The organism is Rothia sp. HMSC065G12, from assembly GCF_001811455.1.
GTDB classification, from domain to species: Bacteria; Actinomycetota; Actinomycetes; order Actinomycetales; family Micrococcaceae; genus Rothia; species Rothia dentocariosa.
The window spans coordinates 1-56,455 of sequence record NZ_KV804814.1 but is presented as its reverse complement, the minus strand read 5'-3'; the positions used below and the strand labels follow the sequence as shown (position 1 = coordinate 56,455).

The following is a 56,455-nucleotide window of genomic DNA, read 5'->3' as shown; positions in this document are numbered from 1 at the left end:
TTGAGGTTTCTAACCCCGATCTGTCAGCTCAGCTGGTTGCTCAGAGCATTGCAGAACAGCTTGCAGCGCGTGTTGCATTCCGCCGTGCTATGAAGAAGGCAATCCAGTCCGCACAGCGTGCAGGGGCAAAGGGTATTCGTATCCAGTGCTCCGGTCGCTTGGGCGGTGCTGAAATGTCCCGTTCCGAGTTCTATCGTGAAGGTCGTGTGCCCCTGCACACCCTGCGTGCGAACATCGATTACGGTTTCTTCGAAGCCAAGACTACCTTCGGTCGTATTGGTGTGAAGGTCTGGATCTACAAGGGCGACTTGACCGACAAGGAACTGGCAGCTCAGCAGGCAGCTAACAACCGTCGCGGCAACCGCCGTGATGGTGATCGCCGCCGCTCCGGTGGCCGTGGTCCCCGTCGTGAACGCCGCAACGAGAATGCTTCGGCAAACACCGAAGCCAAGACTGCAGAGAACGGTGAGGCATAAATGCTTATTCCCCGTCGAGTAAAGTTCCGTAAGCAGCACCACCCCAAGCGTCATGGTCTTGCAAAGGGCGGCACCGAGGTTAGCTTCGGTGAATGGGGCATTCAGGCTCTTTCGCCCGCATATGTGACCAACCGTCAGATTGAGGCTGCACGTATTGCAATGACCCGTCACATCAAGCGTGGCGGTAAGGTCTGGATTAACATTTACCCGGACCGTCCGTTGACCAAGAAGCCTGCCGAAACTCGTATGGGTTCTGGTAAGGGTTCACCCGAGTGGTGGGTTGCTAATGTTAAGCCCGGTCGAGTCATGTTTGAGATCGCCGGTGTATCCGAAGAGGTGGCTCGCGAGGCACTGCGCCTGGCAATCCACAAACTCCCGATGAAGGCACGTGTTGTGCGTCGCGAAGGTGGTGAATAAGCGAGATGGCAGTTGGATCCAAGGATCTGAGCATCGATAAGCTCGCAGAGCTCTCCAACGAAGAGCTGGCTGCAAAGCTGAGCGAATCGAAGAAGGAACTCTTCAACATCCGTTTCCAGGAAGTCACCGGTCAGGCTAACGCTGGTCGTCGCCGCACCATCAAGCGTGATATCGCACGTATCTACACCGTGCTGCGTGAGCGCGAGCTCGGTATTCGTCCCGCAACCGAAGGTGAGTCCAAGTGAGTGAAGTAAAGAACGAAGAGCGCGGCTACCGTAAGTCCCGCCGCGGCTACGTTGTCTCCGACAAGATGGACAAGACCGTTGTCGTCGAGGTCGAGGATCGCGTGAAGCACGCACTCTACGGTAAGGTTATGCGCCGTAGTTCCAAGATCAAGGCACACGACGAGCAGAATGTCTGCGGTGTTGGTGACTATGTTCTGTTGGCAGAGACCCGTCCGCTATCCGCTACCAAGCGTTGGCGTGTCGTGGAGATCCTAGAGAAAGCTAAGTAAGCGCCTAGGACTCTGCTTGAGCACTATACGAGGTAGGGCCTCTTCCCCATAATTCCGTGGGGGAGAGGCCCTACCTCTATGTTCTATACGTCTCTTATATGAAAGATGTACAGATGATGAAACGAAATATGTTCACAGTACTTTATGAAAACTTTACTTTTTGAATATGGTTGAAAATCCGCTCTAGTATTGCTTACTATCGAAGGTACGCTTACTAAGTAAAACCTATATTTGACGTGGTTTCGCTGATTAGTGAGCCTCTAGGGCGTTATGCCCTCCGACACACTGCATACTGAGGAACACAGACATGACTCCTTCATCTAATCACGGCGTATCTCGACCCACGCAGAGAGCACTAGCGTCTGCTGGAACCGTATCGCTTGTGGTGGCATCGTTAAGCGCGATACCTGCATCGTTTGCTAATGAGCAACAGCCCGCTCCCCACGACAACAGTTCTGGTTGTCGTAATATTGCGATCACCGCTGATCGATACCAGGGGCTTCCGGGCGAATATCAGCTGGCATATTCCGACTACACCCGGAACCTTTATACAACATTCTCAAATGGACGTCCGCCCGTTTACACCGGTGGTGTTGGAGTGTGGACAACCTACGGCGAAATCCCAACCCTCGATGAAGTTATGCTGCCGGGAACCGTAGATTTTGTACCTAGCGGGCAGACCGAAGCGACAAGTAAGCAACTTGCTTCTCCTGACGGTATTGCGATTGATGATGCACACGGTACCATCTGGGTAACCCAGACTCGTACCAACTCGGTAACCGTGTACGATCTGTACACCAAGAAGGAACTGTGGACCAGCTACGATGCGCAGAATCCGGAAAACGGGTCTGTATCGCGTCCTCGTGAGGTTAAGGTTGATGCGAAGTCAGGGAAAGCATTCGTATCTGGTTCTGGCGGCGTTACTGTGTTTGACCTGAAGAGCCACCGGGTTATTCAGAAAATCAACTTTACGAGCTCCGACGGCTCTGCTGATACGGGTATGAATATGGAGCTGGATTCCGAAGGCGGTCGCCTCTACGTACCTTCGCTGAATTCGGGAACGTTGAAGGTTATTAATACCGAAACTCTCGCCGTCGAGCAGACTATCGAGCTGCATAAAGAAGTGGCGGACGCGCAGCTGCGTCCCTCCGACGTAACGATTGATAAGTCCTTGGGCGAAATCTATGTTTCGTCCCAGGGCGATATGGACCGCGAGACGAAAGTTTCTAAGGGGAACTCTGGTATCACGGTTTACGACTTAAAGACGGGCGAGTACAAGAAGAGCATTGATTTCGGGAAACAGACGCTGGCGATTACTGCCGACGAAGAGCATGACGTGGTTTATGCTACCGATTTTGCTACCGGAAAGATCGGCGTTATTGATGGCCGTACCGGCTCCATCACGCATGAGGTGAGCACGGGTGCAGAAGGCGGAGCTAACGACGTTCTCGTAACCCCCGAAGGCGAAGTCTACGCGGTTGTCAGAGACAAGTTTGCTGATAACGTGACGACGGGGTACACGCTGGATCCCACCACCGGTAAATTTAAAGAGGCGGCAAGCACTGAACCCAAGGGTGAGAACGGTGCAGATACTCCGATCACGGTAAATTCCCTTGTCAAGATTACTCCGACGTTTACTGCTGTTCCAAACATTCCTCAGTGCGATCCCGTGCAGACTCAGCAGGTTGTCGCCACGACTTCAACAGCAGGTGCTGTATATCCTAGGGGCACCAGCACTGCTCCCTCACAAACCTCTAATGGCGATACCCCCGTTTTCTCGGATGTTCCTGAAGGTTCTCCCTTTTACGCCGATATTCAGTGGTTGGCGCATCAGCGGCTTTCTTTTGGGTGGGCTGATGGTACCTATCACCCCCAGCAGCCGGTAGATCGTGGGGCTATGGCAGCATATTTTTACCGCATGGCGGGCTCTCCTGAGGTAGCACTTCCTGAGACCTCACCTTTTAAAGATGTCGATTCGTCACATCCTTTCTATAAAGAGATTGTGTGGATGTCTCAACAGGGCATTACAACCGGATATGAGGATGGATCCTACCGTCCCAATGCATCGGTAAATCGTGGAGCGATGGCGGCTTTCTTCTTCCGTTATGCGAAGGTGACAAACTATGAGGCACCGCAGACTCCTCAGTTCAAGGATGTCGATCGCAATAATCCGTTCTACCGCGAGATTTCCTGGTTTAAAGACCAGCACATCACGACTGGCTGGGGTGACGGCACTTTCCGTCCGAACGAGCCTATCCAGCGTGCTGCGATGGCAGCTTTCATCCACCGATTCGCCGTCAAATAAATAAGAGGCGACACAAGCGAATACGTGGTTACTGAGGCGGTGCTTACCCCATGGTCGTGGGGTGGGCGCCGTCTTGTTACTGTTATTTGGAGTACTTGAGATGGATTCATTGCTTAAGTGAATGTGGGCATGAGAAAACCATGATCTTGAGTGAGTACCGCTGCTATTTTGCCTAAATAGTAGAGAATAACGCCGCGACCTTCGACGGTGGCGGCGTTATTTGACAGTTAAAAGCGGTTCGGCTCCTGCAGACGGACTAGCAAGGAATATGGGACCCAAGAAATCTGTCTGATAAGAGCCGAACCTGTAAAATGACGCAAGCGTCTTAACCATTATGATGCAAACTGTTAGATTTTGCATCATGTTCGCGAGTAAAAGAGAAAAAATCTTGTTAATTCATGAAGTTATCTACCTTTATATCCGTAATGTGTCTAATATGCAGGTACACGAGTCTTAAGCGTCATGAGCCAGTTTCATTCAGGAAGTACAGAGCTGCGGGTGTTTTATAGATTATGTTGCGTTATGGTGCTGGTAGGAACTTACCTAAGGGGAACCTGAAGGGTCTGACAGTGATACTCCTGATGCGACGGTTTCGGTAACCCGCAAGATGGTGCCATCCAGCGGATACCCCCGCACTGTCTTCTAATAATCTGAGAATGTGTGCATTGAAGCCCGGTATGATGCGCTATGCCTCACGATAAATCCTTTGAAATATCAGGAAAATTCCGGTAAAGTTTTAAGACTGTGTGGCTATACCCAGATATAGTCTCATAACCACGGGTTTCTCGTGCCAGTGCATAATGCCGCTATAACGGGTGGATACGCCCGCTTACGCGGGTCCAAATGCTCCTGGCATGGGTTACCCCAGGCGTTTCCGCTAACCCGTGCATCCTTATGATGCTGTGGGCCCGGGGCGTCAATCAATCCCGTAAAAATGTTCCGCAAGGCTGGCTCGCGCCTGAAGGCGAGTCGGAACCGGCGAGACGACAGGAGAAATATGATTCAGCAGGAGTCGCGACTGAAGGTCGCCGATAACACTGGTGCGAAGGAAATCCTGACCATCCGTGTGCTTGGTGGTTCCTCGCGTCGCTACGCAGGCATCGGCGATATTATCGTCGCAACCGTCAAGGATGCAATTCCTGGCGGCACTGTTAAAAAGGGTGACGTTGTGAAAGCAGTCGTCGTCCGTACCAAGAAGGCAACCCGTCGCGCAGACGGATCCTACATCAAGTTCGACGAGAACTCAGCAGTTATTCTGAAGAACACTGATGGTGATCCCCGTGGTACCCGTATCTTTGGTCCCGTTGGTCGTGAACTTCGCGATAAGAAGTTCATGAAGATTGTTTCGCTGGCTCCGGAGGTGCTCTAACTTATGGCTAAGATCAAGTCCGGCGACCTGGTTCAGGTTATTTCCGGTGCAGACAAGGGTAAGCAGGGCAAAGTTCTGAAGGTTATCCCCAAGGAAAACCGCGTGATTGTTGAGGGCGTTAAGGTCGTCACCAAGCACACCAAGGCAAACCCCGTAACCGGCGCAGCAGGCGGTATTCAGAAGGTGGAGGCACCGATTCACGTTTCGAACGTGGCAATCGTTGATCCTGAGACCGAGAAGCCGACCCGTGTTGGTTTCCGCGAAGAGACTGTAGAGCGTAATGGCAAGCAGCGTACCGTTCGCGTGCGCGTTGCTAAGCGTTCGGGGAAGGATATCTAATGAGCGAGACCAAGATTACCCCCCGCTTTAAGACCAAGTACGCTGAGGTTGTCGTTCCCGCGCTGCAGGAAGAGTTCAAATACCAGAACGTCATGCAGACCCCGAAGTTCGTTAAGGTCGTCGTAAATATGGGTGTTGGCGAGGCAGCTCGCGATGCAAAGCTCATGGACGGCGCTATCCGCGATCTCACCGCTATTACCGGTCAGAAGCCGGTTGTAACCCGTGCCAAGAAATCCATCGCACAGTTCAAACTGCGTGAAGGCATGCCAATCGGCGCACACGTTACCCTGCGTGGCGACCGCATGTGGGAGTTCCTGGACCGCCTGGTTACCCTGGCTTTGCCCCGTATCCGCGATTTCCGCGGTCTTTCCGATCGCCAGTTCGACGGTAACGGCAACTACACCTTCGGCCTCACCGAGCAGTCCATGTTCCACGAAATCGATCAGGATTCGATCGACCGCGTGCGTGGTATGGATATTACCGTGGTGACCAGCGCCAAGACCGACGATGAAGGCCGTGCCATGCTGAAGGCACTGGGCTTCCCGTTCAAGACCAACTAACGACTACGTTGCAGGTCCAGAGTCTGTTACCGCAGATTAGGGAAACCACAACGAGGAAGGGCTACAGCCCAAAATGACTATGACTGATCCGGTCGCAGATATGCTGACCCGTTTGCGCAACGCAAACTCCGCATACCACGACACCGTATCTATGCCCTACTCGAAGCTCAAGGCTCGCATCGCCGAGATCCTGAAGGCTGAGGGCTACATTGCCGATGTTAAGGAAGAGGAAGCAAAGGTTGGCAAGACCCTGACCCTCGTTCTTAAGTACGGTCCGTCCCGCGAGCGTTCCATCGCTGGCGTGCGTCGTATTTCCAAGCCGGGCCTGCGTACCTACGCAAAGTCCACGAACCTGCCTCGGGTTCTGGGTGGTCTCGGTACCGCTATTCTGTCCACCTCCTCGGGCCTGCTCACTGATAAGCAGGCTGCGAAGAAGGGTGTGGGCGGCGAAGTTCTCGCCTACATCTGGTAGTCGGTTAGAAGAGAAAGGAAGAGAAGAATGTCACGTATTGGACGTCTCCCCATCTCGGTTCCAGCCGGCGTTGAGGTAAAGGTCGATGGCAACCTGGTGACCGTTAAAGGTTCCAAGGGTGAGCTGAGCCACCAGGTGGCTTCCCCCATTACTGTTGCTCTAAACGACAATGAAATCGCGGTATCGCGCCCGAACGACGAGCGTGTTTCTCGCTCTCTGCATGGTCTGACTCGTACCCTGATTCAGAACATGATTATCGGTGTGACCAACGGCTACGAGAAGAAGCTGGAAATTGTTGGTACCGGTTACCGTGTGACCGCGAAGGGTAACGACCTGGAATTCGCTCTAGGTTACTCCCACCCGATTAGCGTCTCTGCACCCGAAGGTGTTTCCTTCGCCGTGGAAGGCGCTAACAAGCTGACCATTTCGGGTATCGATAAGCAGCTCGTCGGTCAGGTTGCAGCAAACATTCGTGGTCTGCGTAAGCCCGATCCCTATAAGGGCAAGGGTGTTCGCTACGCAGGTGAGCACATCCGCCGCAAGGTCGGAAAGGCTGGTAAGTAAACATGGCTATCAAGTCGAAGGCATCGCAGCGTGCACGCCGTCACGCTCGCATCCGCAAGTATGTTTCGGGTACCGCTGCGCGTCCGCGCCTGTGCGTCACCCGTTCGAGCCGTCACATGTTCGTTCAGGTTATCGACGATGTCAAGGGTGTGACCCTGGCATCCGCCTCCACTATGGAAGCAGAGCTTCGTGCCGCAACCGATCTGGACAAGACCGCTAAAGCAAAGCGCGTTGGTGAGCTTGTAGCAGAGCGCGCTAAGGCAGCCGGTATTGAAACTGTCGTGTTTGACCGCGGCGGCAATAAATACCACGGTCGTGTTGCAGCAGTTGCTGATGGCGCACGTGAAGGAGGTCTGGCACTCTAATGAGCGAACAGAACGTAAAGGAAACTCAGGTGAGCGAAGCAGTAGCAGCTGAAACCGCTGAGACTTCCAAGCAGCGCGAAGAGCGCCGCAACAGCCGCGGCGAGCGTCGCGGTCGCGGTGATCGTAAGAACCGCGCACGCGAGGAGGAAAAAGATAAGTACATCGAGCGCGTGGTAACCATCAACCGTGTGTCCAAGGTCGTTAAGGGCGGTCGTCGCTTCAGCTTCACCGCTCTGGTAGTTGTCGGTGACGGCAACGGTATGGTCGGCGTTGGCTACGGCAAGGCTAAGGAAGTTCCAGCAGCTATTGCCAAGGGTGTTGAGGAAGCTAAGAAGAACTTCTTCCGTGTACCTCGCATCGAGAACCGCACCATTCCCCACCGCGTACAGGGTGAGGAAGCAGCAGGCGTTGTGATGCTCCGCCCGGCAACCGCTGGTACCGGTGTGATCGCTGGTGGTCCGGTGCGTGCAGTGCTCGAAGCAGCAGGTATCCATGATGTGCTGTCGAAGTCTCTCGGTTCCTCGAACCAGATCAACATTGTTCACGCAACCGTTGCAGCACTCAAGCAACTGGAAGAGCCTCTGGCAGTTGCAGCCCGTCGTGGTCTGCCCAACGATGAGGTTATCCCCAGCTACCTGCGCAACACCAAGTCCGATAAGGCAGGTGCGTAATGGCTAAGCGTATTCAGCCCAGCGACGCAAAGCTGGAAATTACCCAGGTTAAATCCTATGTTGGTCAGAAGCAGAATATGCGCGACACCCTACGTTCCCTCGGTCTGAAGCGCCCGGGCAACAAGGTAGTGCGCACTGCCGACCCCGTCACCGTTGGCATGGTTAACACCGTTGCTCACCTGGTGAAGGTTGAGGAGGTCAAGTAAGATGGCAGACGCTATCAAGATTCACGATCTGCGCCCGGCACCGGGTGCCCACAAGGCAAAGACCCGCGTAGGCCGCGGTGAAGGCTCCAAGGGTAAGACCGCAGGTCGCGGTACCAAAGGTACCAAGGCTCGTTACCAGGTTCGTCCAGGCTTCGAGGGCGGTCAACTTCCGTTGCACATGCGCCTGCCGAAGCTGCGCGGATTCAAGAACCCGTTCCGTACCGAGTACCAGGTTGTTAACCTGAAGCGCATTCAGGAACTGTTCCCCGAAGGTGGCGAGGTCACCGTCGAGGCCCTAGTCGCTAAGGGCGCCGTTCGTAAGAACGAGCTTGTGAAGGTTCTGGGCGACGGCGACATCACCGTTAAGGTGAACGTTGTGGTTGATAAGGCTTCTGCATCCGCAATCTCTAAGATTGAGGCGGCAGGCGGTTCTGTAACCGTTAAGTAGTCTTCAGACTCACTAGATGGCTCCCGCACATGAGGCGGGGGCCATCTTCTTTGAGCAGCAAGAGTCTGCATTAAAGCTTTTATGATGTATTTAACGTCTCAGAAATTCTAGAAAATTCATCTTAAATAACGCTCACAGAATACAAAATACACATATCTCGCGCCGTGGTTATCGACAACACCGGTGAACAGGCTAGACTGGAAGGTATGTGTTTAGCGTGTTCCTAACATCTGTGTTAGCGAATACATACCCCAAGATTTTCAGGAGGACATGTGCTTAGCGCGTTCGGGCGAGTCATTAAGACCGCCGACCTGCGACGTAAGCTGCTGTTTACCCTAGGCATGATTGTGCTGTACCGTATGGGCACCTTCATTCCCGCCCCCGGTATTTCCTACGGCACGGTTCAGCAGTGTCTTAACGCCAACCAAACTCACGGTGGCGCCTACGACATCATCAACCTGTTCAGCGGTGGTGCACTCCTACAGCTTTCTATCTTCGCGCTGGGCGTGATGCCCTACATTACGGCAAGCATTATTATTCAGCTGTTGCGCGTGGTCATTCCTCGTTTCCAAGAGCTACACGATGAAGGGGCTCAGGGACAGGCCAAACTCACTCAATATACCCGTTATCTCACTATCGCTCTTGCGCTTCTCAACGCGACCACGATTGTGTCTATGGCACGCTCTGGCGTGCTTCTGGGGAACTGCCCCGGTATTATCCCGCAAGACGATGTGCTGCACATCCTGGTTATTATCATTACTCTGTGTGCCGGTACCGGCGTCATCATGTGGATGGGCGAGCAGATTACTGAGCGCGGCGTAGGCAATGGCATGTCTTTGCTTATTTTCACCTCAATTGCTTCCTCGTTCCCGAATGCTCTGGGCTCCATCCTGGAACAGCAGGGTCCGTTCGTCTTCTGGTCCGTATGCCTTGTGGGCCTTGCCGTGATGCTTGCGGTGGTCTACGTGGAGCAGTCTGTACGCCGCGTTCCCGTGCAATACGCTAAACGCATGATTGGTCGCCGTACTATTGGCGGTACCAGCACCTATATTCCGCTCAAGGTCAATATGGCGGGCGTTATTCCCATCATCTTCGCCTCCTCACTGCTGACTTTGCCTGGTATTATCGCGCAGTTCAATACCCCACAAGGTGGCGCAGCACCCCCCGAATGGGTGAACTGGGTAAATACCTACCTTACGAGGGGCGATCATCCGCTGTATATCGCTCTGTACTTCCTGCTGATTCTTGGATTCACGTATTTCTATGTTGCGGTGACCTTCGATCCGGTCGAGGTTGCAGACAATATGAAGAAATATGGCGGCTTTATTCCGGGTGTTCGCGCGGGTAAGCCTACTGAACGTTACCTCAGCTATGTGCTAACCCGCATTACACTGCCGGGTTCGCTTTACCTCGCTGTGGTTTCCATGATTCCGCTTGTTGCGTTGGTTCTCTTCAACGCAAACCAGAACTTCCCGTTCGGCGGTGCATCGCTGCTGATCGTGGTGGGTGTTGGTCTTGATACTCTCAAGCAGGTCAGCGCCCAGCTTCAACAACGAAACTATGAAGGATTGCTTCGATGAACCGTCTTCTGATCATAGGCCCTCCCGGTGCCGGTAAAGGCACTCAGGCCGTCAAGATCGCTGAGGAGCTGAAGATTCCCGCGATTTCGACCGGCGATATTTTCCGGAAGAACATTAAGGAAGAGACCGAGCTCGGTAAGGAAGCGAAGTCGTATATTGACTCCGGCAACCTCGTGCCCGATTCCGTTACGAACAATATGGTGCGTGCTCGTCTCGACGAAGCCGATGCGGCACACGGTTTCCTTCTCGATGGATACCCCCGCAACATCGCTCAGGTTCACGAGCTTGATGCTATCCTTGCGGATAAAAACCAGCAGATTGATCGTGTACTTTTGCTCGTTGCAGATAATGACGAGCTTGTTGCCCGACTGCTCAACCGAGCTGCCGAGCAGGGGCGCACCGACGATAATGAAGAGGTCATTCGCCATCGCTTGAAGGTGTACGAAGAAGAGACCGCACCGCTGATCGCGAAGTATCGTGAACGCGGTATCGTCAAAGAGGTTGATGGTCTAGGTGAGATTGCCGACGTGACCGAACGTATTCTTAAAGCCCTATCTTAGGGCTATACATTATAAACTGCGCCTCCGTCATCGTGCGGGGGCGCAGTTGCATGAACGTATGCCGCAGCGATACTGATACGGCAATACTCTTATGGAGTCAGGGCGAGAAGGAATCTTCTATGGCACGTGTAGAGGTCAAAACTAATACCGAATTACACCACATGTCGCGCGCAGGCATTATAACCAGCCGTGCGTTGGATGCGGCAGTTGCGGCTGCAAAGCCCGGAGTAAGTACCGCAGAGCTCAATAAAGTTTTCGAGCGCAGTCTAGAAGAACAGGGCGGAATCTCGAACTTTTATGGTTATTATGACTACCCTGCAAGTATCTGCACCTCTGTGAATCATGAGGTGGTACATGGCATACCCGGTGACTATATCCTTCAAGACGGCGATATTATCTCTATCGATGGAGGCGCCTATATTATTGACCCGGCTACTAAGAAGCAGTGGCACGGCGATTCTGCACGAACTGTATTGGTTGGAAATACTTCACAGGCCCGCCGAGACCTATCCGATATAACCCGGGAAGCCCTCTGGCACGGTATCGCCGCCTTGTCGCACGCAAAGAAAATCGGCGAGGTTGGGATTGCGATCGAAGAATTCGTGCGCAGCGAAACCGGGGATACATACGGTATCATCGAAGACTATGTAGGCCACGGTATCGGTACCTACATGCATATGGCGCCCGACGTGCTGAACTACGCCGCCCGTGATCTCGGTCCAAAAATTAAACCTGGCATGGCATTTGCAATCGAACCCATGCTTGTAACGGGGAATACCGATACCACCGTACTTGAGGATGACTGGACAGTCATTACAACCGATGGATCGGATGCCTGCCAATGGGAGCACTCGGTTGCCGTGCATCGAGATGGCCTGTGGGTTCTAACCGCAGAAGATGGGGGAGCCTCTGAACTGGCACGCTTCGGCATTATCCCCGTACCGATTCCTAAGTAGCATCTGCCCATTTTGGGGTGTGCATCCTTGACAATCATCGAGCATCTATAACGCCCGAAGGAAAACTATGAGCGAAACTCTGACAGGCTGCACCGCAGCTTCAACCGATTCCACGTCGCGCTCCACCAAAGTACCCGTGGAGATTTCAAGCGTGCGCCCTGAACCGGGAAAAATTGCGCTCAAAGCACCCCGGCGAACAAAACCACCCAAGCATATTGCCGATTTTGATATGGCAGGGCGCCGTGAATTCATCAAGGAACTGGGATACCAACCCTTCCGTGCATCGCAGCTCTCAAAGCACTATTTCGAACGACTGGTTAACGATCCGGCGCAGATGACAGACCTGCCTGCTCAGGACCGTGACGAGATAGTATCCCGTGCAATGCCGCAGCTGCTAACTCCTGTGCGAACTCTAGAAGCTGACGGCGGGGATACCCTCAAAGTCGTACATCGTCTTTTCGATGGGGCGCTTATTGAATCGGTCATTATGCGGTATGACAACCGCGTCACCATGTGTATTTCCTCGCAGGCTGGATGCGGTATGAACTGCCCCTTTTGTGCCACCGGGCAGCAGGGGCTCACCCGCAATCTCTCGACCGCAGAAATCGTGGAGCAAGTAGTTGCTGGGGCACGATATCTGAAACAGATGAAGGGTCTTGACAAGGCCGATGGAGGGTCGGAAGATACCCGCCCGCTACGCGTCTCCAATATTGTATTTATGGGAATGGGCGAGGCGCTCGCAAACTATAAATCAACGATGGGCGCGGTGCACCGTCTGATCGATCCCGCTCCCGAGGGACTGGGTATCTCCGCGCGCGGACTTACGATGTCTACCGTGGGTTTGGTGCCCGGTATCCGCAAGTTTGAGCTGGAGAAACTGCCGATTACGCTTGCCCTCTCGCTGCACGCGCCGGATGATGAACTGCGCGATGAGCTTATTCCCATCAACCAGCGGTGGAAGGTTGATGAGACTCTGGATGCCGCATACGACTATTACCGCACGACCGGGCGGCGCATCTCAATTGAATATGCGCTTATTCGCGATATTAACGACCAGGGATGGCGCGCCGATTTGCTGGGGAAAAAGCTCGCGCAGCGCGGTCGCGGATGGGTGCATGTAAACCCTATTCCGTTGAATCCGACTCCTGGCTCAAAATGGACAGCATCGCGTAAGGGCGTGGAGCAGAATTTTGTGGAGCGTCTGCGGGCACACGGTATTCCAACGACAATTCGCGATACTCGCGGTTCTGATATTGATGGTGCATGTGGCCAGCTCGCTGCCAAAGAAGAAGAGTAGGGGCGCCTCATACCGGATAATAGTCCTTATTCTGCAGTTGTTTAAAAGGCAACTATGTCGTATAGTTGATAGTTGGCTGTTTGTACCAGCGTTAAGTGCGCCCTTTTGCAGGTGTAAAACGCTCTTCACCAGTGTGTGAAGATATACAGCATCAGAAGATAGAACTGTTCAGAGCGTAAACTCTGGGCACCGACGTTAGCGGAGGATATGGCAAAGAAAGACGGCGTCATCGAGATCGAGGGCTCTGTGGTTGAGGCTTTGCCCAATGCGATGTTCCGTGTTGAGCTAGACAATGGTCACAAAGTTCTCGCGCACATCTCGGGTAAGATGCGTCAGCACTACATTCGAATCCTGCCTGAGGATCGCGTGGTAGTGGAACTGAGCCCCTACGACCTGTCCCGTGGTCGTATCGTCTACCGTTATAAGTAAAACCCGATCATTAAACGTCGCTTCGGCGGCGTTTAAGTCGTGTTCATAGGGATAAATAGTTCTTCTGGTTGCACAGTAAGAACCTCTTATCTCGCCAGTTATCAAGTTGCAATCAAAAGGAATGCGATGAAGGTCAAGCCGAGCGTTAAGCCGATCTGCGATAAGTGCAAAGTGATTCGCCGTCATGGCGTAGTCATGGTGATCTGCGAAAACCCGCGCCACAAACAGCGCCAGGGCTAAGCCCACGGTAGCTGCGTAACACCGCCTGCGGGCGGAATCGTCATAGGCACCGCTCCGCATTGTTTATCGAGTGATAAAGGATGCGGATACCTCCGGACTCAGAGGCCGGGGACCGGGCAAATACCCGGGCAGTGATGCTACAGACCTCTGGAAAACAACAAGGAGAAGCCAGTATGGCACGTCTCGCTGGAGTTGATATTCCCCGCGAAAAGCGCGTGGAAGTTGCTCTCACTTACATTTACGGCGTGGGCAAGACCCGTGCTCACGAAACCCTCGCTGCTACCGGCGTGAACCCTGACACCCGCGTCAAGGATCTCACCGACCAGGAGCTCGTGGCACTTCGTGACTTCATCGAAGGCAACTACAAGGTTGAAGGTGATCTTCGCCGCGAGGTTGCAGCCGATATTCGCCGCAAGGTTGAAATCGGCAGCTACCAGGGTCTGCGTCACCGTCGCGGCCTGCCGGTTCACGGTCAGCGCACCAAGACCAACGCACGTACCCGTAAGGGCCCAAAGCGTACCGTCGCAGGTAAGAAGAAGTAAGCAACGTTGCTCTGTCGAACTATCAGTATCGACCAACGTATTAGAAAACCTTTGTAGGAGAATCAATAATGCCTCCCAAGACTCGCGCCGCGGCTGCTCGCAAGACCCGCCGCAAGGTCAGCAAGAATATCGTTGCTGGTCAGGCTCACATCAAGTCGACCTTCAACAACACTATCGTCTCCATTACCGATCCCACTGGTGCAGTAATCTCGTGGTCCTCTGCAGGCGACATGGGTTTCAAGGGCTCTCGTAAGTCCACCCCCTACGCCGCACAGCTAGCTGCTGAGACTGCCGCAAACCGTGCTAAGGAACACGGCGTCCGTAAGGTTGATGTTTTCGTAAAGGGCCCCGGTTCTGGCCGTGAGACCGCAATCCGCTCTCTGCAGGCAGCAGGCCTAGAGGTTGGTTCGATTCAGGACGTAACCCCCGTAGCTCACAACGGTTGCCGTCCGCCGAAGCGCCGCCGCGTCTAATTAGGCGAATGCCTAATCCCTCTGCGGCTGTCGTCTTCACAGATAACACCAAAGAGTCCAGACACCCGTCTGCTTCCTAAAATCTGTTTTCCCAAACTTGTGGGCTCATATAGCGGAGCCCACCGAAAGGAAACAAAGTGCTTATTGCACAGCGCCCCACTCTGACTGAAGAGGTCGTAGCGCCGAACCGTTCGCGCTTCACCATCGAGCCCCTTGAGCCGGGATTCGGCTACACCATGGGTAACTCCCTCCGTCGCACCCTGCTGTCCTCCATTCCCGGCGCCGCTGTTACCAGCGTTCGTATCGACGGTGTTCTGCACGAGTTCAGCACTGTTCCCGGAGTCACCGAGGATGTCACCGAGATTATCTTGAATGTCAAGAAGCTCTCGATTTCTTCGGAAAATGACGAGCCTGTAGTTGCATACCTGCGTAAGCAGGGCGAGGGTGAACTTACTGCAGCCGACATTGAAGTACCTGCCGGTGTTGAGATCCACAACCCGGAACTGCACATCGCAACCCTCAATGCGAAGGCAAACTTCAATGCCGAACTGATTATTGAGCGCGGTCGCGGTTATGTGTCTGCAGCTCAGAACAAGACCGGTGATGCAGAGATCGGCCGTATTCCGGTTGATTCTATTTACTCCCCGGTTCTGAAGGTTACCTTCAGCGTTAACGCAACCCGTGTTGAACAGCGCACCGACTTCGACAGCCTGACTTTGGACGTCGAAACCAAGGAAGCCATTGCACCGCGCGATGCCGTCGCATCCGCAGGCAGCACCCTGGTTGAGCTCTTCGGACTTGCACGTGAGCTCAACGTTGCTGCCGAGGGTATCGAGGTTGGTCCGTCGCCTGCCGACGAGTCCATGGCTGCCGATTTGGCTCTGCCGATTGAGGACCTTAACATGTCCGTTCGATCCTACAACTGCCTCAAGCGCGAGGGCATCCACACCGTGGGCGAGCTCGTGACTCGTAGCGAGGCGGATCTGATGGATATTCGTAACTTCGGTGCTAAATCCATTGATGAGGTCAAGGCTAAGCTGCATGAGCTTGGTCTGGCTCTCAAGGATTCCCCTCCGGGCTTTGAACCCGTTGCTCGTGCATACGATGACGAAGACGGTTCCGGCGAATAAATTTCGATCGAATAGTTCACCCGGTTGTTCCGGGATCAGTAAACGTGGTTCCTAAGTCCCGTTGTTGGGGCGGTGGAACGTAAATCATGGAGAAATAACTATGCCTACTCCCACTAAGGGTCCCCGCCTCGGCGGTTCCCCGACCCATGAGCGCCTAATGCTCAATAACCTGTCGGCGCAGCTCTTCCAGCACAAGCGCATCACCACCACCTTGACTAAGGCAAAGCGTATGCGCCCGGTGGCTGAACGTTTCATCACCTTCGGTAAGAAGGGCGATTTGGCGGCTCGCCGTCGCGTGCTGCGATCCATTACCGACAAGTCCGTAGTACACGAGCTTTTCACCGTAATCGCACCGGCAATGGCCGAGCGTCCCGGTGGCTACACTCGCATCACCAAGATCGGTAACCGTAAGGGCGATAACGCACCTATGGCTGTTATCGAACTCGTGATGGAGCCTGTAGAAACCAAGGGTGCTGTTGCAGAAGCTACCAAGGTTACTGAGAAGGCTGCCGAGGCTCCTAAGGCTGAAGCAAAGAAGGCAAAAGCTGAAAAAGCTGAACCTAAGGAAGAAGCTAAGCCCGCTAAGTCTGAAGGTACCGAGGGTCTGCCTGCAGGCGCACACGCTCCGTTAGAATCTGGTGAGGCTCCCGAAGGCTTCGAGGTCAAGGGTAACGCTGACTCGATGAAGTACCACGTGCCCGGCTCCCGCTGGTATGCAAACACCATCGCCGAAATCTGGTTTGACTCCGCTGAGTCGGCTGAGGCGGCAGGTTACGCACCCGCCGGTGGTGCAGCAGCTCAGAAAGTTTCTGCTGAGTAAGTACAGCTAACGCGTTAGCTTATTGTCAAAATCCGTCGCCTAGGTTCATAGGCGACGGATTTTGCGTGTTTCAGACGTACATTCTTGGGCAATTCACCAGGTATTGTTGAAGGGCGAAAGGGGAAAGCTACTGTGTCTGATCACTTACAAGAACCTGGTCCTCAGGCATCACAGATCAACCTGGACTCGCAGCCATCATCTGGCGATGGGGACGTGCTGGGCACGCAGCGGGTACGTATCGACTGCGCCTATGACGGCACGTGGTTTAGCGGGTGGGCAAGGCAGCCTAATCTGGTAACTGTGCAGGGTGTATTAGAGGATGCGCTGGAGCTGGTGCTTCGCGCGCATCACCGAGTGACGGTCGCCGGTCGTACCGATGCCGGAGTACATGCGCAGGCGCAAACTATCCACCTTGATATTGCCGCCGAAACCTGGCAGAAACTTACTGGGCGTGACGGGCTGGCAGATCCAGCTGAGTCGCTCAAACGTAAGGTTTCTGGTGCCCTGAAACGAACCCTGGCGCAGGCAGAACATACGCTAGGAATCCCCGAGTGCATGCGCGGGCTTCTTCAAGGATCTCTTGTGCTTCACCAGGTACAGCCCGTGCCGCAGGACTTTGATGCGCGGTTTTCAGCGACCGGCAGGCGGTATACGTACCGCATCCTGGATGGACAGGGGAGTAGCCCCGATCCGCTGCACCGCGCGTATGCCTGGTGCATTCCCGAAAGCCTAGACCTTGAAGATCTTAACAAGGCAGCTCATGAACTTACGGGGCTACATGATTTTCTCTCGTTCTGTAAACCGCGTGAGGGAGCTACGACGATTCGTGAACTCCGCCGTATATACCTAACACGCCATGATGACGGAGTTATTGAAGCGACAGTTGAGGCAGACGCTTTTTGTCACCATATGGTGCGCTCGCTTATAGGGGCACTAGTTCTCTACGGCACCGGAAAACGGACCCAAGCATGGCTGCGGGAACGCCTAGGAAACCCGCAGCGGGATGCCTCGCTCATTATGGCACCCCCGCATGGATTAGCTCTTGCACACATTGATTATCCAGCGCCTGAAGAGTACGGTCTGCAGGCACGAGCTACTCGGGCAATGCGGCAGAGCAACATTTTTAACGGGGAATCCGCGCCATTTAAGGGTTTTGGTGTGGATTAAGCACCTAAATTGCTGTATAGTTTTGCTAGTTGTGCGTGTTCTGCCCGAGCACGCTCTCGGCACTGTCTAGTTGCAGGACGTCAAGGTGTCGCAGAGTACGGGTCAGAACGGGCGAGCATTCGGTCCTCACCCGGATTCGTCATGCACGTAGTAATAGGCGTGATACCCAACTAAGCGCCGAATGTACATTTCGAGACAAAGGCCAATATTTTGCGCACTTATACTCCTAAGCCCGGCGAAGTTGAGCGCCAGTGGCACATCATTGATGCCACCGATGTGGTGCTCGGTCGCCTCGCAAGCCAGACCGCTATCCTGCTGCGCGGTAAGCACAAGCCGACTTTTACCCCTAACGTGGACACCGGCGATTTCGTGATCATCGTGAATGCCGAGAAGGTCGCTCTGACCGGTGCAAAGCTTGAGCAGAAGCGTGCATACCGCCACTCGGGTTACCCTGGCGGTCTGAAGTCCGTCAATTATGCAGAACTTCTTGAAACCAACCCTGTTCGTGCAGTTGAGAAGGCTGTGAAGGGCATGCTGCCTAAGAACAAGCTAGCTGCACAGCAGATCAAGAAGCTGAAGGTCTACGCTGGTCCCGAGCACCCGCACGCGGCACAGCAGCCCAAGACCTACGAATTCAACCAGGTCGCCCAGTAATTCGGGCCTACGAAGAAACTATTAGGAGAAATCGTGGCTCAGAACGAAGAGCAGATCGTAGTCGAGGAAGAGCTCACTAGCTACACCTCGGAATCCGCAGCCCCCGTCGCGGCGGCTGCGCAGACAAGCCGTCCGGCACTGACTGTTGCAGGTGCTGCAGTCGGTCGTCGTAAGGAAGCAGTGGCACGTGTTCGCGTGGTTCCCGGTTCCGGTAACTGGACCATTAACGGCCGTAGCCTGGATAGCTACTTCCCCAATAAATTGCATCAGCAGGATGTGAACCAGCCGTTCAAGATCCTGGAACTTGAAGGTGCTTACGATGTGATTGCACGCATCAGCGGTGGTGGTCCCTCCGGTCAGGCAGGCGCGCTGCGCCTCGGTATCGCTCGTGCCCTCAACGAGATTGATCGTGAGAACAATCGTCCCGCGCTGAAGAAGGCAGGCTTCTTGACTCGCGACGCACGTGTTATTGAGCGTAAGAAGGCCGGTCTCAAGAAGGCACGCAAGGCTTCGCAGTTCTCCAAGCGTTAATCGCTGGTTCTGCTGCACAAAGCCCCCGCACTTCCCAAAGAAGCGCGGGGGCTTTGTGCATTATAAGGGGTTTACCTGCATAAGGTTGCGATAACTGTTACATTTGTCACTCATTCTCACTCTCGGTACAGTTAAAGTGTCAAAGCAGACACGAACGGAAAGAGAATTCATGACAGAAAAGAACCTTCAGCCCGCAACGGAGCAGGTCGAGAGCACCGTACCCGAAACCGCTCCTCAGTCTTCCGATGTTGCAGATCCAGCCGTATCAGAGAAAAAGCACGCTATTAAAGAAGCTCTCAAACCCCAAGTTCGTCGCACCTCGGTGGTTGAAGACTATGCGGCAGAACTGGATGAAATGGCATCTCTCACCCATGCTCTGAGCGGAAATAAGAAAAGCTCAAGGGGCGATGCCTGGAAGATTGGCTACCCCTACGATGAAAAACTCGGTCGTAAAGCATACGAAAAAGAAAAACGCGCACTGCAGATTGAGCTTCTGAAGCTCCAGCTATGGGCAAAATCGACCGGGCAGAAAATCCTCATTATTTTTGAGGGACGCGATGCTGCGGGTAAGGGTGGTTCCATCAAACGCTTTACGGAACACCTGAACCCCCGTGGGGCTCGCGTGGTGGCTCTTGAAAAGCCAACCGATATTGAACAGACTCAGTGGTATTTCCAGCGCTATATCAAGCACTTACCCTCTGGTGGCGAGATCGTCATGATGGACCGTTCCTGGTACAACCGCGCCGGGGTTGAGCGTGTGATGGGCTATTGCACGCAGGCTCAGTACTTCGAGTTTATGCGCGAAGTACCCGACTTGGAGCGTATGCTCGTGAACTCGGGCATTAAGCTCATTAAGTTCTGGTTCTCAGTTACCAAGCAGGAACAGCTGGCACGCTTTACCTCACGACGCACCGATCCTGTTCGTCAGTGGAAACTATCACCTACCGATTTGGCGTCGCTCGATAAGTGGGATGATTACACTGCTGCGAAAGAAGCCATGTTCTTCTACACCCATACCGGCGATGCCCCGTGGACCGTTATCAAGTCAAATGATAAGAAGCGTGCTCGTCTGGAAGCTATGCGTTACGTGCTCTCACAATTCGACTACACCTCAAAAGACCGTGAAGTCGTGGGAACCTGCGATCCTTTGATTGTACGTTCTGCAACTGATGTTTTTGAAGAAGAAGGCGGCAGTGACCCCGAAGGTTTCCCTGTCATCCAATAAATAAAACTTTTGGTTGGTTTATTCAATAAACCTACTAAGAAAATAACCAAGAACCGCCCCTGCCTACCAAAGCGGGGGCGGTTCCGGCGTAAGATAGTAAGGTGACTGAACGACTTTTTGGAACTGATGGCGTGCGCGGCCTCGCGAATGAGATTATCACTCCGGCACTCGCTCTTGAGCTCGCGCAGGCAGCCGCCCTTGTACTTGGACATGAGCAGGTCGCCGAAGGCACCCGCCCCCGCGCCGTAATCGCTAACGATTCACGCGCATCTGCAGATTTTATTGTCTCTGCCATGAAAGCCGGGTTTACCAGCGCTGGTGTGGATGTGTTGGACGCGGGAATCGTCCCCACTCCGGCCGCCGCCTACTTAGTGGCTTACACGGATGCAGACTTTGGTGTGATGATCTCAGCATCGCATAACCCCGCCGCCGATAACGGCATTAAATTCTTAGCGCGTGGTGGACAAAAGCTTGAAGACGCCACTGAAGATGCCATTGAGCGCGTGTACCGAGAAAAGAACTTTAGGTACCCTACCGGGGGCGAGGTCGGCTCTATCTGCGCCCTAGAGAACGGTACTGAGGCATACGTTAAGCACCTAGTTTCCACGCTAGAAGACGAGAAGCCTCTCGCAGGTCTTAAGATTGTGCTGGACTGCGCGAATGGCGCGGCTTATGCAGCTTCTCCTGCGGCCTTCACCCGGCTAGGGGCCGAGGTTATTGCGCTCGCTGCTGAACCGAACGGCACCAATATCAACGATGGCGTAGGTTCTACACATCCGCAGTCCCTTCAATCTGCCGTCGTTGAACACGGCGCAACCTTGGGGATTGCACACGATGGTGACTCCGACCGATGCCAGGCAGTTGATGAGCAGGGGAACCTGGTAGACGGCGATCAGATTATGGCTATTCTTGCCTTAGCGGCGCATCGTGCTGGGCATCTGAGCCAGAACACTCTTGTGGCGACCGTGATGAGCAGCCTAGGGCTTGAACTCTATCTGCGTGAGCATGGCATTTCGCTGGTGCGCACCGCCGTGGGCGATCGTTATGTACTCGAAGAGATGCGTGAGCACGGGTATAACCTAGGCGGTGAGCAGTCCGGGCATGTGATTATGAGTGATTATGCGACCACGGGTGACGGTGTGCTCACCGGGATTCAGCTTGCCGCTGAGGTAGCACGCAGTGGAGAAAAACTTTCTGTGCTGGCCTCACGGATGCAACCCACCCCGCAGCGTTTGATTAATGTTAAGGGCGTGGATCGTGCCGGAGTTTCAACCAATGCTGCGCTGAATGCTGCTGTGGCCGATGCTGAGAAGGGTCTGGGGGAGAGCGGGCGTGTTCTCCTGCGTGCTTCTGGAACCGAACCGCTGGTGCGCGTTATGGTTGAGGCGGCTACGCAGGAGCAAGCCGATTCTGTTGCTCAGCATCTTGCGGATGTGGTGGCGAAAGAACTGGCTCTCTAGTCTTACAGGCTTTCTAGAAAATCGTCGGCGAAATATTTCTATTTCGCCGACGATACGCATTTTGTTTATAGCGTAGGTTCAGCTCATATCGTTAGATTTATTCGAGCTGAAAATACCGTGGGACGCATCCAGATTCGGATGCGCCCCACGGCTTTTGTTGAATGACTAGTATGTTTGAATCGGAGTGATCCGTAGATTATTTCTTAGCGAGGGAATCACGGATTTCCTTGAGAAGGGTAAGCTCGGTTTCTTCTTCCTCTTCTTCACCCTTGTTGCGGGTAGCCCTTTCATTGAGCTTCTGAACCGGAAGAACCACAGCGAAGTACACAGCAGCCGCAATGAGCAGGAAGTTTACGACAGCGGTCAGGAAGACACCGATCTTAATCTGACCGAAGACAAGGAAAGAATCAAAGTTCGGAGACTGGAAGAGCATGGAAATTGCGGGCATGAGCACCGACTGAACCAGTGCAGTCACAACTGCGGTGAACGCAGTACCCATGATGATACCGACTGCAAGGTCGATAACGTTGCCACGAATCAAGAAATCTTTAAAACCTTTAAGCATGTACCTAGGGTATCGTGTTTCCCAGCAAATTTTCAGGAAAAACCAACAAAAACCGCTCCAAATAAAGTGACTTTCTTCACTAGTGCATTACATATCAATCTTTAAAGGTTGATTTTAGATATTTGTTTCTGTGGGTTAGAACCCCGTCTAAAGACTAGTTAGGGGGTAAGCCATTGATAAAACCATAAGGGTTGGCTGAACCCTACCCAAGATAATCTGGTGCTGCACCGGTGCCAAAAAACTCTTCCAAAGTCTTTGCTCCGGATGCCCGATACTCCTGTGCTAGGCCGCTGCCTAGATAACGGTAATGCCAGGGTTCAAAGATATAGCCCGTCACATGCTGCTGGTTCTTTGGGAAACGCAGGATAAACCCGAAGTCGGGGGCGTTTTTCGCCAACCATTGACCCGCACGAGTATCTTGATAGCATTCTTGCAGCAGGCATCCTTCGGGGGAACCAAAATCGATAGCCAGTCCGGTCTGATGTTCCGAATATCCGGGCCGTGCAGAAAGTGTATCTGCGGTCTTCTGCCCATTAACCTGAACCCAATGCTGGTAGGTCTGTTTCTGCGCCGCGAAGGAACGATAAGCACTGCTGACCGTGAGGGTTACCCCATCCCGTGCTGCCGCATCCATCATGGACTGCGCCGCCGCAGCCGCCTCAGCACGTAACTGCTGCCCATAAAACGGCACCAAATCCTGCGGGGCCCAATCTTGCGGTGAGAATGGGCGAGTTTTATTGACGATGCACCGTAACAATTCCGGGTGCGACTCGACCGATGTGTGCTCAGCAGGTTTTTTGCTTTCGGGTGCGGAAGGTTTTTCTGTAGTGCCGCCTTCTGGTTGCGACTTCTGGTCTTTGGGTTGTGAAGACTCTGAGGCTGTGGCCTCTGGGGTAGCTTTTTCAGACGGTTTTGTCTCTGGGGCTTTCTCGCTTGCCGTTGGGGACGCACTAGGCTTCATCGTAGGGGTTGATGGAGCGGAACTCTGCGTAACCTTTGGGGCGGCGGTAGGTGAAGATGACGCACTTGCCGCAGAAGCCGTGCCTGTAGCGCTTGGTGTAGTGGGGGCAGTAGCTGATGCATTCCCGCTAGCCTGAGGTTCCTGAGAGCCGCATGCAGACAAGACCCAAGACCCAGATGCCGCAGAGGCTGCCGTCAGTAGCGCTCGGCGTGAAAAAACTGATGTACCCATCGGGACCCCTCCTTGGGAAACTGGTCTTTATTCTGACAAATATGTCAACGGCAATGCGCTAATTTTTGCGCAAGAGAACCTGCGCCACCTTATGGTCGGAACCTTTCTGCAAGATCAGGTGCGCGCGAGCGCGAGTAGGAAGAACGTTCTGTACAAGGTTAGGCTCGTTGACGGTTTTCCAGATACCGGTGGCAAGCTCAATCGCTTGGTCATCGCTTAACTCAGCATAGCGCTTAAAGTAAGAATCCGGGTTTGTGAACGCGGAGGAACGCAGGGTGAGGAACCGGTTAACGTACCATCGTTGAATATCTTCGGTATGCGCATCGACGTAGATGGAGAAATCGAAAAAGTCGCTGAGTGTCAGGTCTGAGGTTTCGGGACCTTCGGTACCGGCGGGAGCGAGTACGTTAAGTCCTTCAAGAATCAGCACGTCAGGGGTCGTGACCTCAATCTGTTCATCGGGAAGAATATCATAGTACAGATGTGAGTATTTGGGGGCTCTGACCGCAGGGACTCCCGATTTTATATCGGAGACAAATTGCAGCAGTGCCCGCCTGTCGTATGATTCGGGAAAGCCTTTGCGGTGCATAATGCCGCGGCGTTGTAACTCAGCGTTTGGGTACAGAAAACCGTCGGTGGTGACGAGCTGAACCTTTGGGGTTGAGGGCCAGCGCCTCAGGAGTGCCTGCAGCAGGCGTGCCGTTGTCGATTTGCCGACCGCTACGGACCCGGCTACACCGATAATAAAGGGAACTCGCCGGTGGGATGCCTGAAGGAAGTCATTCGTCATGTGGTTGAGTGAGGATGCCGCGTTGACATACAGATTTAAAAGTCGGGAGATTGGCAAATAGATCTGGCGCACCTCATCGAAGTCTACCGGTTCTCCTAAGCCGCGGAGCGCTTCGAGTTCCTCTTCGCTGAGGGGTACCGAAATTTCGGTCGCTAGCCGCGACCATCGTGAGCGTTCCAGCTCGACAAAACGCGAGCTGGCGGCAGAAAAATTTGAGGAGCTCATTCCCCTAAGTGTACGAATTTTGCGCGTCAGATGCGAACAAGGCGTGGCATCCTTTAGGTTAAGAATGCACAAAGGCTGGGGCTATACCTTGAAAGAAATGCCTTTTGACTAGGGGTTATTCTGCCCACAGGTGTAAAGGGCGCCGGGTTAGCTGCCCTGGGGCGTGAATAAGATAAACTTGAGCTATGTGTGGAATTGTAGGATATGTAGGTCTGGACGCAGCTCCGGACGGTAATAAATTCGACCACGATGCATACAAAGTGGTCATTGAAGGTCTGCGCCGCCAGGAGTACCGCGGCTATGACTCGGCCGGTGTTGCGCTCGTATGCCCTGACGGCATCGAATTCCGCAAGAAGGCGGGCAAACTTATCAACCTAGAACATGAGGTCGAGGATGCGCCGCTCACCGAATCACAGATTGGTATTGGCCATACCCGTTGGGCTACCCACGGTGGCCCCACCGATAATAACGCGCATCCGCACGTGGTCGATCACGGTCGTCTAGCGGTTGTGCACAACGGTATTATTGAGAACTTCGCCGAGCTACGCGCCGAACTGCTTGCCGAAGGGGTGGAGTTTCAGTCTCAGACCGATACCGAGGTAGCTGCGGCACTTATCGCAAGTATCTATAACAAACTGGGTACTAAAGACCTGACCGAGGCTGTGCGTGAAGCATCAAACCGTATGGAAGGTGCTTTCACGATTCTTGCGGTTCACGCAGACCACCCCGACCGTGTGGTGGCAACCCGCCGCAACTCTCCGCTGGTGATTGGACTGGGAGAGAACGAGAATTTCTTAGGATCCGACGTTTCGGCGTTTATCGACCACACCAAAGAAGCCGTAGAGATGGGGCAGGATCAGATTGTCACCATCACTGGTACTGACTATTCCATTATTGATTTTGCGGGCAACCCCGCCGAAGGCAAGCCCTTCCACATCGAATGGGATGCTGCAGCGGCGGAAAAGGGCGGCTACAACTCGTTCATGGAGAAGGAAATTCACGAACAGCCCACCGCCGTTGAGCAAACCCTCATGGGACGCATGGATGAAAAAGGCAACCTTGTTCTGGACGAGCTCAATATCGATGATTCCGTGCTGCGCTCGATCGATAAGATCATCGTGGTGGCCTGCGGTACCGCAGCATACGCGGGTCAGGTTGCGCGCTACGCTATCGAGCACTGGTGCCGTATCCCCACCGAGGTCGAGCTTGCCCACGAGTTCCGCTACCGCGACCCAATCGTGAACGAGAAGACCCTGATCGTGGCTCTCTCGCAGTCCGGCGAGACCATGGATACCCTCATGGCGGTGCGTCACGCCCGCGAGCAGGGCGCCAAGGTTATCTCTATCTGCAACACCCACGGTTCAACCCTGCCGCGTGAATCCGATGCGGCGCTGTACACCCACGCTGGCCCCGAGATTGCGGTCGCATCGACCAAGGCGTTTCTGGCGCAGATTACTGCAGCATATCTGCTGGGTCTGTATCTTGCGCAGCTTCGCGGCAACAAGTACAAGGATGAAATCTCTGCCATTCTCGGTGAGCTGCAGAAGATGCCCGCCAAGATCCAGAAGGTTATCGACAACGATACCCTTGTGAAAGAACTTGGCGCCGAGATGAAAGATACCTCTTCGGTGATCTTCCTAGGGCGCCACGTTGGGTTCCCTGTTGCCCTTGAAGGCGCGCTTAAACTCAAAGAGATCAGCTACATCCACGCCGAAGGCTTCGCCGCCGGCGAGCTGAAGCACGGTCCTATCGCCCTGATCGAAGAGGGTCAGCCCGTTATCATCATTGTGCCTTCCGCACACGGGCGCGAATCTCTGCACGGCAAGGTTGTTTCCAATATTCAGGAGGTACGCGCTCGCGGCGCCTTCACCATTGTCATTGCCGAAGAGGGCGATGAGGCTGTCAAGGAATATGCGGATCGTCTGATCACCGTTCCTGCCGCGCCTTCTCTGCTGCAGCCTTTGCTTGCCACCGTGCCGCTGCAGATTTTCGCGTGCGCACTTGCTGAAGCGAAAGGACTGGATGTTGACCAGCCCCGTAACCTCGCCAAGTCGGTGACCGTGGAGTAATCCTCATCCCGCATATGCGTTCGCGTGGGCGGTGTCGTTACCCTTCAGGGGACGGCACCGTCCACGCCTCGTTAATCCGCGCTACAGCGCGAGGCCGAGGAAGTTTCATGATGCGTTAACATTGTTCGCTGTGCTGTCTTCCCTGTACCAACCTCGCTAAACTTAAAACAAAACTCGCATTTTGGCAGGAAAGGCGAAAAATGATTATCGGAATCGGCGTAGATACCGTCAACATTGAGCGCTTTGAACGAATCGTCACCGAAACACCCGCTTTTGTGCGCAGGGTATTCACACCGAATGAGCGCACTCGTAATATCCGTTCTCAAGCCGTACGTTTTGCCGCCAAAGAAGCGGTCGCCAAAGTCTTAGGGGCACCCGATGGGCTCAATTGGCAAGATTGCGAAGTCGCCAGCAGCGAGAGTGGGCAACCATACCTGATTCTTACGGGGACGATCGCCGAGCGTGCCCGTACCCTCGGCATCAATCGTCTGCACCTGAGCCTAACCCACGATGAACCCGTAGCCGTTGCCATCGCCACGGCGGAATATCTGAGCGCTACAGAGCTTGCCCATCTGAAAAGGTTCGATCCTGAAAGCTACAGTATGACGGTTCTCACCGAAGACCCCACCGACTAGCCCCTGCCGCATCGACGCGAGCATTTGATCAGGAGGAGTTATGAAGCTCGTCTACACGGGTACACAAATTCGCAACGCTGAACGTCCTTACCTTGAGGCACCGGACTACGACGGGTATCTGATGCAGCGCGCGGCAGATGCGCTCGCCGCCGAAGCTCACGATATGCTCGCTGATGCGGGGCAGCACAGCCAGTACACGCGCATCCTCTTATTGGTTGGGCCGGGGAATAACGGTGCGGATACAGTGTATGCAGGCACCCGTCTGCATCAGCAGGGGTACCGCATTGAGGCCGTTCTCTTCGACCCAACCGGTAATAACCTGGAGCTGCTCGCCCGCGAAAGCGGTGAAGGAACCCGCGTGCTTGACACTGCCCAAAGTCTGCGCGATATTGCCTCCTACTCCCTGATTATTGACGGTATTTTGGGAACCGGCGCGAAGGGAGCAGCACGTGGGGAAGCGGGGGAATATCTGGCTAAACTCCGTGCCTTACAGCTGGACGGTAAATTACCCCCAGTGCTCGCCTGTGATGCCCCGACCGGGCTCGATAGCGAACGCGGTACTCTGCACGAACCCTCACTTGCGGCTGAGCGAACGGTTACGTTTATCGGACGTAAACTACCGGCAGGAACCCATATTGGGGAGCACTGCGGAACTATTAAACTCTACGATTTAGGGGTTCCCGAAGCCCTCAAGGGGCATAAGCCGATGCTGCGCGTTATGGAACGTGAGGACTATCGGGATCTCCTCGAAAAGCCTTCGGTATTCTCACATAAGTACAATCGCGGTGTGCTTGGTATGCTCACGGGAAGTCGCGATTATCCCGGTGCTGCCCTGATGAGTGTGCGTGCTGCCCTCAATACCGGGGTGGGGATGGTGCGTTTCAATGGGAAAGACGATACCCTGCGCACTCTCATGCTTGGGCAAAACCCGGAAACGGTGTGTTTCACAGGACCTCCCGCCCACGAGCATGTGCACGCCTGGGCTGGTGGCAGCGGTACCGGTACCGAAACTCTGGACCATAACAGGTACCTGCTCAATGCCCCTGAACCTGCAATTCTGGATGCTGGTGCAGTAGACCTTGCCGCAGATTATTTAATGGCGGGGCACAGCCTAGGCGAACATAAAATTCTGACTCCGCATGCGGGAGAATTGGAACGTTTTCTGCGGCGCATTCATGAGCATTCGCCGCAGCGTTGGGAAGAAATGCTTGACGGCGCTCTCGTGCCCAGCCGGGAAGATATTAACGCCGAGCCGTTCCGATGGGCTCGTGCCGCATGCGAGCTCAGCGGTGCAACTGTGATGCTTAAGGGCTCGACGACGCTTATCGCCGCCCCCGTGGGTGCCACCTATAGCGTGCACGGGGCTACCGGGTGGCTTGCTACCGCCGGAAGCGGCGATACCCTCACCGGTATTCTGGGTGCTCTCTTGGCACAATATATGGCGGTTGCGCAGGAACGTCATGAGCAGGTCGAGGGATGCACGTATGCAAGTATTGCGGCACTGGCGGTTTACCTGCATAATCGTGCGGCGCTGGCATCGTTGGAAGGACGCAAAGGGCCGGTTCCTCCCAGCCGAGTGGCCGCGTATTTACCGCAGGCGATTGCGGGACTTCTTGATGAGAAAGCCGTTCTCGACGATTAAAACCTGAACGAGACACATAGTATGGTGGGGCGCGACATCATGTCACGCCCCACCGCTGTATTGGACTATACCGACCTTGGCATAGTCGGGCACGAAAATTAGTAGGCGCCTTCCTTGGCGAAGACTGCTCGTACCGTGCGCAGCAGGATAATAAAGTCGGTTGTCATAGACCAGTTTTCGACGTAGTACAGGTCAAGACGTACCGATTCATCCCAGGAGAGATCGCTTCTGCCAGAGACCTGCCAGAGCCCGGTAATCCCGGGTTTGACGAGCAGGCGGCGGTACATAATATCCTCATATAGGTCTACCTCTTCCGCCAGCGGGGGCCGAGGGCCCACCAGGGACATGTCGCCAATAAAAACATTCCAGAGCTGCGGCAGTTCGTCAATGGAGAACTTGCGAATAAACCGGCCGATTGGGGTGATGCGTGGGTCATTCACCATCTTAAAGAGCACCCCGTTGCCTTCGTTCTGTTCCATAAGCTGGGCTTTGATCTCTTCGGCGTCGGTGCGCATCGACCGGAATTTGACCATGCGAAAAACATCGCCGTTCATTCCTACGCGCTCTTGGAAGAAGAATGCAGGTCCGCCGTCGCGTCTGATAAGGATACCCACCACCAAGAAAACAGGGGAAAGCACGAGAAGCCCCAGCCCGGAGGCGAGCACATCCAGGGCGCGTTTCGCCAGTGCAGCGATACCCGTAATATGCGGGGTAGAAACGTGCACAAGCGGTAGCCCGTTGAGCGGCTGAATATGCATGCGAGGCCCCGCAATATCGGTGGTCGCGGGAGCCATAATCAGGGCGATATGAGCATCCGCGAGACGCCAGCCGAGCATACGCATCTGTTCCGGGGTCAGCTGATGCCCGTTCGAGATGGCGACCATCTGAATATTGTTCTCCTGCACGGCCTGCATAATATCGTCAGGGTTCGTGGAGTAACCCAGAATGGGCAGATCGACGTCTGCAATCGTGGTACCGGCGTATATTCCCGGCAGGTAAAACGCAGCTGGTGAAAGCCCCGATGCGACGGCGCCGGAGAGGCTCTTATACAAATGTTTACCGGTGGGAACGTCGGAAATAATCATGACGCGGGTTAGCGAATACCCTTGCAAACGTTTCTGTACTAGTCTTTGGCGTAGTAGCCATCGCTCTATCATGATGAGTCCTAAACCCAACGGGTAGGCGATGAGCAGGTACATACGGGTCAGGTCGATTTTGAGAAAGAACGCCACTATCACGAGTGTGCAGAAAAAGTAAGTGCTGCCGCGTGTGACCATACGGTATTCGTCGGTTCCCATTCCTAGAACGCGAATATTCCGTGAGCCGTTGACTTGCAGAGTCAGCCACCAGATTATGATCATGCCGATATCGAGGAAGATATAGTCGATGGGTGCGACGGAAGGATCGAGCAGGTTAAGCGGCCAGACATTCACAGGCGGTAAATCCGCGTTTACGAAGCCGAAGCGAATAAAGTGCGCAGCAAAAATAGAGATGGCAATGGCAATCAAGTCGCCCAGGTAAAGAGATTTCAAAACCTGTGGATGCCACTCACGTTTGGCGACATATGTGGTGCCCCAAACTTTTTTGAGTCTTTCTTTTGCTTTCAATGAAGTTATCTTCCCCGGTCGTGGTGAGCGCGCATATCGGCGTATGCGCGGAATGCTCGAGTTTGAGACCCGCAGCCCGGTGGTCAGTCGGAATACAGATGAATGATGTGTGCAGTGTGTGAGCGAGAAGTAGAGAGAACGAGAACCAGCTTTGAGGCCCCGAGGTAGTCCGGAAGAGAAACCTGGCCTTTAACTGATTCTCACGATAGTTCTTCAAAACTACTCAGTCCTTATATTTTACGGTTAAACCAGGAGTTCAGTCCTCCTGAATGGTGGTCTAAACTTCAAGGATAAAGAGTGAATTCAATCACCTTAATGTGCTATAAAGGTGCTGAAGACACGATTATTAAAGGCTATTGTGGATGTTTACTTTTGTAAATAGCTTTAATAAATATCCTAGTCAGAGAGCTTCAATACCCGTAAACTAATAAAATACCTTGAAAGAATAAAAAACTATAGCCTAAAAGTTTTACCGAAATTGTTTCAATGAGGCGCGATTCACCAAAAAATCAATCAGCGGTTCGTAACGATTCGGCGGAACATTATCATCCATCGGAACACACACCGGTAAATCACCCTGCTCTGCGGCAATAAACAATCCCGGGTCGTTACAGTCGGCAATACCGAGCGTCAGCAGCTTCTGTTGCGATGCCGCATACCCCGCCATCCCGTGATCGGAAACCACAAGATCGGGTATCTCACCGCGCTCACGAAGCTGGGCGAGGGCGATGCGCATCGGCCCCGGGAAATGCGTATGCTGCAGATTCCCGTACTGCTCAAACATCACCACACCCATGATCTGGCGAATATCGCCATCCAAGAACCGCTCGCCCTGCTCAATACGCAGCACCGTGGCTCCGGCGCGTTCGGCGATGCGCGCCAGCTCAGCATAAATGGGGAAAAGTCCGGCAGGGTGACCGGTGGCGAACAGGATCTTTTGGTGGGCGCGCACCGCATCGCCAAAAATACGGGCATACTCTTCGAGAGCATCAATGCACTGGGCGGCACCAATCGTATCTTGCCCCTGGACATGCGAACGGTCAGGGTTCAGACCAGCACGGCGTACCATGACCTCAAAAACTTCGTCATAGGTCCAATCCTTCGACCATGTAACCCCGAACTCGAGGTGCTCATTATGATCGAGAAACCCTTGAATATGCGAAAGGTTATTCTCGCGCGGTGTAGCAATATCACCCGTGATGCGGGCAGAATCAAGATAAGCGGCAAACTCGTCGCGCGTCATTGCAAAACTCATACGTCAAGTGTAGCCGCTTGAACAACTTTCGAGACCGTGCTGTGGTGCGTTCTACAGGTTTTTGAGTGAGCAGAGCATTCGTAAAGTAAAGAACTATGCGGAGCCCTCGGTCCGCTCTTGTGCTAAATGACGACCGGTTATCGCCTCGGAATAGACGCACAAGGTTTTTCGGGCGGTCGCTTCCCAACTGAAAGAAAGTGCACGAGCTGCCGCATTCGCCCCCAGTGTTAAGCGCAGACGTGGGGCACGCACCAGCCGCTCGATCGCAACTGCCCAACGCTGCGGGGTGCGTGGCGCCACAAGCAACCCCGTTTTATGGTTCTCGATAGCGAAACGCAGCCCATCTGCATCGGTGGCAAGTACCGCAGCCCCCGAAGCCTGCGCCTCCAAAGCCACGAGCCCAAAAGATTCAGACGAGGAAGGAGAAGCCACAATATCGGCGCGGCGAAAAATATCGGCAAGAATATCGGCAGGAACCGGACTGCGCAGATGCACCCGATCGGCGATGCCTAAATCGCGGGCACGGGCAAGAAGATCTAATTCGTACCCGGAAGAAGACTTGCCGATAATATCCAGTTCAACATGCAGATCCGCGGGAAGAAGCGCAAGGGCCTCTACCAAAATATGGGGTCCCTTTAACGGCTGAGGACGCCCAGCAAAAACCACCCGAGCGTGCGTATCCGAACCCTCATGTTCGGCGTGCACCCCCGGCAGTGGGTGAAAAATACCGGTATCAACCCCCGGCGCAATCACACGCATGCGTGCGGGATCTGCCCCATAGTAGTCCTGCAGCTGCTGCCCTTCAAGAGAAGTATTGACGATCGTCAAAGCGGCATGTTCAAGAACTCGATGCTCGCTTTCATAACGTGCGTGTGGTTCTTCGGGTTCGTCGGGGGAGCGGCGCGCATCCTTCGCAGCGGCAGTCGTATGAGGGGTAAATACTACGGGAACAGCCGTTCCTTCGGCAGCATAAGTTTGGGCAGCCCCCAGCGCAGCAACGCCCGAAAGCCAATAATGTGCATGAATAACCTGCGGATGCCAGCACGCTAATGAGACGCATTGCGCCGCAAATTCGGCTGTAAACTCGGCAAGCTGATTTTTACGGGCACCTAAAGCCTGCGGAATCAATACCTGATGCACCCGCACCCGATCACGATACGAATTGAGAAGAGCTGGAACCTGCACGCTGGGTTTTGCATGCTCACAATCGGGATCGGTAAGAAGTGTGAAAACCTCGACGCGCAAAGTATCGTCTGCCGCCAGCATAGCCGCAATCGAACGCGCAATATAAACGTTCATGCCCCCGGCATCGCCGCGACCGGGCTGCGCAAAAGGATCGGTATGCAGAGAATAGACATGCACAACAGGCTGGGGCAAGCGGGACTGCGAGCTCTCGGGAATCTTCACCTTCCTAGTCTAACGCGCGGTTTTATGAGACAGCGCGTTCTGCAAGCCGAGTGAGCCTAAGGGTGAACGTGTAAGCTTCGACGGTATCGAAGAGGCGCATTCGCACAGTAAGAACATGAACTGTTGATGAACGCTCCCTAAATCGGGATAAGAAGAGCGAAAATACATGAAAAGACGGGCTAGAATGAGTGTAACTAGACGCTCCCCGCGTTCACCGAGTACCGGAGGTATATAGAAATGACTGTTCCCACACGTCCCCTCTACACCCCGAACCTGCAGCCCGGTGAGGCGGAGCGAACCGCTATCATCGACCTTAATGCTCTTGAGCACAATACGCGCGTGCTCAAAGATATGATCGGCGAACGTAAACTCATTGCCGTGGTGAAAGCGGATGCCTACGGTCACGGCGCCTACCCCGTGGCCCGGTCAGTACTCGAAGCCGGTGCCGATATTCTGGGCGTTGTGCATGTGACCGAAGCCCTGGAATTGCGCTCAGAGGGTATTACCGCCCCGATTATAGCTTGGCTGCACACCCCGCAGACGGACTTCGACGAAGCACTCGAAGCAGATATTATCCTGGGTGCCTCCGGCTGGGACTTAGAAGCAATAGCAGAAGCTGCTAATCGCACCAAGAAGCGTGCTCGTGTACATCTGAAAGTAGACACGGGGCTTGGGCGTAACGGCTCCACCTTTGAGGATTGGCCCGCGTTGGTGGCGCGTGCCCTTGAACTTGAAGCCGCAGGGTTGGTGCGCATTGAGGGAATTTTCTCGCATCTGGCGGTTGCCGATGAACCTGAACGCCCCGAGACCGCACGGCAGATCGCCCGACTTAACGAATTTGTGACCGTTGCCCGCAGCGCGGGTCTTACCCCCGAGCTTGTTCACCTGGCGAACTCCCCGGGAACGATCACCGGCGCGAGCCCCCTATATAACACGAACGAGGCAGTTCTTGCCGATGCAGTACGCTGCGGAATCGCCCTTTACGGTCTGTCCCCGCTCGCGGGTGTGAGCTCCAAAGACCTTAATCTGCGACCCGTTATGACCCTGGGAACCCATGTGTGCAATGTCAAAGAGGTACCCGCCGGGCAGGGGGTCTCATACGGGTTGCGGTACAGCACCGATAAGCCCACCACGTTAGCTCTCATCCCGCTCGGATACGCCGATGGCGTGCCGCGCATCGCTGATGGGGCTCCAGTGCGTATTTACCCGCGTGCCGATGCCGCGAACCCTGTGGAACCGCGCACGTACCGTGCCGTGGGTAGGGTTGCTATGGACCAGCTTGTAGTTGATCTGGAAGAGCCCGGACTCGCCGATCCTGCGCGCGGTGTTCTCGGTGGTTCTGCCGTGCTTTTCGGCTCGGGAGATAACCCTCCCGTTGAAGAATGGGCCGCTGCAGCGCAGACCATTAACTACGAGATTGTGACTCGTATTTCCCCGCGCGTGATACGCATCTACCGCGGTGGCGCCTGGGTGGAACGCGAAGTAGATGGTCTGCATGCCCTGGGATCCCTCTTCGGTCTCGACGATGAACAGACACCGGAAACCGTCTAACGATATGTGAGGTCGAGCCTTCGCACCTCTGTTTAACCCGTACCGTTCCCCGGAAAGAAGCCCATGCACGCACATCCCGTTTTAGAAGTTGATCTTGCCAATCTTGCGCATACACGCGCGGCGGCGCATGCGCTTGCGCCGTTGCTCATCGCTGGGGACCTGCTCTTGCTCTCGGGAGAGCTTGGTGCCGGGAAGACCACTTTCACTCGTGCCCTAGGCGAGGGGCTTGGAGTACGTGAGGGCGTTATTTCACCAACTTTTGTGCTCTCGCGGGTGCATCCCAACCTGTCGGACGGCACCCGCCCGGGCGGACCCGATCTCGTGCACGTGGACGCATACCGGCTCTCTAGCGCCGAAGAATTAGACGACCTCGATCTAGAATTCTCGCTGGAAAAATCCGTGACCGTCATCGAATGGGGACGCGGTAAAGCCGAGCATCTGAGCGATTCCCGCCTGGAACTAGACTTCACGCGACTCACCGGCGCGGACGCCTCCATCGCCTACGCCGCCGAGAATTACTCGCCCACAGGGGAGGGGGAATTCGACTGGGATGCGCTTGACGATCGTGAGGAGGAGAGCGCTGATGCCTCAGAACCGCGGCTGCTGCGCATTACCGCTTACGGCCCACGATGGGAAGGCGAAGCGTATCGAAGTCTTGAAGCCGCCATGCTCAAACTCGGCGTCGAGTAACCTGTTCTAAGAGTTTCCGGAAGTGAACGGAAGCGCACCTCATGAGCTTGCCTTGGGGCATTTATGAAGCGAGAACCCGTCACAATAACGGGTATACGGCAGCACGTTAGAATGATAGGGTGCTCATACTTGCTCTAGATTCATCAGCCACCGCATCCGTGGCTTTGGCGCGCCTCGACGGCGAAAATCCCGGTTCGACCGCAACTATTCTCGCTGCCCGCGAAAGCGCCGATACACGTTCACACGCCGAAGTGATGTCGCCCTTCGTATCCCAGGTACTCGACGAAGCACAGGTAAATGGGCGGAACGTGGATGCGATTCTCACCGGAACCGGGCCGGGCCCTTTCACCGGGCTGCGCGCCGGAATCGTCACCGCCCGAACTCTTGGATTTGCCTGGAACAAACCTGTCTATGGACTTATGAGTCTAACAGCCTTGGCAGAACGAGCATTCGTTCAGGATTTCCAGGGCAAAGCCGCGCAGAAGACCGATATTCTGGTAGCCTCCGATGCGCGCCGCCGCGAAATCTACTCCGCGATCTTCACCGTCACCGAGAACGGATACACGATAAAAACCGGTCCGCAGGTGGCACCCGCAAGCGAAAGTACGCCTGCACCCGGCAGCGTTTCTGGACAGAATACCGCAGGTTACCGTGCCTACGGTTACGGTGCCGAGCTTTACCGCGAACAGCTGGAACAGTTGGGAGTGCAAATTTCTCCCGAGTTATCGCAGCTGCACCCCAACGCAAGCGACCTCGTGCGCGCCGCCGCGCGCTTGGGCGTAAAAAATCTTAGCACCGACACCCGCGCCCTCTACCTGCGTGACTCGGACGCGAAGGTTCCAGCCGCTATGCTTGCGCGGCAGAGCCAGAGCGCTCCGAGCGATCCCGCATCGTCTAAGGGATAGGGGGGCGTAAATATGCACTCGAAACTTCAGCATCCAGAACTTCCCGGTGCGCTCGCCCACGGTGCCCGCCTGCGCCGCGCCGATATCGACGATGTACCGCATCTGTTCACCCTCGAACAAGAGCTCTTCCCCCTCGATGCCTGGAACCTTGATATGTTCCTCGCCGAAATAACCCACCCCACCCGCACCTATTACGTACTTGAGCGGGCGCATGCCAGCGAAAATTTCCAGGAAAACCCCGATAAAAAGAACGCCCCGAATATTATCGGGTACTGCGGGGTTATGACGGTAGCAGACACCGCCGACGTGCAGACCATCGCCGTGCTGCCCGAGTACGAAGGCAATGGATACGGAAGAGCCATGCTCGCCGCAATGCACCGCCGGGCACAGGATTTAGGGGCGCAGCGCATCCTTTTGGAGGTGCGGGCCGATAATCCCCGAGCCCAGAACCTCTACTTGCGCACCGGATACACGCATATTCACACACGGCCCGGCTATTATGACGACGGCACGGATGCGCTGATCATGCTCAAGGACTTCGCCGCCGATGCCTCCACAACAACGGAAACTACCTGAGAAATGATGACTGAACAAACACTTTCTGCCGCGGCTGAACCGCTTGTATTAGGTATCGAATCATCCTGCGATGAGACCGGGATCGGCATTGTACGCGGCACCCGTCTGCTCACCAACACGGTTTCATCCTCTATGGAAGAGCACGTGCGGTTCGGCGGGGTGATCCCCGAAATTGCTTCGCGGGCGCATCTTGATGCTATGATTCCGGCTCTCGAAGCTGCACTTGCAGACGCTCACGTGACCCTCGACGATATAGACGCGATTGCCGTCACCGCCGGCCCTGGGCTCGCCGGTGCACTCATGGTCGGTGTTTCTGCCGCGAAGGCGCTGGCTATCGCTACCGGAAAGCCGCTCTACGGCATTAACCACCTGGTGGCGCATGTGGGCGTGGGGCTGCTCGACGATAACGGTACCGAGGATGGAGCACAGCTGCTTGAGCACGCGCGAGATGGCGGGCTCGGGGCACTGCTGGTTTCTGGTGGTCACACCGAAATTCTGCAGGTGCGCGATATTACTCAGGATGTGCGTCTGCTCGGAGCCACCCTTGATGATGCTGCCGGTGAGGCCTACGATAAAGTTGCTCGCTTACTGGGGCTCGATTACCCGGGAGGCCCTGCTATTGACCGCGCCGCGCGCACGGGGAATGCTAAGGCGTTTGTTTTCCCGCGCGGGTTGTCAAACCGTAAGTTCATGGGTACTGCCGAAGCCCCGGGGGCACACCGGTATAATTTCTCGTTTTCAGGGCTCAAGACCGCCGTAGCGCGCGTGATTGAAGGCTTTGAAGCACGCGGTGAAGAGGTTCCGGTCGCCGATATTGCGGCATCTTTCCAGGAAGCGGTTGTCGATGTTATCACGAAGAAAGCCGTGCTGGCCTGCCGGGAACAGGGACTGCACACCCTCTTACTCGGCGGCGGCGTTGCGGCAAATTCGCGGCTGCGTGAGCTGCTTTCGGCACGATGCACTTCAGCTGGGGTGCGCCTCATTATCCCGAAATTTACGCTGTGTACCGATAATGGTGCAATGGTGGCGGCGCTTGGGGCACGCCTTGTCGAGGCCGGGTATGAACCTTCGGGAATCGATTTTACGACCGATTCTTCGCTGCCGGTCACGACGGTGTGTTTCTAGAGCATTTGCTTAGACTAGAAGGATCCGTCAGCCCGCCTCCTGAGAAAACTCGGGGGAGCGGGCTGGAACTTTATCGGCCCCTAGCGGATGGGACGCGCCCGTGACTGGAGCGCGACATCTCGAATAACCTCGTGGAAAGAGCCTGTTTTCTCATAGATAGCGCGCTGCCGGTCGGCACCGGTGCCCTCCGCCAGCATATTCCTCACATGCTGCAGCTCCGGCAAACAATCCAAATCCTGGGCAACATCCTCTAGCTGAGTAACAAGAAGCTCAATGTCCTCGCGCAGCGGGCGCACCTGTGGCTCGTTAGACACAATGATCTCGGTGTCTAAACCATATCGGGCGGCACGCCATTTATTCTCCTGTGCATGCCAAGGGTTTAACACCTCAATCTTCTCGCCAGCCTCAATTTTGCGCGAGAAAAACTCCACTAAACACTGGGTGAGCGCCGTAACCGCTGCAACATCCCGAATCGACGGAAGACCATCGCAGTAGCGCATCTCCAAGGTGCCATAGCGGGGAACCGGGCGCACATCCCAACGGTCCTCGCTGACCTCTAAAATAGCGCCCGTCTTCACCAAAGCATGCAAATAGTCGCTGTACTCCTGCCAATTTTCAAAATGGAAAGGCAGACCATTTGAAGGCAGCTGCTGATACAGCATCGTGCGGTGCGAACCATAACCGGTATCCACGCTGTCCCAGTAGGGCGAAGACACCGAAAGCCCCAGCAGATGCGCGCAATAGTTGGTGAGCGCATCCACAAGCGGTAATACCTTATCGCGTGAATCGACGCCCACATGCACATGCACGCCAAAAATAACCATGTGCCTGCCCCAGTACTGGCCGCGACCTACCACACGCTGGTACCGCTTCTTTGCAGATACCTGCTGATCCTGCCAATGCGCCGTAGGGTGTGTGCCCGCCGCATAAAAATCAAGTCCCAGCTCATCAGTAACCTCACGGATCTTATCGGTCACCGAGATCAACTGCTGGCACGCTTGCGGAACCGTAGTACACACGCCGGTAATAATCTCAAGCGTATTTTCCAAAAATTCGCCCGCCACATGAGCATGATCCAGGGAAGGTTCCAAAAGTTCAGGATAACGTTCGCCCACACGGGTAAGTACCTCTTGAGCGCGCGCTACCAGCTCTCCGGTATGCTGGTCAATCAGCGCGATCTCCCACTCTACGCCTAGAGTGGATTGCGCCGAGGAAGCGAACGAAATCAAAACTCTCTCCTTCTTAGGGTGACTGCATTTATTCTACGGTGTTGGTGACCACAACAACGCTTTTTCGAGTGCGTATGAACTAAATACGACACGAACATGAAGTATCTGACATAAAACGTCACACACCGTCATCACAGTTTTTGTAGATACGCCGCCCACATAAACCGCTAGACCACAGAATTCTTAGTGTCCGAGCTAGAGACCTGCGCTGAATCAGAAAAATCTACAGGCCGCACATGCCACCCGATGCGCCGTGCCTGCTGCCCGAACCCCACTCGCGTAAACACTAAAGTCGCCGGGTTATAGCCCTGATTCTTCGCGGCCTTCTTACCTGATTTCTTGCCCGCACCGCCTGCCAGCAGGGTCGCACGCATTTTCTCGGGCACCAGATCAACGCCGCGTTTCTTGATCGTCAAAGCCGTAAAACCGCGCTCGCGCACCCACTTTTTGAGCTGTTTCTCATGCACCGGGATTTCCTCAAGAACCTCATAACACTGTGCCAGCGGACTCTGAACAGCTTTTGCCGCCGTGAGGTACGCCAGGTGCGGATCAATCAGGTTCGCCCCAAGCTCTTGGGCTAACTCCTGCACCAGATGCGCCCGCACTACCGCGCCGGAAGGCTCATAGAGGTACTCACCGGGGGAGGGGAACCGGGTTTGCTTTTCATCAACAGGGGTTACTTGCTCCGCAGAATAGGGACTACTCAGCGTGGTTTTGTGAATGCGCAGGCCCTTGTCTTCAGCCTGTCCCGTCGCCTCCTGCCGCAGCACCGTGACCGTGCGTGCAACACCCTCCTGAGCCAAAGCGTTAAACCAAAGCACCAACTCCACGAGAGAGTCCTCATGCTCAACCCACTGCGCCGTGACACGCGGATGCGGGTTCGCCTCACTACGAATATCCTCAGGGCGCGCAATAGCCTCATGCGGCATCCCCGGACCAAGTTTGACACCCATTGGCATACCGGTTTTGGCCAGATCCACCACGAACGAAAGCGGTGGAGAATAGGCTTCGGGATCAAAAATACGTTCTGTACGGGATTTTACGACTCCGGTCAGATCACGTCTGGCCGGATCAAGCCATATGCCCTGCACGACCTTGCCGTTGCCATCACGAAAACTCTCGGGGTTAAAATTCGTCACATCACCGACCACAACCCGTGAACCCGAAAAATCCGCCAGATTTGCGGCAGCAAAAGATGCCGTCAACGGGTCAAGCTCCACAGAAACAGTCGCTAAGGATGCGCGCGCGAACTCCAACGAATCCGCGCCGATACCGCATCCCAGATCGGCAACCGAGCGAACCCCGGCACGGGCAAACACGGCCACGTGCTCGGCAGCAACAACCGGTCGAGTCGCCTGCTGCGCGCCGTGCTCGGTCAAAAACATAGTGCGCGCCCTATCGCCGAACTTTGACAGCGCCCGAGTGCGCGCCTTAACAAGGCTGAGAATATTGGCGGTCTCATCGGGCGTAAACCCCTGCGCCCGCAGCCGCGTAACCTGTTCGAGCGAGTGCTCTTGACTATAGGGGAAAAGCGCATCCGCGGCATCTAACGCCTGCCGGGTAAAAGGCAACTCGGGCGGCAATGCAAACGGCGGCGGGGGCACAAAATCAACCATAGGCTTAAGTGTAGTGGCATGAGCATATGCAGAAGGCTTGGATGCTGCGGCAGGTTCACGGGGCGCTCGCGTATTATCCTGTGCGCGAAACGCCGCCCTCGAAACGGCGCGCATTCTTGACCGGGTGCCGCCGGGATTCTAAAGTTGAATTTAGCACTCGAAGCGGTGCAGTGCTAAACGCCCAGGCACTAGGGCTAAACCGCTTCACAAATTTTTAAAAACGCTGACTAAAAAGGAGCATACCTATGGCTATTAAGCCCCTCGAAGACCGAGTAGTTGTCAAACTAGAGCAGGCTGAGCAGACCACCGCATCCGGTCTGGTTATTCCCGAAACTGCAAAGGAGAAGCCGCAGGAGGCTCGCGTAGTAGCTGTGGGCCCCGGTCGTGTGGACGATAAGGGCAACCGCGTTCCCGTCGATATCGCTGAAGGTGACGTAGTCGTGTTCTCCCGCTATGGCGGTACCGAGGTCAAGTACCAGGGCGAGGAATACCTGATTCTCTCCGCTCGTGACGTTCTGGCGATCGTCGACTAATTTCGCATATATGCAGGATGCGCCGCCGGTTTCTCGCGCGGCGCATCCGCTATACATGACCTAGATTCGGCGCACGCGCGCCTTCTACGATATCGAACGCTCACAACCCTCAAGGAGTAGCGAATATTCATGGCTAAACAGCTTGAATTCAACGATGCCGCCCGTAAGTCCCTGCAGGCCGGCGTTGATAAACTCGCCGATGCGGTCAAGGTTACCCTCGGCCCACGCGGGCGCAATGTTGTGCTCGATAAACAGTGGGGTGCACCGGTTATCACGAATGATGGTGTCTCGATCGCCCGCGAAGTTGAGCTTGAAGACCCCTACGAAAACTTGGGCGCGCAGCTCGCTAAAGAGGTAGCCACCAAGACTAACGACGTTGCCGGTGACGGTACGACCACCGCAACCGTGCTGGCGCAGGCACTTGTGAATGAGGGGCTGCGCAACGTAACAAGCGGTGCGGCACCTGCGGAGGTGAAGCGTGGCATTGAGGCCGCCGTTGAGCAGGTCTCCGAGCGTCTGCTTCAGGATGCCCGCGAGGTACAGGGCCCGGAAGTTGCGCATGTTGCCGCTATTTCGGCTCAGTCCGACCAGATCGGCGAGCTTTTGGCATCTGCTTTTGAGAAGGTCGGTCAGGACGGCGTCATTACTATCGAGGACGGCTCCTCCACTGAGATTGAGCTTGACATTACCGAGGGTATGCAGTTCGACAAGGGCTACCTTTCGCCTTCGTTCGTGACCGATGCCGAGCGTGGCGAAGCGGTTCTTGAAGATAGCCTCATTCTGCTCTACCAGGGTAAGATCTCCACTGTTGCCGAGATTATGCCTCTGCTGGAGAAGGTCGTACAGGCGAAAAAACCGCTGACCATTATCGCCGAAGACGTTGATGGTGAAGCACTGTCCACCCTCGTGGTGAATAAGCTCCGCGGAACTCTCGACGTTGTGGCGCTTAAGGCTCCCGGGTTCGGCGATCGCCGCAAGGCTATTATGCAGGATCTCGCCATTCTGACCGGCAGCATCGTGATTACCCCCGAACTGGGTATCGACCTGGCTCAGGCAACTCTCGAAGAAACCGGTTCGGCGCGCCGCGTGACCGTCACCAAGAACACCACCACGATTGTGGACGGCGGTGGCAGCAAGGAAGCGGTTGAAGACCGTGTGCAGCAGTTGCGCCGAGAGATCGAGGCCGTCGATTCCGAGTGGGATCGCGAAAAGCTCAAGGAACGCCTGGCGAAGCTCGCCGGTGGCGTGGGCGTGATCAAGGTGGGTGCGGCAACCGAGGTTGAGGCTAAGGAACGTAAGCACCGCATCGAAGACGCTGTGTCTTCTACCCGCGCGGCTCTTGAAGAAGGCATCGTATCCGGTGGCGGTTCGGCACTGATCCACGCCAGCAAGGCGCTCGACGGTTTTGAACTCGATAGCCACGACGCAAACGTAGGTGTGCAGATTGTACGCCGCGCCCTGGTACAGCCGCTGCGCTGGATTGCCGAAAACGCTGGCGACGACGGCTATGTGGTGGCGGCAAAGGTCGCCGAACAGCCCGTTGGTCACGGTTACAACGCCAAAACCGGTGAGTATGTTGATCTGTTCGAAGCGGGCGTAATTGACCCCGTGAAGGTCACCCGCTCTGCGCTGCAGAATGCATCATCTATCGCGGCTTTGGTACTCACGACCGAGACTCTGGTGGTTACCAAGCCCGAAGAAGAGGACGAAGACGAATAATTGATGGGTTGCCCGGTTCGAGGAGAGAAAATCTCGTTGAACCGGGCAACAACTATCTGTAGGGGCTTGATGCAGACTGGCCTGAAATAAACGCAAGCGCAGCCTCGAACCGGATACTGCGGCCTTGCAGGAAAGGCACACATCCGAACCGCTCCGTGTACCCCGAAGCAGACGTAAGCGTTTACCATAGAGATACGACGTTTTACACCCGGTGGCACCACTCGCTACACAACATCTATACATCCGGTACAGCATTTGAAAGGCTAAACATGACTGTCCCCACCGCCCTGACCGACGATCCCTTCGGTTTCACTGGTCTGACCTATGATGACGTGTTGCTTCTACCCGGCAACACCGATGTTATTCCCTCCGATGCCGATACCAGCACTCGACTCTCCAAGCGTATTACCCTGGGCACCCCCATTATCTCCGCTGCGATGGATACCGTGACTGATTCCCAGATGGCGATTTCGATGGCGCGCCTAGGCGGCATGGGCGTGATCCACCGCAACCTTTCGATCGAGGATCAGGCAGCGCATGTTGATCGCGTGAAACGCTCCGAATCGGGCATGATCATTAATCCCGTCACCATCGGTGCTGACGCAACTATCGGCGAATACGATAATCTGTGCGGCTATTACAAGGTTTCGGGTCTGCCGGTGGTCACCGAAGATGGCAAACTTGAAGGTATTATTACCAACCGCGATATTCGCTACCTCTCGCGCTCGGACTATGAAAACACCCTCGTGCGCGATGTTATGACCCCGATGCCGCTCATTACCGGTTCGCCGAACCTCACGAAGGATGAAGCCTTCGCCCTGCTCTCGAAGAACAAAATCGAGCGTTTGCCCCTCATTGACGAGGCCGGTAAACTTGCCGGGCTGATTACCCTTAAAGACTTTGTGAAGACCGAACAGTACCCGCGTGCCACCAAGGATGACGATGGTCGCCTGCGTGTTGGCGCTGCTATCGGTTTCTTCGGCGACGGCTACGAACGCGCTATGGCCCTGGTCGAGGCCGGGGTGGATGCGCTCTTCGTCGATACCGCCAACGGACATTCCCAAGGCGTGCTCGATATGATTTCCCGCCTGAAGAAAGATCCCGCAGCCGCACATGTCGATGTGATTGGTGGTCAGGCGGCAACCCGTGAAGGTGCTCAAGCCATTATTGATGCGGGCGCAGATGCCGTGAAAGTCGGCGTGGGTCCCGGATCAATTTGCACCACTCGTATTATCGCGGGTGTGGGCGTACCCCAGGTAACCGCGATTAACGAATCCGCGAAGGCAGCTATTCCCGCCGGTGTTCCGCTCATCGCCGACGGCGGCATGCAGCACTCCGGTGAGATCGGTAAGGCTCTGGTTGCTGGCGCCGATTCCGTGATGCTTGGCTCGCTTTTGGCGGGAACCGCCGAGGCCCCCGGCGATCTGATTTTCATGAACGGTAAGCAGTTCAAAGCCTACCGCGGCATGGGCTCGCTGGGCGCTATGCAGACCCGCGGCCGCCACAAATCATACTCGAAAGACCGTTATTTCCAGGCAGATGTTTCCAGCGAAGAGAAGCTGATTCCCGAGGGAATTGAGGGGCAGGTTCCGTTCCGCGGACCGCTTTCTGCCGTGCTGCATCAGCTTGAGGGCGGTCTGCGCCAGACCATGTTCTACGTGGGTTCACGCACCATTGAGGAGCTTAAGACCAAGGGCAAGTTTGTGCGCATCACCCCGGCGGGTCTGAAAGAATCTCACCCGCACGATATTACGATGACTGTCGAGGCACCTAACTACCGCCGTTAACCACCGCTGACCGGCTTAGTGGTGTGTATGGCTCGAACATTAGAGAATCTATTCCGTCGTGCATTTTGTGATATTTCTAAATAATCTGCGGCTGAACGGGCTATACACCGAGTAGAGTAGATACTGCATCAGGCGCGTAGTCTTGCGGGGCAGCCGTGCGCCAAGAAACACCGGTCAGATACCTTCCGAAGGGAAACATACATGTCCGATATTCAGATTGGGCTCTCTAAGAGTGCCCGCCGCACCTATGCGCTTGACGATGTGGCGCTGGTACCAACGCGCCGCACCCGTGACCGTCGCGATGTCGATACGTCATGGCAGATTGACGCCTTCAAATTTGACACCCCAATTGTGGGCGCACCGATGGACTCTGTGATGTCTCCAGCGACCGCGATTGCGCTCGGAAAGCTCGGTGGGCTAGGCGTGCTCAACCTAGAAGGCTTGTGGACTCGCTATGAGGACCCGCAGCCGCTTCTAGACGAAATTACTGAGCTTCCCGAAGCTGATCCCGCCTCTGCTACCACGCGCATGCAGCAGATTTACGCTGAGCCGATTAAGCCCGAGCTGATTACCGCGCGCCTGGAAGAAATTCGTGATTCGGGTGTTATTGTGGCGGGCTCGCTTACCCCGCAGAACACCCAAGAACATTACGAGACCGTGGTGCAGGCCGGGGCCGATCTTTTCGTGATTCGCGGCGCGTCGGTCTCTGCGGAGCATATCTCAACTTCGCATGAACCGCTGAACCTCAAGAAATTCATTTACGAGCTGGATGTACCTGTTATGGTCGGCGGCGTGGCAGGGTATACCCAGGCGAAGCACTTGATGCGCACCGGTGCCGCCGGTGTTCTGGTGGGCTTCGGCGGCGGTTCCGCGATGACCACCCGTAAGGGGCTGGGCATTTCTGCGCCGATGGCAACCGCTATTGCCGATGTTGCTGCGGCTCGTTCGGACTACCTGGACGAATCCGGTGGACGGTATGTTCATGTGATTGCCGACGGCGGGCTTAGCCGTTCCGGTGACCTGGTGAAGGCACTGGCTCTGGGCGCGGATGCGGTAATGATCGGCGCTCCTCTGGCACGCGCATCCGAGGCGCCGGGTCAGGGCTGGTACTGGGGTAATGAGGCGCATTCGGTGGATTTCCCGCGCGGCGTGCGTACCCCGCTGGGTGTCGTTGGAACCCTCGAAGAAGTGCTGTATGGGCCTTCACACCATGTGGACGGCACGAGCAATATTGTGGGGGCGCTCAAACGCGCTATGGCAACCTGCGGTTATCTGGACTTGAAGAAGTTCCAGAAGGCAGAGATGACGCTTGTGCCTGAATATCGGGGATAATTGCGGTCAGTCTCGCGTTCTGTTGAGTGCGCAGGAACCGAGTGAACATTCTCTTTGCCGAAACGTATTGCGCCCTCACCGGTGAAAATATCCGGTGGGGGCGCATTGTGCTATTCCGAGTCAGGCGCGGAAGCTGGGTATATGATCATACGCGGGGCACAAGCGAGCAGAATCCCGTAGCATGAATAGGGTTAGGTGGGTAATGCGTGGGTGAGCGTGGTGCTGCACCGAAGAAACCGGTCGGGCGAGTTGATATGGGGAATGCATAGTTATGAGTGCGCAAGAGATGGACGCAGAGAAGGCCTTCGAGCGGTTCGAGTCCATGCTGCGGGACTGGCTGCGTGACAGCGGCGGGACTCGCATCGACATCGACTATCACGCCATCCACCGCACCGGGCATGTCATCAACTGGCTGACCATTGACGGTCAGCGCAAGGGCGTCCTGTTTCCCGCGAAGCTGGACTTCACCATGGATGACCTTCGTCCGGCGCAGGTGGATCCTCGTCGGGGTGCGTGGACATACTCGCACCTGTGGATGGAGGCCTCGGACGGTGTGCTGCATCAGGAGTCGGACTGGATGCGTGAGCCAGTCATTAACGGCGAGCCGGTGTCGGAGCAGGGCGCGGCGGTGGAGCTGAGGTTGCACCCCAGGGATCCTGAGTTCATCCCGGAGTGGATGGCGACCAAGGCAGCCGCCTTCCACAAGAAGGAGGAGGCCCGAGCAGGACGTCGCGAACGCGACCGAGCCCGCCGGGAACGCAAGAAGGCTGAAGCTGCCCAGGCTGCGCAGGAGGCCGAGACGAATACGTCGAGTACTGCCAGTGAGGCGGCGGAGAAGGCGAGTAGCTGACTCGGTCGAAGCAGACCGATAGCATAGGAGATTTGTTTATTGTGCGCCCGGTCTTTGTGGGGTGGAGCTCTTGGATGATGAAGGAGAATGACAATGATGGAGTGGTCTTTTGAAGGTCAGATGGAGGTCGCGCAGGCGATCGCGAACCAGTGGGGTGCGTGGATGCGTGCTAACGGCGTTCAGGAGGTCGTCGTTGAGGTTGAGGGTGTCGGTACCCGTGCGGCTGTGAGCAGTCAGGTGCAGCATCAGGGCCATTGGGTGAACAATGCCCTGCCGATGGAGCTAGTGCGCTTGGGTGTGGATCTGCGTGTGGCTATGGGGCGCCCTGGAGGCGGGGCGTGGACCTGGGCACGGCTGTCCATGAGCAGCACAAGCTCGTCTCCGACTTCAACTACGACCGTGAACCCGTTCTGGACCCACCCTACACAGCTCAGGATGTGGCCCAAGAACTGGAGGCTTTCCCGCGGGAACCGAATGCTATTCCTGACTGGATGCGTATCGGCGGCTAGGCTGCCTTCCGTGCCCGTTGTTGGTTTCCTGGCTGAGGCACCTTACTGACCAACCCACTCAGCGGTGGGGCCACGTCCTTCCCACTTGGCCCCACCGCTTTGCCCTCACTGGAATAACACTTCCCCTACCCTGAACTGGCCCCGCATGGTGGGCGACCGACTCGATGCTCTTCATATGGCCACCGAATTGTCCTCAGTGAGTTTCGGCCCTAGGAGGGGGACAGGATGACGTTGTCCAGTAGGGGCTAAACCGACGGAACCCGTCATCAAGGAGGCCCGCCGCGACGACCTGTAACCCATGGCGCGAGCAGCGAAGTAGAGACCTTGGTTTGGCGTTTGCCGTCACACGCGGGTGTCGGTTTAGGAGTTGGTAAAAGATTCGTGTCCGCAACAATTGAATCGCCAGCAATGACTGATCTTACTGAAGCTGAAGAGAAGTATTTCGCAGAGGGAGGGGAATTCTAGCTCTCGTAATGAGACTTAAAGTAGCTTCAATTGCCGAGTTTTCTCGCATTGAGTCCACGATGAGTGACCTGATTACTGAAGCAGGGGGTGTGGTAAGGCAGGGGCGAGCATAACCGAACCCGAGAGATTCTCGGCCCGGACGTTGAGCTGCACATACAACTGAAACCATAAACTTAGAAGGAGGACATAGAATGGGCGTCAGATACCTCTATACCACTCTCAATTCAGGACGCATTATCGCCGACACTGACACGTTCCTCAGCGAGGGAAAGCGGCATTGGCCAGACTCCAAGGGTACACGCTGGAACGACGATGAAGACGATACCGATGCAGACATTCTGCTTACTCCAGATGGAGCATCGACGGTTATCAGTCACTTCAGCGACAATCGACTCATATCTGTGAGCGGGGCAGAATTTGAGGAGGCGGCCGACATTGCCGTTTGGGTGCGATCTCTTAACCCGGACCCCAATTTGGTGTTATGGTTCACTACGAACGTCTTCGACGGGCACACCGTTCTGACTCCGGGCATCACACCCCAGCAGGTTATTGATCAGTGGGTGGACCATCGTGAGCATGACCCCTATGCGGAGTACCCCGAATACTTCTCCTGACAACTCCGCCAACACCGCCAAGAGCACCAAGGAAGAGAAGTATCTTCTCAATTAAGAGAAGAGGCTGGCAAATCTCTTCAGCGGATGGTTGGTTTAAGTAAACGGGGTCAAACATGGGTGGTTCTATGACAGGCTGGCTCAGAAGGTGAACCGGGATCGAGAACATTCACGGCACAGCCTCTCTTAGATAAGGGCAGAGAGAATTCAATCGGGCCGTCTCCTCTGACAACCCAGCATGAGTTAACCTCAGTGGCAACGAAGTCATAGAAGTTGTCAGAGCGATATATATGAGCAGCCTTGAGGGGGAGTACAAATGGAAAGGCATTTTACAACGTGGACCGTCAGTCCAAGGTTCGGCCTAAGGAACAATTTCCTCACCCCACAGACACCAAACATAATTTTCAACGAGATAAAAGACCAGCTGGGGTCTCCAAAATTCCTACGACTTGGTGGTTTCTTTTCGTTTGGTGTGCGTGCGCTTCCGGAGGAGGTGTTGTGGCCGGAGGACGTTCCCAAGAACGACCCCTCCCTCAACAGCTACATGCAGGCCGCAGGTGTTCATGAGGCGATGACTATTGAGGTGCGGGTTTCCGACGGAAGTGACTCCTACACTCACTACACGGTGGCTCGTGAACCTGTGGCCGATCCCGAGGCGTGGACCACGGTGTCCTGGGACAACGGGAACCCCGAACCCTTCACCATCCAGGTTCACCCCGAGGAGGTCTTCACCGGTGAGCAGGCAGTCCCCATCTTCCAAACCTATATCGAGGACAACGCCCTACCACCGGCCAACTTGCTGCGCCGAATCGACGTCTAACCACCAACCTACCACCATGGCTCCGCACCCCACCCGGTGCGGGGCAGATGTTCGGAACGGGTACATAAAGATGGCAATCAGGGGGAGAGCGAGACGCGAAATTGGTAGAGTAGAAGCTACTGGCGCACCTTCCGAGATCACACCTAAAGTCGCTCAGATCTTCAATCTATCGACAAGCCTTAGAAAGCCTAGGAAAGTACCATGAACCCTAGTAAGTCAAATGATGCAGGCTCGGAAACGTCAGGCTTTCGTTCGTACCCAGTCGATCAGGCATTGAATATCATTCGAGCAATAGCCGAGCATCGGTGGCCCATGACTGTTGAAGAGGCATTCTCGTTGCGAGATCAGTTCGGCTGGATACCCGCTCCCGACGACGGGAGATTTTTCGTTACCCCCGTTAGCAATGGCGAGGAAGATGGAACTATAAGCATTGACCGAGAGAACAGAATTTACATATCAGGAATTGACTTCAACTTAACCTCCCAACTTCCTAAAGATGCAAACCCTGACATTCAGTCAGAAATGCGGTCAGTATATTCGAGGTACGTCGAAGCCCTCACTATGAGATATGGTGCAGGTGAAGCCAGATCCAGCAGTGACGTAGATGGTGTTTTGTGGTACCTGCCATCGCGCGCAAGCGTTGACATAGGGATTACTCGCCGATCTATTTCTGTAGCAATTGAATCACCAGCAATGACTGATCTTACTGAAGCTGAAGAGAAGTATTTCGCAGAGGGAGGGGAATTCTAGCTCTCGTAATGAGACTTAAAGTAGCTTCTCGTGAATTATCATGAGCAGGGGTATCTGTGAATGTCGAATACGGTAAATATGCAATGATGCTGTGGCGGCAAGAACCACAATGACCATACGCGGGGCACGGGAGCATTAAACCCCGTAGCATGAATAGGGCAGGCGGGTAGCGTGCAGTGGTTTACGGTATTTCGCAGGTAAGGTGAGAGGAAAAATTGTGGGCGTTAATTACCTATATCCCGTTCTCAGTTCAGAGGATACCCTCATTGATGTCGAAGCTTTCTTACGCGAAGGGCAGCGAAAATGGCCCGGGTGTAAGACGGCGCAGTGGACCGCTGAGGAAGACCGCTTGACGGATGCCGACATCATTATTACCCCTGATGGGGCATCGACGATTATTAGTCATTTCACTGATGGTCGGCTCATATCTGTTGATGGGGCAGATTTTGAGGAGGCCGTAGAGATCGCCGCATGGGTGCGGTCTTTGAACCCAGACCCTGACGTGGTGCTATGGTTTACATCCAGTGCTTTCGATGGTCACACAGTCTTGACTCCGGGAATTACACCCCAGCAGGTGCTTGAGCAATGGGTAGATCACCGTGAACACGACCCTTATGTGGAGTACCCTCAGTACTTCTCGTGAATGATGTAGTCATAGTGAAAGGGGGCGAGGCTGATATGGGCACGGTAAATCCTGAGAGTATGGCGATACCGGCAAGCTAGTAGTGATTGGTTGCTGCGGCAGCAGAGCTGGTTTTTAGAGCCGGATAGGAGATAGGAAGAGGCTAAGGCGCATGACAGATGAGGCTATGGGTGTACCCAGCGGGACAAATCGGGCTATGTCGGAATGGACGTGGCAGGACTACCTGAACTGGGGGCAGGAGATTAACCAAGAGCGAATGGAGGCCGACTGGAAGGGCCTGTGGGACTACGCACCGCCCAATGCAGGAGCCTCTGAAGAAACACTGGCACGTACTGAGGCTCAGCTGGGTTTTCGTTTGCCAAAGTCCTATCGTGATTTTCTCAAGGTAGCCGACGGCTGGCCCTGTTTCTACCAGGACATGACGATCTTCTCCACTAGTGACCTTCTTGGCGGCGAACTGCGTAGGCTGGGCGGGGTTCAGCTGGAGCTGGAGGAGTGCATTGAGGCTATGGCTTCAGACGGTGTTATCGCTGCTGACCATTTCATGGTTGCCGCCGCACAGGGGTCGATTGACATCGTTCTGATGGGGCGGCCCGGTACCCCGGCGGAGGGGACTGCCTCGTGGGTGCGCGGTGAAGTACTAGGACGCTACGACGATCTTCTGGACTATTACCTGTCTATGATGGAGTACAACAAGCTCGAAACCGCCGATCTCAGAAAGGACTTCGGCCCCAAGCCCGACGGCGTTCCCCACGCTGTCCTCGATATACGCTCCAATGAAGGGGAAGACTGACGCAGTTCGCATAGCTAGGTGGGCTATGGCGTTCTCACGCCCGAGGCTGCTCAGCATCTTAAGAATCTATCGACAAGCTCTAAAAATCCCAGAAGAGAGACCGAATTCTCATATGTTATATGAAGCAAACTCTAATCCGTCAGGCTTTCGCGCGTATCCGGTCGAGCAAGCGGTGGCTATCATCCAAGCAATAGCTGAGCACCGGTGGCCTATGACTGTTGAAGAGGCATTCTCGCTACGAGATCAGTTCGACTGGATACCCGCTCCCGACGACGGGAAATTTTTCGTTACACCCGTCAGTAACGGAGAGGAAGATGGCCACATAAGCCTAGATGTCAGCAACAATAAATTTGTATCCGGGATTTCTTTCCGCTTGACCAGTCTCGCATCCCCGGACCCAACCCCAGAAATTAAGGCATTGATACAGTCGGCACGCTCAGGCTACGTTGCTGGACTTACATCACTGTACGGGGCTGCAACCCCTGGCCCTAGCAGCGAAGTAGAAACTTTGTCTTGGTATTTGCCGTCGCGCGCGAGTGTTGGTTTAGGAGTTGGTACAAGACTCGTGTCCGCGACAATTGAATCGCCTGCGATGACTGATCTTACTGAAGCTGAAGAGAAGTATTTTGCGGAGGGCGGGGAGCTTTAACGCTGTGCGCCGCTGGTTTGCTGCCAGCTAGTTTTTGGTTCTGGGTCCTTACCGTACCGGCTAGACTGCGTTCTACACTGGGAAACGACGCATCTCTGCCAACTATTCACCGGGACTTTTCCCCGCGTAGGTTACCAACGGCGTTAGGGGCACATCACGCAGACGCGCTACCCTAGATATGTGTGGAAATTGGCGTTTACTCCCCGCTGGCTGGGTGGGCTTTTGCTGGCTCTCGTCTTCGTGACGGGGTTTGTTGCGCTCTCCAGCTGGCAGTTCAACGCCTCCACCTCACAGCAGGTACATTCCGATCCTGCGAAAGATCGGGTGCGACCTTACACCGAGATTCTGCAGGCGCATCAGCCCGTGACGAACTTGACGGTTGATACCGTAGTGCAGGCGAAGGGGGAGTACGTTCTCGGATCCTCCATGCTGGTAGCGGGTCGCCTCAATAACGGTGACCACGGGTACTGGGTTCTGAGTGAATTCATTCCCGAAGGAACCGATAAAGCCGCCGCTTTGGGAAGCACCAAGCCCCGTGCCATCACAGTGGCACGAGCCTGGATAGCGGGCGAGGATGATCATGCGCCGAGCATACCCGCCGAACCGACAGGGACAGTTGAGGTTGCCGGTCGTGTAGTAAATGCCCAGGGCGCCGCCCCGTACACGCGCACGACCGAGAAGGTGCTGGAAAGCGCATCCCCGGCACAGCTGACAAACCTGTGGGATGCGCCCCTCTATGACGGCGTGCTCACGCTTTCCGCCGAAGTACCCGAGAACAAAAAAGTACCCCTCACCGAACAGTACACAATCGCGGAAAACGCCACTATTATTGGACAGTCTGAGAATCTGCGCCCTATTCGCGCAGCCCAGGCTACCAATGATGCCAACATCAACTGGCTCAACATCTTCTACTCGCTCGAATGGTTGATTTTCGCGGCTTTCGCCCTCTACCTGTGGGGACGCATGCTTAAGGATGCGGCGCATCGTGCCGCCGAACCCGCCGAATACACCCAGTATTTCGAGTACGAGGGCGAATACTTTGTGGACGAAGCCACCGGACGCCCCTACTATTGGGACCCCGCCGACGAGCAGTACTATTTCTTTGATGAAGCTCCCGAAGAAGCATCCGTGCGTATGGAAGATACACCATGCAACGCTCCGGAGAGCGTTAATCCTCAGAAACCTGCAGATACAAAAGACTAACGCAAGCTAAACTCATCAGCACACACGAGAGGCACAGCATGTCAGAGAATTCCGAGAAGAACACAAAAATTACCCCGGTAGAACGTACCGACGGGCGCAAAGTCACCCTATCGCAGAATGCCTCAAAAGCATCAGCAGACGGGGCAGAACACGCGCCCCAGGGCGGATTTACGGTGCGCAAAAAATTTGGCGGTACCGAAACGCAGATTCGTTCCGCACTCACCTTCTATAAATGGTGCGCCTGGATATCCGGTACCTTCCTGCTGCTGCTGGTGGTTGAGATGATTACCCACCACGGGATGGGCTATGACCTGGTGGCGGGTGCAAAAGACGCCGCAACCGGTTCCGATGTGTCGCTCGGCATCCTTAACCGCGAAACCGGAAACCTTACCGGCGGAGTAAACATTTCCACGTGGGTGCTTATCATTCACGGCTGGTTCTACATTATTTATCTGTTCTCCTGCATTCGTATTTGGCTGCTCATGCGCTGGGGCATCGCCCAGCTCATCGTCATGGCGCTCGGCGGTGTGGTGCCGTTCCTCTCATTCATCGTTGAGAAGCGCATCCACGCAGAAACCTTGGCGCAGCTTGAGGCAAACCCGCAGGCGACTAAGCGGTACTAGCCCCCAGCATCGGCGAAAGCCCAACGGCGAGTACCCCTGAATGGGTGCCGCATAAAACCTTTATCTCTCCCGTAGAATAGAAATACAAGACTTCGCGCGCTCGCGCGGAATTTCAAACCTGACACGTGAGGAAAATCCGTGACCGACTCTGTACACCCGGATCAGCTTGAAGAGCGTCCGGTTCTGGTGGTAGATTACGGTGCCCAGTATGCGCAGCTTATTGCTCGTCGCGTGCGTGAGGCGGGTATCTACTCTGAAATCGTTCCCCACTCTATGAGCACCGAAAAGATGCTCGCTAAAAACCCCGCCGCGATTGTGCTTTCGGGCGGGCCTTCGTCGGTGTATGCCGATGGCGCCCCCCGCGGCGATAGGGCACTATTTGAGGCTGGCGTGCCGGTCTTTGGCATTTGCTACGGTTTTCAGGTGATGGCGCAAACCTTGGGCGGTACCGTGGCGCAGACCGGTTCCCGCGAATACGGCGCAACCGATGCGACCCTGTGCGCAGTTGAGTCTTCGTTCCTCACCGGCACCCCGCAGACGCAAAACGTGTGGATGTCGCACGGCGATTCTGTGACCGAAGCCCCCGCCGGGTTTGAGGTTCTGGCGCAGACCCCGGGTGCTTCCGTGGCGGCGTTCGTGGATGAGCACCGCAAGCTGGGCGGCGTGCAGTGGCACCCCGAGGTGAAGCACTCCGACTACGGTCAGGTTGCGCTTGAGAACTTCCTGTATAACATTGCTGGGCTTAAACCCACCTGGTCAACTGACAATATCATTGAGGAACAGGTTGCGAAGATTCGTGAGCAGGTTGGCAAAGACCGCGTGATTTGTGCGCTCTCTGGCGGCGTGGATTCTTCTGTTGCTGCGGCCCTCGTGCATAAGGCTGTAGGCGATCAGTTGACTTGCTTCTTTATCGACCACGGGCTGCTGCGTGCGGGTGAGCGTGAACAGGTTGAGCAGGATTACGCCGCGTCAATGGGTATCCGCGTGATTACCATTGACGAATCAGAGCGTTTCCTCACCGCGCTGGCTGGCGTGAGCGATCCCGAGCAGAAACGTAAGATTATTGGTCGCGAGTTCATCCGTTCCTTTGAACAGGCCGAGCGCAAGCTCATTGAGGAAGCAGGCGAAGAGGGCGCACAGATCAAGTTCCTGGTGCAGGGTACCCTGTACCCGGATGTGGTTGAATCCGGCGGCGGCGAGGGTGCGGCGAATATTAAATCGCACCACAATGTGGGCGGTCTGCCTGAGGACTTGGCGTTTGAGCTGGTCGAGCCGCTGCGTACCCTGTTTAAGGATGAGGTTCGCGCTATTGGTCGTCAGCTGGGTGTTCCCGAGAAGATCGTGGCGCGTCAGCCGTTCCCCGGCCCGGGTCTGGGTATTCGTATTGTGGGTGAGGTGACCCGCGAGAACCTTGAGACCCTGCGTGCGGCGGATGCGATTGTGCGTGAAGAGCTGACCGCCGCCGGTCAGGACGAGCATATTTGGCAGTGCCCCGTGGTACTTCTGTCCGGTGTGCGTTCGGTGGGTGTGCAGGGCGATGGCCGCACCTACGGGCATCCGATTGTGCTGCGCCCGGTTTCTTCGGAGGATGCGATGACTGCCGACTGGTCGCGCCTGCCTTATGACCTGCTGGCAAAAATCTCGAACCGGATTACGAACGAGGTCAAAGATGTAAACCGCGTGGTGCTGGATGTCACCTCCAAACCTCCGGGAACCATTGAGTGGGAGTAGCCCTGCGGGGGAGTAGCCCCTAGGATTCAACCCAGTTTTGTGTAGATAAGCCGCCCGGTGTGTTCTGAGCTTTCAGGATGCACCGGGCGGCTTTGCTGTGGTCATAAAGGTATAGAAGCTGCGCCATGATCCTCTTGAAACGGAATATTTCATCAAGTCCTTCTGCAGCAGAATACGGTTTCGGACGCCCATGATGGGAATGTGAAAGTCTGGAGCGTACTCGATAACAGGTGCAGGCTTGGTTTTCAGAAAATCTTGCTGGTGTTCTCGGTATTGTTCCGCTTGTGGTTTTACCAAGGCTCAAACCCACAAAGTGAATAAACCTTAGAATAAGTGTGACCAGCGTAATGAGAAAAGCAGTACAAATAACTCTAAATTGGCTTAGCCACTGTGAGAACTGGGGGACAGCGTTGTAGACAAGAGTCACGAACCAGCAGGGGTAAGAGCCATTGTTTTTACTGTCATCTGGGAGGTACCCCTAATGAATGACCCTCAGTGTTTTTGTCCTGAAAGTTGGGTGGTCTTCTTAATACTATTCGTCATGATGATAATCGTTAAGATGCCCAAAATAACCTCGTAAAGGGCTAC

General features: G+C 55.1%; 60 protein-coding genes (1 of these 60 cut by a window edge). 52 read left to right on the top strand and 8 right to left on the bottom strand.

Going from position 1 to position 56,455, the window contains the following annotated elements:
- The 29 genes from rpsC to glmM form a co-directional block, all read left to right on the top strand.
- Positions 1 to 476, top strand: partial view of a 30S ribosomal protein S3 gene (gene rpsC, locus HMPREF2804_RS04570; RefSeq protein ID WP_004005280.1) — the 3' portion only. 322 nt of this gene lie to the left of the window's left edge; 476 of the gene's 798 nt are visible here — the last part of the coding sequence; its start codon lies beyond the left edge, outside the window; the stop codon is at positions 474 to 476.
- Positions 477 to 893 carry a 50S ribosomal protein L16 gene (rplP, locus tag HMPREF2804_RS04565; protein ID WP_004005279.1) on the top strand — a complete coding sequence of 139 codons (417 nt, stop codon included), beginning with the start codon at positions 477 to 479 and terminating at the stop codon, positions 891 to 893.
- A 5-nt stretch (positions 894 to 898) separates the two neighbouring features.
- Entirely contained in the window at positions 899 to 1,138 is a 240-nt protein-coding gene (rpmC, locus tag HMPREF2804_RS04560; RefSeq protein WP_013397613.1) for a 50S ribosomal protein L29, read from the top strand.
- Positions 1,135 to 1,407, top strand: a complete 273-nt coding sequence (rpsQ, locus tag HMPREF2804_RS04555) for a 30S ribosomal protein S17 (RefSeq protein WP_004005278.1) — start codon at positions 1,135 to 1,137, stop codon at positions 1,405 to 1,407. Before rpmC ends, rpsQ begins: the two co-directional genes overlap by 4 nt.
- A gap of 307 nt (positions 1,408 to 1,714) precedes the next feature.
- Positions 1,715 to 3,712 carry an S-layer homology domain-containing protein gene (locus tag HMPREF2804_RS04550; protein WP_070627477.1) on the top strand — a complete coding sequence of 666 codons (1,998 nt, stop codon included), beginning with the start codon at positions 1,715 to 1,717 and terminating at the stop codon, positions 3,710 to 3,712.
- A gap of 997 nt (positions 3,713 to 4,709) precedes the next feature.
- The gene (gene rplN, locus HMPREF2804_RS04545) at positions 4,710 to 5,081 is read left to right on the top strand and encodes a 50S ribosomal protein L14 (protein ID WP_004005276.1); all 372 of its coding nucleotides are present in this window, start codon (positions 4,710 to 4,712) and stop codon (positions 5,079 to 5,081) included.
- 3 nt (positions 5,082 to 5,084) lie between these two features.
- Positions 5,085 to 5,420, top strand: a complete 336-nt coding sequence (rplX, locus tag HMPREF2804_RS04540) for a 50S ribosomal protein L24 (protein ID WP_004005275.1) — start codon at positions 5,085 to 5,087, stop codon at positions 5,418 to 5,420.
- Positions 5,420 to 5,980, top strand: a complete 561-nt coding sequence (gene rplE / locus HMPREF2804_RS04535; RefSeq protein ID WP_004005274.1) for a 50S ribosomal protein L5 — start codon at positions 5,420 to 5,422, stop codon at positions 5,978 to 5,980. The genes rplX and rplE overlap by 1 nt, the downstream gene beginning before the upstream one ends.
- A gap of 73 nt (positions 5,981 to 6,053) precedes the next feature.
- Complete coding sequence (gene rpsH / locus HMPREF2804_RS04530) at positions 6,054 to 6,452, top strand: 30S ribosomal protein S8 (RefSeq protein ID WP_004005273.1); 399 nt, start codon at positions 6,054 to 6,056, stop codon at positions 6,450 to 6,452.
- A 27-nt stretch (positions 6,453 to 6,479) separates the two neighbouring features.
- A complete protein-coding gene (gene rplF / locus HMPREF2804_RS04525) occupies positions 6,480 to 7,016 on the top strand; it encodes a 50S ribosomal protein L6 (protein WP_004005272.1) in 537 nt (178 codons plus the stop codon).
- A gap of 2 nt (positions 7,017 to 7,018) precedes the next feature.
- Entirely contained in the window at positions 7,019 to 7,381 is a 363-nt protein-coding gene (gene rplR / locus HMPREF2804_RS04520; protein WP_004005271.1) for a 50S ribosomal protein L18, read from the top strand.
- A 29-nt stretch (positions 7,382 to 7,410) separates the two neighbouring features.
- Entirely contained in the window at positions 7,411 to 8,052 is a 642-nt protein-coding gene (gene rpsE, locus HMPREF2804_RS04515; protein WP_179291529.1) for a 30S ribosomal protein S5, read from the top strand.
- Positions 8,052 to 8,258, top strand: a complete 207-nt coding sequence (rpmD, locus tag HMPREF2804_RS04510; RefSeq protein ID WP_004005265.1) for a 50S ribosomal protein L30 — start codon at positions 8,052 to 8,054, stop codon at positions 8,256 to 8,258. The genes rpsE and rpmD overlap by 1 nt, the downstream gene beginning before the upstream one ends.
- 1 nt (position 8,259) lies before the next feature.
- The gene (rplO, locus tag HMPREF2804_RS04505; protein ID WP_013397609.1) at positions 8,260 to 8,706 is read left to right on the top strand and encodes a 50S ribosomal protein L15; all 447 of its coding nucleotides are present in this window, start codon (positions 8,260 to 8,262) and stop codon (positions 8,704 to 8,706) included.
- A gap of 272 nt (positions 8,707 to 8,978) precedes the next feature.
- Positions 8,979 to 10,286 carry a preprotein translocase subunit SecY gene (gene secY / locus HMPREF2804_RS04500; protein WP_013397608.1) on the top strand — a complete coding sequence of 436 codons (1,308 nt, stop codon included), beginning with the start codon at positions 8,979 to 8,981 and terminating at the stop codon, positions 10,284 to 10,286.
- Positions 10,283 to 10,846, top strand: coding sequence for an adenylate kinase (locus HMPREF2804_RS04495; protein WP_048754761.1), 564 nt, complete (start codon positions 10,283 to 10,285; stop codon positions 10,844 to 10,846). The genes secY and HMPREF2804_RS04495 overlap by 4 nt, the downstream gene beginning before the upstream one ends.
- Before the next feature lie 119 nt (positions 10,847 to 10,965).
- Entirely contained in the window at positions 10,966 to 11,802 is an 837-nt protein-coding gene (gene map / locus HMPREF2804_RS04490; RefSeq protein ID WP_070627475.1) for a type I methionyl aminopeptidase, read from the top strand.
- A gap of 67 nt (positions 11,803 to 11,869) precedes the next feature.
- Positions 11,870 to 13,099, top strand: coding sequence for a 23S rRNA (adenine(2503)-C(2))-methyltransferase RlmN (gene rlmN / locus HMPREF2804_RS04485; RefSeq protein WP_070627473.1), 1,230 nt, complete (start codon positions 11,870 to 11,872; stop codon positions 13,097 to 13,099).
- Positions 13,100 to 13,306: 207 nt separating this feature from the next.
- Positions 13,307 to 13,528, top strand: coding sequence for a translation initiation factor IF-1 (gene infA, locus HMPREF2804_RS04480; protein WP_005505018.1), 222 nt, complete (start codon positions 13,307 to 13,309; stop codon positions 13,526 to 13,528).
- A 126-nt stretch (positions 13,529 to 13,654) separates the two neighbouring features.
- On the top strand, positions 13,655 to 13,768 hold the full coding sequence (gene rpmJ, locus HMPREF2804_RS04475) for a 50S ribosomal protein L36 (protein ID WP_004005257.1): 114 nt from the start codon (positions 13,655 to 13,657) through the stop codon (positions 13,766 to 13,768).
- Between the two features lie 173 nt (positions 13,769 to 13,941).
- The gene (gene rpsM, locus HMPREF2804_RS04470; RefSeq protein ID WP_005505026.1) at positions 13,942 to 14,310 is read left to right on the top strand and encodes a 30S ribosomal protein S13; all 369 of its coding nucleotides are present in this window, start codon (positions 13,942 to 13,944) and stop codon (positions 14,308 to 14,310) included.
- Between the two features lie 68 nt (positions 14,311 to 14,378).
- Positions 14,379 to 14,783 carry a 30S ribosomal protein S11 gene (rpsK, locus tag HMPREF2804_RS04465; RefSeq protein WP_004005255.1) on the top strand — a complete coding sequence of 135 codons (405 nt, stop codon included), beginning with the start codon at positions 14,379 to 14,381 and terminating at the stop codon, positions 14,781 to 14,783.
- A gap of 137 nt (positions 14,784 to 14,920) precedes the next feature.
- Positions 14,921 to 15,913: a DNA-directed RNA polymerase subunit alpha gene (locus HMPREF2804_RS04460; RefSeq protein WP_013397604.1), complete on the top strand. Its 993-nt coding sequence runs from the start codon at positions 14,921 to 14,923 to the stop codon at positions 15,911 to 15,913.
- 100 nt (positions 15,914 to 16,013) lie between these two features.
- A complete protein-coding gene (gene rplQ, locus HMPREF2804_RS04455; protein ID WP_004005253.1) occupies positions 16,014 to 16,733 on the top strand; it encodes a 50S ribosomal protein L17, sunset domain variant in 720 nt (239 codons plus the stop codon).
- 216 nt (positions 16,734 to 16,949) lie between these two features.
- Positions 16,950 to 17,900, top strand: coding sequence for a tRNA pseudouridine(38-40) synthase TruA (gene truA, locus HMPREF2804_RS04450; RefSeq protein WP_210399311.1), 951 nt, complete (start codon positions 16,950 to 16,952; stop codon positions 17,898 to 17,900).
- Between the two features lie 210 nt (positions 17,901 to 18,110).
- Entirely contained in the window at positions 18,111 to 18,554 is a 444-nt protein-coding gene (gene rplM, locus HMPREF2804_RS04445; protein WP_004005251.1) for a 50S ribosomal protein L13, read from the top strand.
- Positions 18,555 to 18,587: 33 nt separating this feature from the next.
- Entirely contained in the window at positions 18,588 to 19,085 is a 498-nt protein-coding gene (rpsI, locus tag HMPREF2804_RS04440) for a 30S ribosomal protein S9 (protein ID WP_004005250.1), read from the top strand.
- A gap of 169 nt (positions 19,086 to 19,254) precedes the next feature.
- Entirely contained in the window at positions 19,255 to 20,310 is a 1,056-nt protein-coding gene (gene ppk2, locus HMPREF2804_RS04435) for a polyphosphate kinase 2 (RefSeq protein ID WP_013397602.1), read from the top strand.
- A gap of 101 nt (positions 20,311 to 20,411) precedes the next feature.
- Positions 20,412 to 21,770: a phosphoglucosamine mutase gene (gene glmM, locus HMPREF2804_RS04430; RefSeq protein WP_070627469.1), complete on the top strand. Its 1,359-nt coding sequence runs from the start codon at positions 20,412 to 20,414 to the stop codon at positions 21,768 to 21,770.
- 196 nt (positions 21,771 to 21,966) lie between these two features.
- On the opposite strand, the gene mscL is transcribed toward glmM, so the two are convergent.
- From mscL to coaA, 3 genes are all read right to left on the bottom strand, one after another.
- The gene (gene mscL, locus HMPREF2804_RS04425; RefSeq protein WP_070627468.1) at positions 21,967 to 22,335 is read right to left on the bottom strand and encodes a large conductance mechanosensitive channel protein MscL; all 369 of its coding nucleotides are present in this window, start codon (positions 22,333 to 22,335) and stop codon (positions 21,967 to 21,969) included.
- A 202-nt stretch (positions 22,336 to 22,537) separates the two neighbouring features.
- Complete coding sequence (locus tag HMPREF2804_RS10720) at positions 22,538 to 23,527, bottom strand: M15 family metallopeptidase (RefSeq protein WP_083308347.1); 990 nt, start codon at positions 23,525 to 23,527, stop codon at positions 22,538 to 22,540.
- Positions 23,528 to 23,585: 58 nt separating this feature from the next.
- Positions 23,586 to 24,542, bottom strand: coding sequence for a type I pantothenate kinase (coaA, locus tag HMPREF2804_RS04410; RefSeq protein WP_070627463.1), 957 nt, complete (start codon positions 24,540 to 24,542; stop codon positions 23,586 to 23,588).
- Positions 24,543 to 24,727: 185 nt separating this feature from the next.
- Here coaA and glmS point away from each other — a divergent pair, with 185 nt between their 5' ends.
- From glmS to HMPREF2804_RS04395, 3 genes are all read left to right on the top strand, one after another.
- On the top strand, positions 24,728 to 26,611 hold the full coding sequence (gene glmS, locus HMPREF2804_RS04405) for a glutamine--fructose-6-phosphate transaminase (isomerizing) (RefSeq protein WP_004005244.1): 1,884 nt from the start codon (positions 24,728 to 24,730) through the stop codon (positions 26,609 to 26,611).
- A gap of 200 nt (positions 26,612 to 26,811) precedes the next feature.
- Complete coding sequence (locus HMPREF2804_RS04400) at positions 26,812 to 27,246, top strand: holo-ACP synthase (RefSeq protein ID WP_048751175.1); 435 nt, start codon at positions 26,812 to 26,814, stop codon at positions 27,244 to 27,246.
- 40 nt (positions 27,247 to 27,286) lie between these two features.
- Positions 27,287 to 28,888, top strand: a complete 1,602-nt coding sequence (locus tag HMPREF2804_RS04395; protein WP_070627461.1) for a bifunctional ADP-dependent NAD(P)H-hydrate dehydratase/NAD(P)H-hydrate epimerase — start codon at positions 27,287 to 27,289, stop codon at positions 28,886 to 28,888.
- 98 nt (positions 28,889 to 28,986) lie between these two features.
- Here HMPREF2804_RS04395 and HMPREF2804_RS04390 read toward each other — a convergent pair whose 3' ends face one another.
- From HMPREF2804_RS04390 to HMPREF2804_RS04380, 3 genes are all read right to left on the bottom strand, one after another.
- The gene (locus tag HMPREF2804_RS04390) at positions 28,987 to 30,495 is read right to left on the bottom strand and encodes a sugar transferase (RefSeq protein ID WP_037231129.1); all 1,509 of its coding nucleotides are present in this window, start codon (positions 30,493 to 30,495) and stop codon (positions 28,987 to 28,989) included.
- Between the two features lie 469 nt (positions 30,496 to 30,964).
- Positions 30,965 to 31,750 carry a phosphatase gene (locus tag HMPREF2804_RS04385; protein ID WP_048754752.1) on the bottom strand — a complete coding sequence of 262 codons (786 nt, stop codon included), beginning with the start codon at positions 31,748 to 31,750 and terminating at the stop codon, positions 30,965 to 30,967.
- A gap of 93 nt (positions 31,751 to 31,843) precedes the next feature.
- Complete coding sequence (locus tag HMPREF2804_RS04380; RefSeq protein ID WP_141744103.1) at positions 31,844 to 33,157, bottom strand: glycosyltransferase; 1,314 nt, start codon at positions 33,155 to 33,157, stop codon at positions 31,844 to 31,846.
- 237 nt (positions 33,158 to 33,394) lie between these two features.
- On the opposite strand from HMPREF2804_RS04380, the gene alr reads away from it, so the two are divergent.
- The 5 genes from alr to tsaD all read left to right on the top strand — a co-directional run bounded on the left by alr (position 33,395) and on the right by tsaD (position 38,004).
- Positions 33,395 to 34,708, top strand: a complete 1,314-nt coding sequence (alr, locus tag HMPREF2804_RS04375; protein WP_070627459.1) for an alanine racemase — start codon at positions 33,395 to 33,397, stop codon at positions 34,706 to 34,708.
- Between the two features lie 63 nt (positions 34,709 to 34,771).
- Entirely contained in the window at positions 34,772 to 35,398 is a 627-nt protein-coding gene (gene tsaE / locus HMPREF2804_RS04370) for a tRNA (adenosine(37)-N6)-threonylcarbamoyltransferase complex ATPase subunit type 1 TsaE (RefSeq protein ID WP_070627457.1), read from the top strand.
- A gap of 119 nt (positions 35,399 to 35,517) precedes the next feature.
- On the top strand, positions 35,518 to 36,303 hold the full coding sequence (tsaB, locus tag HMPREF2804_RS04365; RefSeq protein ID WP_070449009.1) for a tRNA (adenosine(37)-N6)-threonylcarbamoyltransferase complex dimerization subunit type 1 TsaB: 786 nt from the start codon (positions 35,518 to 35,520) through the stop codon (positions 36,301 to 36,303).
- Between the two features lie 12 nt (positions 36,304 to 36,315).
- Positions 36,316 to 36,879, top strand: coding sequence for a ribosomal protein S18-alanine N-acetyltransferase (rimI, locus tag HMPREF2804_RS04360; RefSeq protein WP_070627455.1), 564 nt, complete (start codon positions 36,316 to 36,318; stop codon positions 36,877 to 36,879).
- 3 nt (positions 36,880 to 36,882) lie between these two features.
- Positions 36,883 to 38,004, top strand: a complete 1,122-nt coding sequence (gene tsaD / locus HMPREF2804_RS04355) for a tRNA (adenosine(37)-N6)-threonylcarbamoyltransferase complex transferase subunit TsaD (RefSeq protein WP_210399309.1) — start codon at positions 36,883 to 36,885, stop codon at positions 38,002 to 38,004.
- A gap of 80 nt (positions 38,005 to 38,084) precedes the next feature.
- On the opposite strand, the gene HMPREF2804_RS04350 is transcribed toward tsaD, so the two are convergent.
- Positions 38,085 to 39,233 (bottom strand): glutamate--cysteine ligase, encoded by a 1,149-nt coding sequence (locus HMPREF2804_RS04350; protein ID WP_048754745.1) that lies wholly within the window; start codon positions 39,231 to 39,233, stop codon positions 38,085 to 38,087.
- Between the two features lie 167 nt (positions 39,234 to 39,400).
- Positions 39,401 to 40,849: a class I SAM-dependent methyltransferase gene (locus HMPREF2804_RS04345; protein WP_070627605.1), complete on the bottom strand. Its 1,449-nt coding sequence runs from the start codon at positions 40,847 to 40,849 to the stop codon at positions 39,401 to 39,403.
- Positions 40,850 to 41,094: 245 nt separating this feature from the next.
- On the opposite strand from HMPREF2804_RS04345, the gene groES reads away from it, so the two are divergent.
- The 15 genes from groES to guaA all read left to right on the top strand — a co-directional run bounded on the left by groES (position 41,095) and on the right by guaA (position 55,867).
- A complete protein-coding gene (gene groES, locus HMPREF2804_RS04340) occupies positions 41,095 to 41,382 on the top strand; it encodes a co-chaperone GroES (protein ID WP_004005229.1) in 288 nt (95 codons plus the stop codon).
- Positions 41,383 to 41,511: 129 nt separating this feature from the next.
- A complete protein-coding gene (gene groL / locus HMPREF2804_RS04335) occupies positions 41,512 to 43,101 on the top strand; it encodes a chaperonin GroEL (RefSeq protein WP_070627450.1) in 1,590 nt (529 codons plus the stop codon).
- 269 nt (positions 43,102 to 43,370) lie between these two features.
- Positions 43,371 to 44,888, top strand: coding sequence for an IMP dehydrogenase (guaB, locus tag HMPREF2804_RS04330; protein WP_004005227.1), 1,518 nt, complete (start codon positions 43,371 to 43,373; stop codon positions 44,886 to 44,888).
- A 201-nt stretch (positions 44,889 to 45,089) separates the two neighbouring features.
- Positions 45,090 to 46,220: a GuaB3 family IMP dehydrogenase-related protein gene (locus HMPREF2804_RS04325; protein WP_048754743.1), complete on the top strand. Its 1,131-nt coding sequence runs from the start codon at positions 45,090 to 45,092 to the stop codon at positions 46,218 to 46,220.
- Between the two features lie 271 nt (positions 46,221 to 46,491).
- Positions 46,492 to 47,070: a hypothetical protein gene (locus HMPREF2804_RS04320; protein WP_070448999.1), complete on the top strand. Its 579-nt coding sequence runs from the start codon at positions 46,492 to 46,494 to the stop codon at positions 47,068 to 47,070.
- 93 nt (positions 47,071 to 47,163) lie between these two features.
- On the top strand, positions 47,164 to 47,628 hold the full coding sequence (locus tag HMPREF2804_RS04315; RefSeq protein ID WP_210398365.1) for a hypothetical protein: 465 nt from the start codon (positions 47,164 to 47,166) through the stop codon (positions 47,626 to 47,628).
- Between the two features lie 607 nt (positions 47,629 to 48,235).
- Positions 48,236 to 48,658 (top strand): hypothetical protein, encoded by a 423-nt coding sequence (locus HMPREF2804_RS04310; RefSeq protein WP_070448997.1) that lies wholly within the window; start codon positions 48,236 to 48,238, stop codon positions 48,656 to 48,658.
- A 313-nt stretch (positions 48,659 to 48,971) separates the two neighbouring features.
- Entirely contained in the window at positions 48,972 to 49,475 is a 504-nt protein-coding gene (locus HMPREF2804_RS11290) for an NTP pyrophosphohydrolase (protein WP_246824142.1), read from the top strand.
- Between the two features lie 201 nt (positions 49,476 to 49,676).
- Entirely contained in the window at positions 49,677 to 50,225 is a 549-nt protein-coding gene (locus tag HMPREF2804_RS04300; protein WP_070448996.1) for a DUF6301 family protein, read from the top strand.
- A gap of 217 nt (positions 50,226 to 50,442) precedes the next feature.
- Entirely contained in the window at positions 50,443 to 50,868 is a 426-nt protein-coding gene (locus HMPREF2804_RS04295) for a hypothetical protein (protein ID WP_070448994.1), read from the top strand.
- A 151-nt stretch (positions 50,869 to 51,019) separates the two neighbouring features.
- A complete protein-coding gene (locus HMPREF2804_RS04290) occupies positions 51,020 to 51,661 on the top strand; it encodes an SMI1/KNR4 family protein (protein WP_070448992.1) in 642 nt (213 codons plus the stop codon).
- A 172-nt stretch (positions 51,662 to 51,833) separates the two neighbouring features.
- A complete protein-coding gene (locus HMPREF2804_RS04285) occupies positions 51,834 to 52,310 on the top strand; it encodes a DUF6301 family protein (RefSeq protein WP_210399308.1) in 477 nt (158 codons plus the stop codon).
- Positions 52,311 to 52,490: 180 nt separating this feature from the next.
- The gene (locus HMPREF2804_RS04280; protein WP_070448990.1) at positions 52,491 to 53,513 is read left to right on the top strand and encodes an SURF1 family protein; all 1,023 of its coding nucleotides are present in this window, start codon (positions 52,491 to 52,493) and stop codon (positions 53,511 to 53,513) included.
- Positions 53,514 to 53,551: 38 nt separating this feature from the next.
- Positions 53,552 to 54,136, top strand: coding sequence for a DUF3817 domain-containing protein (locus HMPREF2804_RS04275; RefSeq protein ID WP_070627448.1), 585 nt, complete (start codon positions 53,552 to 53,554; stop codon positions 54,134 to 54,136).
- A gap of 138 nt (positions 54,137 to 54,274) precedes the next feature.
- Positions 54,275 to 55,867 (top strand): glutamine-hydrolyzing GMP synthase, encoded by a 1,593-nt coding sequence (guaA, locus tag HMPREF2804_RS04270; RefSeq protein WP_070618497.1) that lies wholly within the window; start codon positions 54,275 to 54,277, stop codon positions 55,865 to 55,867.
- Positions 55,868 to 56,455: the final 588 nt, after the last annotated feature.

What these genes read in the sequence shown, in the direction of transcription:
- rplP (WP_004005279.1), top strand. Translation starts at nt 477, where the DNA reads ATGCTTATTCCCCGTCGAGTAAAGTTCCGTAAGCAGCACCACCCCAAG.
- rpmC (WP_013397613.1), top strand. Translation starts at nt 899, where the DNA reads ATGGCAGTTGGATCCAAGGATCTGAGCATCGATAAGCTCGCAGAGCTC.
- HMPREF2804_RS04550 (WP_070627477.1), top strand. Translation starts at nt 1,715, where the DNA reads ATGACTCCTTCATCTAATCACGGCGTATCTCGACCCACGCAGAGAGCA.
- rplN (WP_004005276.1), top strand. Translation starts at nt 4,710, where the DNA reads ATGATTCAGCAGGAGTCGCGACTGAAGGTCGCCGATAACACTGGTGCG.
- rplX (WP_004005275.1), top strand. Translation starts at nt 5,085, where the DNA reads ATGGCTAAGATCAAGTCCGGCGACCTGGTTCAGGTTATTTCCGGTGCA.
- rplE (WP_004005274.1), top strand. Translation starts at nt 5,420, where the DNA reads ATGAGCGAGACCAAGATTACCCCCCGCTTTAAGACCAAGTACGCTGAG.
- rpsH (WP_004005273.1), top strand. Translation starts at nt 6,054, where the DNA reads ATGACTATGACTGATCCGGTCGCAGATATGCTGACCCGTTTGCGCAAC.
- rplF (WP_004005272.1), top strand. Translation starts at nt 6,480, where the DNA reads ATGTCACGTATTGGACGTCTCCCCATCTCGGTTCCAGCCGGCGTTGAG.
- rplR (WP_004005271.1), top strand. Translation starts at nt 7,019, where the DNA reads ATGGCTATCAAGTCGAAGGCATCGCAGCGTGCACGCCGTCACGCTCGC.
- rpmD (WP_004005265.1), top strand. Translation starts at nt 8,052, where the DNA reads ATGGCTAAGCGTATTCAGCCCAGCGACGCAAAGCTGGAAATTACCCAG.
- rplO (WP_013397609.1), top strand. Translation starts at nt 8,260, where the DNA reads ATGGCAGACGCTATCAAGATTCACGATCTGCGCCCGGCACCGGGTGCC.
- HMPREF2804_RS04495 (WP_048754761.1), top strand. Translation starts at nt 10,283, where the DNA reads ATGAACCGTCTTCTGATCATAGGCCCTCCCGGTGCCGGTAAAGGCACT.
- map (WP_070627475.1), top strand. Translation starts at nt 10,966, where the DNA reads ATGGCACGTGTAGAGGTCAAAACTAATACCGAATTACACCACATGTCG.
- rlmN (WP_070627473.1), top strand. Translation starts at nt 11,870, where the DNA reads ATGAGCGAAACTCTGACAGGCTGCACCGCAGCTTCAACCGATTCCACG.
- infA (WP_005505018.1), top strand. Translation starts at nt 13,307, where the DNA reads ATGGCAAAGAAAGACGGCGTCATCGAGATCGAGGGCTCTGTGGTTGAG.
- rpmJ (WP_004005257.1), top strand. Translation starts at nt 13,655, where the DNA reads ATGAAGGTCAAGCCGAGCGTTAAGCCGATCTGCGATAAGTGCAAAGTG.
- rpsM (WP_005505026.1), top strand. Translation starts at nt 13,942, where the DNA reads ATGGCACGTCTCGCTGGAGTTGATATTCCCCGCGAAAAGCGCGTGGAA.
- rpsK (WP_004005255.1), top strand. Translation starts at nt 14,379, where the DNA reads ATGCCTCCCAAGACTCGCGCCGCGGCTGCTCGCAAGACCCGCCGCAAG.
- rplQ (WP_004005253.1), top strand. Translation starts at nt 16,014, where the DNA reads ATGCCTACTCCCACTAAGGGTCCCCGCCTCGGCGGTTCCCCGACCCAT.
- ppk2 (WP_013397602.1), top strand. Translation starts at nt 19,255, where the DNA reads ATGACAGAAAAGAACCTTCAGCCCGCAACGGAGCAGGTCGAGAGCACC.
- mscL (WP_070627468.1), bottom strand. Translation starts at nt 22,335, where the DNA reads ATGCTTAAAGGTTTTAAAGATTTCTTGATTCGTGGCAACGTTATCGAC.
- HMPREF2804_RS10720 (WP_083308347.1), bottom strand. Translation starts at nt 23,527, where the DNA reads ATGGGTACATCAGTTTTTTCACGCCGAGCGCTACTGACGGCAGCCTCT.
- coaA (WP_070627463.1), bottom strand. Translation starts at nt 24,542, where the DNA reads ATGAGCTCCTCAAATTTTTCTGCCGCCAGCTCGCGTTTTGTCGAGCTG.
- glmS (WP_004005244.1), top strand. Translation starts at nt 24,728, where the DNA reads ATGTGTGGAATTGTAGGATATGTAGGTCTGGACGCAGCTCCGGACGGT.
- HMPREF2804_RS04400 (WP_048751175.1), top strand. Translation starts at nt 26,812, where the DNA reads ATGATTATCGGAATCGGCGTAGATACCGTCAACATTGAGCGCTTTGAA.
- HMPREF2804_RS04395 (WP_070627461.1), top strand. Translation starts at nt 27,287, where the DNA reads ATGAAGCTCGTCTACACGGGTACACAAATTCGCAACGCTGAACGTCCT.
- HMPREF2804_RS04385 (WP_048754752.1), bottom strand. Translation starts at nt 31,750, where the DNA reads ATGAGTTTTGCAATGACGCGCGACGAGTTTGCCGCTTATCTTGATTCT.
- alr (WP_070627459.1), top strand. Translation starts at nt 33,395, where the DNA reads ATGACTGTTCCCACACGTCCCCTCTACACCCCGAACCTGCAGCCCGGT.
- tsaE (WP_070627457.1), top strand. Translation starts at nt 34,772, where the DNA reads ATGCACGCACATCCCGTTTTAGAAGTTGATCTTGCCAATCTTGCGCAT.
- rimI (WP_070627455.1), top strand. Translation starts at nt 36,316, where the DNA reads ATGCACTCGAAACTTCAGCATCCAGAACTTCCCGGTGCGCTCGCCCAC.
- tsaD (WP_210399309.1), top strand. Translation starts at nt 36,883, where the DNA reads ATGATGACTGAACAAACACTTTCTGCCGCGGCTGAACCGCTTGTATTA.
- HMPREF2804_RS04345 (WP_070627605.1), bottom strand. Translation starts at nt 40,849, where the DNA reads ATGGTTGATTTTGTGCCCCCGCCGCCGTTTGCATTGCCGCCCGAGTTG.
- groES (WP_004005229.1), top strand. Translation starts at nt 41,095, where the DNA reads ATGGCTATTAAGCCCCTCGAAGACCGAGTAGTTGTCAAACTAGAGCAG.
- groL (WP_070627450.1), top strand. Translation starts at nt 41,512, where the DNA reads ATGGCTAAACAGCTTGAATTCAACGATGCCGCCCGTAAGTCCCTGCAG.
- guaB (WP_004005227.1), top strand. Translation starts at nt 43,371, where the DNA reads ATGACTGTCCCCACCGCCCTGACCGACGATCCCTTCGGTTTCACTGGT.
- HMPREF2804_RS04325 (WP_048754743.1), top strand. Translation starts at nt 45,090, where the DNA reads ATGTCCGATATTCAGATTGGGCTCTCTAAGAGTGCCCGCCGCACCTAT.
- HMPREF2804_RS04320 (WP_070448999.1), top strand. Translation starts at nt 46,492, where the DNA reads ATGAGTGCGCAAGAGATGGACGCAGAGAAGGCCTTCGAGCGGTTCGAG.
- HMPREF2804_RS04315 (WP_210398365.1), top strand. Translation starts at nt 47,164, where the DNA reads ATGATGGAGTGGTCTTTTGAAGGTCAGATGGAGGTCGCGCAGGCGATC.
- HMPREF2804_RS04310 (WP_070448997.1), top strand. Translation starts at nt 48,236, where the DNA reads ATGGGCGTCAGATACCTCTATACCACTCTCAATTCAGGACGCATTATC.
- HMPREF2804_RS11290 (WP_246824142.1), top strand. Translation starts at nt 48,972, where the DNA reads ATGGAAAGGCATTTTACAACGTGGACCGTCAGTCCAAGGTTCGGCCTA.
- HMPREF2804_RS04300 (WP_070448996.1), top strand. Translation starts at nt 49,677, where the DNA reads ATGAACCCTAGTAAGTCAAATGATGCAGGCTCGGAAACGTCAGGCTTT.
- HMPREF2804_RS04290 (WP_070448992.1), top strand. Translation starts at nt 51,020, where the DNA reads ATGACAGATGAGGCTATGGGTGTACCCAGCGGGACAAATCGGGCTATG.
- HMPREF2804_RS04275 (WP_070627448.1), top strand. Translation starts at nt 53,552, where the DNA reads ATGTCAGAGAATTCCGAGAAGAACACAAAAATTACCCCGGTAGAACGT.